The 53,890-nt window shown below is 71.0% G+C and carries 60 protein-coding genes (2 of these 60 only partly in view); 26 read left to right on the top strand and 34 right to left on the bottom strand.

Features of this window, described 5'->3' with window-relative positions; translation table 11 throughout:
- Window positions 1-1,516, top strand: the 3' portion of a protein-coding gene (locus tag AB0J91_RS07980) for a DUF4241 domain-containing protein (protein WP_363865263.1). The gene continues 83 nt to the left of window position 1, outside the view; 1,516 of the gene's 1,599 nt are visible here — the last part of the coding sequence; its start codon lies off the left edge, out of view; it ends in the stop codon at window positions 1,514-1,516.
- Between the two features lie 32 nt (window positions 1,517-1,548).
- On the opposite strand, the gene AB0J91_RS07975 is transcribed toward AB0J91_RS07980, so the two are convergent.
- The 3 genes from AB0J91_RS07975 to AB0J91_RS07965 all read right to left on the bottom strand — a co-directional run bounded on the left by AB0J91_RS07975 (window position 1,549) and on the right by AB0J91_RS07965 (window position 4,076).
- Window positions 1,549-2,265, bottom strand: coding sequence for a hypothetical protein (locus tag AB0J91_RS07975; protein WP_363787100.1), 717 nt, complete (start codon window positions 2,263-2,265; stop codon window positions 1,549-1,551).
- A 154-nt stretch (window positions 2,266-2,419) separates the two neighbouring features.
- Window positions 2,420-3,502 carry a winged helix DNA-binding domain-containing protein gene (locus tag AB0J91_RS07970; protein WP_363865261.1) on the bottom strand — a complete coding sequence of 361 codons (1,083 nt, stop codon included), beginning with the start codon at window positions 3,500-3,502 and terminating at the stop codon, window positions 2,420-2,422.
- A gap of 4 nt (window positions 3,503-3,506) precedes the next feature.
- The gene (locus AB0J91_RS07965) at window positions 3,507-4,076 is read right to left on the bottom strand and encodes a DinB family protein (RefSeq protein ID WP_363865259.1); all 570 of its coding nucleotides are present in this window, start codon (window positions 4,074-4,076) and stop codon (window positions 3,507-3,509) included.
- 62 nt (window positions 4,077-4,138) lie between these two features.
- On the opposite strand from AB0J91_RS07965, the gene AB0J91_RS07960 reads away from it, so the two are divergent.
- Window positions 4,139-5,089, top strand: coding sequence for a WYL domain-containing protein (locus tag AB0J91_RS07960; RefSeq protein ID WP_363865257.1), 951 nt, complete (start codon window positions 4,139-4,141; stop codon window positions 5,087-5,089).
- A gap of 77 nt (window positions 5,090-5,166) precedes the next feature.
- On the opposite strand, the gene AB0J91_RS07955 is transcribed toward AB0J91_RS07960, so the two are convergent.
- Both AB0J91_RS07955 and AB0J91_RS07950 read right to left on the bottom strand, forming a co-directional pair.
- Window positions 5,167-5,820, bottom strand: a complete 654-nt coding sequence (locus AB0J91_RS07955) for a response regulator transcription factor (protein WP_363865256.1) — start codon at window positions 5,818-5,820, stop codon at window positions 5,167-5,169.
- A complete protein-coding gene (locus AB0J91_RS07950) occupies window positions 5,817-6,764 on the bottom strand; it encodes a HAMP domain-containing sensor histidine kinase (protein ID WP_363865254.1) in 948 nt (315 codons plus the stop codon). Before AB0J91_RS07950 ends, AB0J91_RS07955 begins: the two co-directional genes overlap by 4 nt.
- A gap of 156 nt (window positions 6,765-6,920) precedes the next feature.
- Here AB0J91_RS07950 and AB0J91_RS07945 point away from each other — a divergent pair, with 156 nt between their 5' ends.
- The 3 genes from AB0J91_RS07945 to AB0J91_RS07935 all read left to right on the top strand — a co-directional run bounded on the left by AB0J91_RS07945 (window position 6,921) and on the right by AB0J91_RS07935 (window position 10,529).
- The gene (locus AB0J91_RS07945; RefSeq protein WP_363865252.1) at window positions 6,921-8,039 is read left to right on the top strand and encodes an acyltransferase; all 1,119 of its coding nucleotides are present in this window, start codon (window positions 6,921-6,923) and stop codon (window positions 8,037-8,039) included.
- 7 nt (window positions 8,040-8,046) lie between these two features.
- Window positions 8,047-9,069 (top strand): LLM class flavin-dependent oxidoreductase, encoded by a 1,023-nt coding sequence (locus tag AB0J91_RS07940; RefSeq protein ID WP_363865251.1) that lies wholly within the window; start codon window positions 8,047-8,049, stop codon window positions 9,067-9,069.
- A 173-nt stretch (window positions 9,070-9,242) separates the two neighbouring features.
- Window positions 9,243-10,529 (top strand): SLC13 family permease, encoded by a 1,287-nt coding sequence (locus AB0J91_RS07935; RefSeq protein ID WP_363787084.1) that lies wholly within the window; start codon window positions 9,243-9,245, stop codon window positions 10,527-10,529.
- Window positions 10,530-10,535: 6 nt separating this feature from the next.
- Here the strand turns inward: AB0J91_RS07935 and AB0J91_RS07930 are convergent, their stop codons facing one another.
- The 4 genes from AB0J91_RS07930 to AB0J91_RS07915 are packed head-to-tail and all read right to left on the bottom strand — an operon-like array spanning window position 10,536 to window position 14,392.
- Complete coding sequence (locus AB0J91_RS07930; RefSeq protein WP_363865249.1) at window positions 10,536-11,333, bottom strand: aminoglycoside 3'-phosphotransferase; 798 nt, start codon at window positions 11,331-11,333, stop codon at window positions 10,536-10,538.
- 19 nt (window positions 11,334-11,352) lie between these two features.
- Window positions 11,353-12,561, bottom strand: a complete 1,209-nt coding sequence (locus AB0J91_RS07925) for an amidohydrolase family protein (protein WP_363865247.1) — start codon at window positions 12,559-12,561, stop codon at window positions 11,353-11,355.
- Window positions 12,558-13,016 (bottom strand): GAF domain-containing protein, encoded by a 459-nt coding sequence (locus tag AB0J91_RS07920; protein ID WP_363865245.1) that lies wholly within the window; start codon window positions 13,014-13,016, stop codon window positions 12,558-12,560. The genes AB0J91_RS07925 and AB0J91_RS07920 overlap by 4 nt, the downstream gene beginning before the upstream one ends.
- Window positions 13,013-14,392, bottom strand: coding sequence for an MFS transporter (locus tag AB0J91_RS07915; protein ID WP_363865243.1), 1,380 nt, complete (start codon window positions 14,390-14,392; stop codon window positions 13,013-13,015). The genes AB0J91_RS07920 and AB0J91_RS07915 overlap by 4 nt, the downstream gene beginning before the upstream one ends.
- A 142-nt stretch (window positions 14,393-14,534) precedes the next feature.
- Here AB0J91_RS07915 and AB0J91_RS07910 point away from each other — a divergent pair, with 142 nt between their 5' ends.
- Window positions 14,535-15,410: a MurR/RpiR family transcriptional regulator gene (locus AB0J91_RS07910; RefSeq protein WP_363865241.1), complete on the top strand. Its 876-nt coding sequence runs from the start codon at window positions 14,535-14,537 to the stop codon at window positions 15,408-15,410.
- A gap of 66 nt (window positions 15,411-15,476) precedes the next feature.
- On the top strand, window positions 15,477-16,088 hold the full coding sequence (locus tag AB0J91_RS07905) for a dihydrofolate reductase family protein (protein ID WP_363787072.1): 612 nt from the start codon (window positions 15,477-15,479) through the stop codon (window positions 16,086-16,088).
- Window positions 16,089-16,104: 16 nt separating this feature from the next.
- On the opposite strand, the gene AB0J91_RS07900 is transcribed toward AB0J91_RS07905, so the two are convergent.
- Window positions 16,105-16,761 (bottom strand): maleylpyruvate isomerase N-terminal domain-containing protein, encoded by a 657-nt coding sequence (locus AB0J91_RS07900; RefSeq protein WP_363865239.1) that lies wholly within the window; start codon window positions 16,759-16,761, stop codon window positions 16,105-16,107.
- 27 nt (window positions 16,762-16,788) lie between these two features.
- The gene (locus AB0J91_RS07895) at window positions 16,789-17,346 is read right to left on the bottom strand and encodes a TetR/AcrR family transcriptional regulator C-terminal domain-containing protein (RefSeq protein WP_363787068.1); all 558 of its coding nucleotides are present in this window, start codon (window positions 17,344-17,346) and stop codon (window positions 16,789-16,791) included.
- Between the two features lie 92 nt (window positions 17,347-17,438).
- Here AB0J91_RS07895 and bioB point away from each other — a divergent pair, with 92 nt between their 5' ends.
- From bioB to bioD, 4 genes are read left to right on the top strand one after another with little or no spacing between them, the layout of a single operon-like run.
- The gene (gene bioB / locus AB0J91_RS07890; RefSeq protein WP_363787066.1) at window positions 17,439-18,497 is read left to right on the top strand and encodes a biotin synthase BioB; all 1,059 of its coding nucleotides are present in this window, start codon (window positions 17,439-17,441) and stop codon (window positions 18,495-18,497) included.
- A complete protein-coding gene (locus tag AB0J91_RS07885) occupies window positions 18,497-19,756 on the top strand; it encodes an adenosylmethionine--8-amino-7-oxononanoate transaminase (protein ID WP_363865237.1) in 1,260 nt (419 codons plus the stop codon). The genes bioB and AB0J91_RS07885 overlap by 1 nt, the downstream gene beginning before the upstream one ends.
- Complete coding sequence (locus AB0J91_RS07880) at window positions 19,753-20,883, top strand: 8-amino-7-oxononanoate synthase (protein ID WP_363865235.1); 1,131 nt, start codon at window positions 19,753-19,755, stop codon at window positions 20,881-20,883. The genes AB0J91_RS07885 and AB0J91_RS07880 overlap by 4 nt, the downstream gene beginning before the upstream one ends.
- Complete coding sequence (gene bioD / locus AB0J91_RS07875; RefSeq protein ID WP_363865233.1) at window positions 20,880-21,536, top strand: dethiobiotin synthase; 657 nt, start codon at window positions 20,880-20,882, stop codon at window positions 21,534-21,536. The genes AB0J91_RS07880 and bioD overlap by 4 nt, the downstream gene beginning before the upstream one ends.
- A 196-nt stretch (window positions 21,537-21,732) precedes the next feature.
- Here the strand turns inward: bioD and AB0J91_RS07870 are convergent, their stop codons facing one another.
- Both AB0J91_RS07870 and AB0J91_RS07865 read right to left on the bottom strand, forming a co-directional pair.
- Window positions 21,733-22,377, bottom strand: coding sequence for a response regulator transcription factor (locus AB0J91_RS07870; RefSeq protein ID WP_363865231.1), 645 nt, complete (start codon window positions 22,375-22,377; stop codon window positions 21,733-21,735).
- Window positions 22,374-23,561 carry a histidine kinase gene (locus tag AB0J91_RS07865; protein ID WP_363865229.1) on the bottom strand — a complete coding sequence of 396 codons (1,188 nt, stop codon included), beginning with the start codon at window positions 23,559-23,561 and terminating at the stop codon, window positions 22,374-22,376. The genes AB0J91_RS07870 and AB0J91_RS07865 overlap by 4 nt, the downstream gene beginning before the upstream one ends.
- Before the next feature lie 122 nt (window positions 23,562-23,683).
- On the opposite strand from AB0J91_RS07865, the gene AB0J91_RS07860 reads away from it, so the two are divergent.
- Together AB0J91_RS07860 and AB0J91_RS07855 are read left to right on the top strand one after the other, a co-directional pair.
- Window positions 23,684-25,108, top strand: coding sequence for a cytochrome P450 (locus tag AB0J91_RS07860; protein ID WP_363865227.1), 1,425 nt, complete (start codon window positions 23,684-23,686; stop codon window positions 25,106-25,108).
- A 96-nt stretch (window positions 25,109-25,204) separates the two neighbouring features.
- On the top strand, window positions 25,205-25,378 hold the full coding sequence (locus AB0J91_RS07855; RefSeq protein WP_363787052.1) for a hypothetical protein: 174 nt from the start codon (window positions 25,205-25,207) through the stop codon (window positions 25,376-25,378).
- A 5-nt stretch (window positions 25,379-25,383) separates the two neighbouring features.
- Here the strand turns inward: AB0J91_RS07855 and AB0J91_RS07850 are convergent, their stop codons facing one another.
- The 6 genes from AB0J91_RS07850 to AB0J91_RS07825 all read right to left on the bottom strand — a co-directional run bounded on the left by AB0J91_RS07850 (window position 25,384) and on the right by AB0J91_RS07825 (window position 30,127).
- Window positions 25,384-25,806, bottom strand: a complete 423-nt coding sequence (locus AB0J91_RS07850) for an acyl-CoA thioesterase (RefSeq protein WP_363787050.1) — start codon at window positions 25,804-25,806, stop codon at window positions 25,384-25,386.
- A gap of 84 nt (window positions 25,807-25,890) precedes the next feature.
- Complete coding sequence (locus AB0J91_RS07845) at window positions 25,891-26,667, bottom strand: putative hydro-lyase (protein ID WP_363865225.1); 777 nt, start codon at window positions 26,665-26,667, stop codon at window positions 25,891-25,893.
- Window positions 26,668-26,677: 10 nt separating this feature from the next.
- Window positions 26,678-27,529, bottom strand: coding sequence for a biotin-dependent carboxyltransferase family protein (locus tag AB0J91_RS07840; RefSeq protein WP_363865223.1), 852 nt, complete (start codon window positions 27,527-27,529; stop codon window positions 26,678-26,680).
- Window positions 27,526-28,137, bottom strand: coding sequence for a 5-oxoprolinase subunit PxpB (pxpB, locus tag AB0J91_RS07835; RefSeq protein WP_363865221.1), 612 nt, complete (start codon window positions 28,135-28,137; stop codon window positions 27,526-27,528). Before pxpB ends, AB0J91_RS07840 begins: the two co-directional genes overlap by 4 nt.
- Window positions 28,137-28,898, bottom strand: a complete 762-nt coding sequence (locus tag AB0J91_RS07830; RefSeq protein ID WP_363865219.1) for a 5-oxoprolinase subunit PxpA — start codon at window positions 28,896-28,898, stop codon at window positions 28,137-28,139. Before AB0J91_RS07830 ends, pxpB begins: the two co-directional genes overlap by 1 nt.
- 8 nt (window positions 28,899-28,906) lie before the next feature.
- Window positions 28,907-30,127 carry an NRAMP family divalent metal transporter gene (locus tag AB0J91_RS07825; protein ID WP_363865217.1) on the bottom strand — a complete coding sequence of 407 codons (1,221 nt, stop codon included), beginning with the start codon at window positions 30,125-30,127 and terminating at the stop codon, window positions 28,907-28,909.
- A gap of 129 nt (window positions 30,128-30,256) precedes the next feature.
- Here AB0J91_RS07825 and AB0J91_RS07820 point away from each other — a divergent pair, with 129 nt between their 5' ends.
- Window positions 30,257-30,949 (top strand): GntR family transcriptional regulator, encoded by a 693-nt coding sequence (locus AB0J91_RS07820; RefSeq protein ID WP_363865215.1) that lies wholly within the window; start codon window positions 30,257-30,259, stop codon window positions 30,947-30,949.
- Here AB0J91_RS07820 and AB0J91_RS07815 read toward each other — a convergent pair.
- On the bottom strand, window positions 30,937-31,266 hold the full coding sequence (locus AB0J91_RS07815; protein ID WP_363865213.1) for an AzlD domain-containing protein: 330 nt from the start codon (window positions 31,264-31,266) through the stop codon (window positions 30,937-30,939). The genes AB0J91_RS07820 and AB0J91_RS07815 overlap by 13 nt on opposite strands.
- On the bottom strand, window positions 31,259-31,978 hold the full coding sequence (locus AB0J91_RS07810; RefSeq protein WP_363865211.1) for an AzlC family ABC transporter permease: 720 nt from the start codon (window positions 31,976-31,978) through the stop codon (window positions 31,259-31,261). Before AB0J91_RS07810 ends, AB0J91_RS07815 begins: the two co-directional genes overlap by 8 nt.
- Window positions 31,979-32,050: 72 nt before the next feature.
- On the opposite strand from AB0J91_RS07810, the gene AB0J91_RS07805 reads away from it, so the two are divergent.
- The gene (locus AB0J91_RS07805; protein WP_363865209.1) at window positions 32,051-32,500 is read left to right on the top strand and encodes an Lrp/AsnC family transcriptional regulator; all 450 of its coding nucleotides are present in this window, start codon (window positions 32,051-32,053) and stop codon (window positions 32,498-32,500) included.
- A gap of 167 nt (window positions 32,501-32,667) precedes the next feature.
- Here the strand turns inward: AB0J91_RS07805 and AB0J91_RS07800 are convergent, their stop codons facing one another.
- From AB0J91_RS07800 to AB0J91_RS07785, 4 genes are all read right to left on the bottom strand, one after another.
- Complete coding sequence (locus AB0J91_RS07800) at window positions 32,668-32,994, bottom strand: hypothetical protein (RefSeq protein ID WP_363865207.1); 327 nt, start codon at window positions 32,992-32,994, stop codon at window positions 32,668-32,670.
- A 110-nt stretch (window positions 32,995-33,104) separates the two neighbouring features.
- Complete coding sequence (locus tag AB0J91_RS07795; RefSeq protein ID WP_363865205.1) at window positions 33,105-33,284, bottom strand: CsbD family protein; 180 nt, start codon at window positions 33,282-33,284, stop codon at window positions 33,105-33,107.
- A gap of 70 nt (window positions 33,285-33,354) precedes the next feature.
- Entirely contained in the window at window positions 33,355-33,576 is a 222-nt protein-coding gene (locus tag AB0J91_RS07790) for a CDGSH iron-sulfur domain-containing protein (RefSeq protein WP_363865203.1), read from the bottom strand.
- Complete coding sequence (locus AB0J91_RS07785; RefSeq protein WP_363865201.1) at window positions 33,557-34,210, bottom strand: HemK2/MTQ2 family protein methyltransferase; 654 nt, start codon at window positions 34,208-34,210, stop codon at window positions 33,557-33,559. The genes AB0J91_RS07790 and AB0J91_RS07785 overlap by 20 nt, the downstream gene beginning before the upstream one ends.
- Before the next feature lie 120 nt (window positions 34,211-34,330).
- Here AB0J91_RS07785 and AB0J91_RS07780 point away from each other — a divergent pair, with 120 nt between their 5' ends.
- The 3 genes from AB0J91_RS07780 to gndA are packed head-to-tail and all read left to right on the top strand — an operon-like array spanning window position 34,331 to window position 37,962.
- On the top strand, window positions 34,331-35,482 hold the full coding sequence (locus AB0J91_RS07780) for a glutamate--cysteine ligase (RefSeq protein WP_363865199.1): 1,152 nt from the start codon (window positions 34,331-34,333) through the stop codon (window positions 35,480-35,482).
- A complete protein-coding gene (locus tag AB0J91_RS07775; protein ID WP_363865197.1) occupies window positions 35,479-36,483 on the top strand; it encodes an iron-containing redox enzyme family protein in 1,005 nt (334 codons plus the stop codon). The genes AB0J91_RS07780 and AB0J91_RS07775 overlap by 4 nt, the downstream gene beginning before the upstream one ends.
- Window positions 36,484-36,522: 39 nt before the next feature.
- Window positions 36,523-37,962: an NADP-dependent phosphogluconate dehydrogenase gene (gndA, locus tag AB0J91_RS07770; protein WP_363865195.1), complete on the top strand. Its 1,440-nt coding sequence runs from the start codon at window positions 36,523-36,525 to the stop codon at window positions 37,960-37,962.
- Window positions 37,963-38,156: 194 nt separating this feature from the next.
- Here the strand turns inward: gndA and AB0J91_RS07765 are convergent, their stop codons facing one another.
- The 5 genes from AB0J91_RS07765 to AB0J91_RS07745 all read right to left on the bottom strand — a co-directional run bounded on the left by AB0J91_RS07765 (window position 38,157) and on the right by AB0J91_RS07745 (window position 42,651).
- The gene (locus tag AB0J91_RS07765) at window positions 38,157-39,362 is read right to left on the bottom strand and encodes an MFS transporter (RefSeq protein WP_363865193.1); all 1,206 of its coding nucleotides are present in this window, start codon (window positions 39,360-39,362) and stop codon (window positions 38,157-38,159) included.
- Between the two features lie 136 nt (window positions 39,363-39,498).
- On the bottom strand, window positions 39,499-40,308 hold the full coding sequence (locus tag AB0J91_RS07760) for an MBL fold metallo-hydrolase (protein ID WP_363865191.1): 810 nt from the start codon (window positions 40,306-40,308) through the stop codon (window positions 39,499-39,501).
- Between the two features lie 96 nt (window positions 40,309-40,404).
- The gene (locus AB0J91_RS07755; protein WP_363865190.1) at window positions 40,405-40,704 is read right to left on the bottom strand and encodes a MoaD/ThiS family protein; all 300 of its coding nucleotides are present in this window, start codon (window positions 40,702-40,704) and stop codon (window positions 40,405-40,407) included.
- On the bottom strand, window positions 40,701-41,816 hold the full coding sequence (locus AB0J91_RS07750) for an exo-alpha-sialidase (protein ID WP_363865189.1): 1,116 nt from the start codon (window positions 41,814-41,816) through the stop codon (window positions 40,701-40,703). Before AB0J91_RS07750 ends, AB0J91_RS07755 begins: the two co-directional genes overlap by 4 nt.
- A 37-nt stretch (window positions 41,817-41,853) precedes the next feature.
- Window positions 41,854-42,651, bottom strand: coding sequence for a helix-turn-helix transcriptional regulator (locus AB0J91_RS07745; RefSeq protein WP_363865188.1), 798 nt, complete (start codon window positions 42,649-42,651; stop codon window positions 41,854-41,856).
- Window positions 42,652-42,895: 244 nt separating this feature from the next.
- Here AB0J91_RS07745 and AB0J91_RS07740 point away from each other — a divergent pair, with 244 nt between their 5' ends.
- The 4 genes from AB0J91_RS07740 (at window position 42,896) to AB0J91_RS07725 (ending at window position 46,711) form a co-directional block, all read left to right on the top strand.
- Window positions 42,896-44,047 (top strand): hypothetical protein, encoded by a 1,152-nt coding sequence (locus AB0J91_RS07740; protein WP_363865187.1) that lies wholly within the window; start codon window positions 42,896-42,898, stop codon window positions 44,045-44,047.
- A gap of 112 nt (window positions 44,048-44,159) precedes the next feature.
- Window positions 44,160-45,464: an MFS transporter gene (locus AB0J91_RS07735; RefSeq protein WP_363865186.1), complete on the top strand. Its 1,305-nt coding sequence runs from the start codon at window positions 44,160-44,162 to the stop codon at window positions 45,462-45,464.
- Window positions 45,461-46,018, top strand: coding sequence for a nuclear transport factor 2 family protein (locus tag AB0J91_RS07730; protein ID WP_363865185.1), 558 nt, complete (start codon window positions 45,461-45,463; stop codon window positions 46,016-46,018). Before AB0J91_RS07735 ends, AB0J91_RS07730 begins: the two co-directional genes overlap by 4 nt.
- 72 nt (window positions 46,019-46,090) lie before the next feature.
- Entirely contained in the window at window positions 46,091-46,711 is a 621-nt protein-coding gene (locus AB0J91_RS07725) for a response regulator (RefSeq protein WP_363865184.1), read from the top strand.
- Here AB0J91_RS07725 and AB0J91_RS07720 read toward each other — a convergent pair.
- The 4 genes from AB0J91_RS07720 to AB0J91_RS07705 all read right to left on the bottom strand — a co-directional run bounded on the left by AB0J91_RS07720 (window position 46,708) and on the right by AB0J91_RS07705 (window position 50,289).
- Window positions 46,708-47,937, bottom strand: a complete 1,230-nt coding sequence (locus tag AB0J91_RS07720; RefSeq protein ID WP_363865183.1) for an amidase — start codon at window positions 47,935-47,937, stop codon at window positions 46,708-46,710. The two genes, AB0J91_RS07725 and AB0J91_RS07720, sit on opposite strands and share 4 nt — an antisense overlap.
- A complete protein-coding gene (locus AB0J91_RS07715) occupies window positions 47,934-48,197 on the bottom strand; it encodes a hypothetical protein (protein WP_363865182.1) in 264 nt (87 codons plus the stop codon). Before AB0J91_RS07715 ends, AB0J91_RS07720 begins: the two co-directional genes overlap by 4 nt.
- The gene (locus tag AB0J91_RS07710) at window positions 48,190-48,693 is read right to left on the bottom strand and encodes a flavin reductase (RefSeq protein ID WP_363786991.1); all 504 of its coding nucleotides are present in this window, start codon (window positions 48,691-48,693) and stop codon (window positions 48,190-48,192) included. The genes AB0J91_RS07715 and AB0J91_RS07710 overlap by 8 nt, the downstream gene beginning before the upstream one ends.
- 105 nt (window positions 48,694-48,798) lie before the next feature.
- Window positions 48,799-50,289 (bottom strand): ATP-binding protein, encoded by a 1,491-nt coding sequence (locus tag AB0J91_RS07705; RefSeq protein ID WP_363865181.1) that lies wholly within the window; start codon window positions 50,287-50,289, stop codon window positions 48,799-48,801.
- A 326-nt stretch (window positions 50,290-50,615) separates the two neighbouring features.
- Here AB0J91_RS07705 and AB0J91_RS07700 point away from each other — a divergent pair, with 326 nt between their 5' ends.
- The 4 genes in view from AB0J91_RS07700 to AB0J91_RS07685 are tightly spaced (at most 24 nt apart) and all read left to right on the top strand, a layout consistent with a single transcriptional unit that may run on beyond the window.
- Window positions 50,616-51,749 carry an acyl-CoA dehydrogenase family protein gene (locus AB0J91_RS07700; protein ID WP_363865180.1) on the top strand — a complete coding sequence of 378 codons (1,134 nt, stop codon included), beginning with the start codon at window positions 50,616-50,618 and terminating at the stop codon, window positions 51,747-51,749.
- Window positions 51,750-51,773: 24 nt separating this feature from the next.
- Window positions 51,774-52,139, top strand: coding sequence for a hypothetical protein (locus AB0J91_RS07695; protein ID WP_363865179.1), 366 nt, complete (start codon window positions 51,774-51,776; stop codon window positions 52,137-52,139).
- A 9-nt stretch (window positions 52,140-52,148) separates the two neighbouring features.
- On the top strand, window positions 52,149-53,447 hold the full coding sequence (locus AB0J91_RS07690) for an aromatic ring-hydroxylating dioxygenase subunit alpha (RefSeq protein ID WP_363865178.1): 1,299 nt from the start codon (window positions 52,149-52,151) through the stop codon (window positions 53,445-53,447).
- Window positions 53,440-53,890, top strand: the 5' portion of a protein-coding gene (locus AB0J91_RS07685) for an aromatic-ring-hydroxylating dioxygenase subunit beta (protein ID WP_363865177.1). 59 nt of this gene lie beyond the right edge of the window; only the first 451 of its 510 coding nucleotides appear in the window; the start codon lies at window positions 53,440-53,442; its stop codon lies beyond the right edge, outside the window. The genes AB0J91_RS07690 and AB0J91_RS07685 overlap by 8 nt, the downstream gene beginning before the upstream one ends.

The following is a 53,890-nucleotide window of genomic DNA, read 5'->3' as shown; positions in this document are numbered from 1 at the left end:
TTGGCTGCGCCGGGACAACTCGCTGTGGATGCCCTCCGGGAAGGTCTGCGCCGGTGAGCCCTTCATGTTCGGTTCGTCCGACGACGCAGCGTTCGTGCAGGAGGTCCCGCCGGGCACCTACCCGGTCGTGCTCGCCGAGGCCCGGTTCGGAGAGCCCGATCAGTTCAGCTGGTACCAGGCGGTGGCCGCGATCAAGATCCAGGTTCGCGACGAGCCGGCGACCTCGTGGGAGATGGCGCTATTGGGTGAGCAGGACGCGTCGACCCTGGACGGCGACTCCTTCTTCGGCTACCCCGTCGACGGGGGCACCGGTGGTTTCATCGACGCCGCGAACCTCTCCTGCTGCGACGACGAGGAGTACGTCGACCGCGTGCTGGAGGCCCTGGAAGAACGGGACCACACCGGCACGGGACGGCTCGCCGACGACGAGGACCGCACGGTGGTCGTCGTGTGCTCCTCCGGTGGCGGTGACGGTCACTACCCGACCTGGGTGGGGCGCAACGCCGACGGCGAGATCACCTGCTTCGTGACGGACTTCTTCATCCTGACCGGCGACGATGACGAGGAGGACGACGAAGGCGACGGCGGTCCGCTCGACGCGCCCGACCACGTGCCGGGCGATTACGCCACCGGCCACGCGATGCGCGCCGGGCAGACGCTGCGTCGCGAATCGCTCACCTCGGAGAACGGCCGGTTCTCGTTGGTCCACCAGGACGACGGCAACATCGTGCTCTACGAGAACGAGTCGATGCGGGCGTGGTGGGCCTCGAACACCTGCGGCGCGGACACCGCCTTCTGCGCGTTGCGCGAGACCGACGGCCTCGCGCTCTTCTCGCCCAGCGGCAGGCGGATCTGGTCCACCGGCGCGGTCCGACCGGCCGCCGAGCTCGTGGTGCACGACGACGGCGAGGTCACCATCACCGACGTCGACGGCGAGATCGTCTGGACCTCCGACAGCACTCCGGCGGTGCCGGGCGGGCCGGCGGCGATCGGTGACCGGATGCTTCCCGGCCAGACCCTGGGACGCCAGTCGCTGACCTCTCCGTCCGGCCGTCACACGCTGACCCACCAGGACGACGGGAACCTGGTCCTGTACAGCAACGAGGGCCGCGGCGCGCTCTGGGCGTCGGACACCCAGTTCCGCGGGACCGGCCGCTGCAAGCTCCTCGACGACGGCGATCTCGTCCTCTACGACCGGCGCGGCGGCGCCGTGTGGTCCACCGGCACGGCGGGCCATCCGGGAGCGCACCTGGCAGTCGGCGACGACGGCCTTGAACTCCGCAACACCGACGACGTCGTCATCTGGAGCGTCCGCACCACCCCGGGTGCGCAGGTCACCGACGCGCACTCCCCGCTGTCAGCCGCCATGTCGGCGATCGCCCCGGCCGCCCTGACGATGGCCGAGCCGCTGCAACCGGTCGTGGGCGCCGAGCTGACCGCCGCCACACCGGCAATCCCCGTGGGACAGTCGGTTCCGGCCGAGGAGTGCGTTCCGGCGGAGCCGTCGGAGAGCTGAGCTCGGCCCTCTCGGTCACGACCGGAAGGCGGTCACTCCGCTGCGGCGATCGGCTGCGGCTTCGCGGGCTCTTCGTCGTCGACCTTGTCCTCGCCCCGACGGCGGAAGAACTGGAACCCGGGAATGCCGGCGATCGCCCGGCGGACGTCGTAGGTGACTTCGAGGAGCTCGTGGATCTCGGGACCGACTCGGTCCAGGGTCCGCAGGATCGGCAGGATGTCGGTGAGGATGTGCTCGGTGAGCTGCGGAAGCTCGTCGACCAGGCGGATCGCCGCATCGACCTCGGCGTCGGAGAGCTCCTCGACGAACCTGTCCACCAGCGGTGCGGCCTTCTTGGCCGTGGGCGAGTACAGCGAGAGGAGCTCGTCGGCGTTCGCCGAGGTGCGCTGGGCCTCGGCGACGGTCTTGGCCGCGTCGTCGCAGATCCCGTTCGCCCGCCCCACGACCGATTCCGCCATCGTTGAGACCTGACCGGCTGCGGCCACGATCGGAGCGGCGGCGACGGCGACCGCGCGGGCGTCCTGGATCGTCTCCTCCGCGTCGGCGACGGTTCCTCCGGCGCGCTGGACCAGGTCTTCGACCTGGTCCACCACCGTGGAGATGCGGCCGACCAGCTTCTCGGTCTCACCGAGAAGACCCAGCACCCGGACCGGAGCGGTTGCAGCGGCCGTGGCCGTTTCGGCTGCCCAGCCCACCGTGGACTTCGCCAAGCCGAGGACGTCAGAGGGCGTCGGTACGCGGAACACCATGGCCTCCACTGTGCACACCGGTAGGGATCGACGCCACCATCTCACGGCGCGTCGGCGGTCAGGAAACGGGCCAGGACAGCACGCGACCAGCGGAAGAGCGTTGCGTCATCCACGTCGACCGGCGCTGGCGCGGGGTGCTCCGCTGCTGGACCGGCTAGGTCACGCGGGCCCGATCGCTCTCACCGTCGGAGAGGAACAGCGCCAGCGCACTCCCCTGCTCGACCAGCTCCGCACGCTGCGCGCGCGAGAACGAGTGCAGCGGAGCGATGTTCACCGTTCCCTCGGTGACCCTCCACGTCCCGGCGACGCGGCCGTCCACCAGCACGACGCGTTCGCCTGCCACCGACAGACCTCGGTGTTCGTCGTCGATGATCCGGCGGCGGTCGTCGTAACCGAGGATGGCGTTGTCGAACGCGGGCAGGAACCGCACGGGCGCGGGCACGTCCGGGTCGGGCCGTGGCGCGTCGGGCAGATCCAGCAGTTCGCGCCCGCGTTCGTCCCGGAAGGTGACGAGCTGATCGCGCACCGCCTTCACCGCGCCCGGCAGGCCGGCCAGCCCCGACCAGGCGCGGATGTCGGCGGTGGCGGCCGGGCCGAACGCGGCGAGGTAGCGGCGCACCAGGACCCGGCCGACCTGGTCATCGGGTGCCTCCTGGTCGACTTCGCGGCCCAGCCAGGAGGAAACCGGCAGGTAGCGGGCCGCCCCGCTGGTGCGCCACAGACCTCGCGGCGGCAGCTGGACCACGGGAACAAGGGCTCCGACCAGCGCCTCTCCCAGCGCCCGGAGGCTCTGGTCGGGCCAGCGGTGGGCGATCGCTCGCGCCAGCTCGGACTGCGAATGCGGTTCGCCCTCCGCCAGCACTTCCCGGCCCGCCGCCGCGAGCTCGTCGAGGTCGACCTCCGCGAGCTCGCGCCGGTAGACGCCGAGGACCCGCTGCAACAGCATCGCGTCGTGCCGGGACCGCCAGGACAGGACGTCCTCGGCGGCCAGCAGGTGCACGGTGCGGCGCATCAGGTGAGTCCGCACCACTCCCCGACGGGTCAGCAGCTCCGAGAGCTCCGCCGGATCGAAGACGCGCAGCCGGGACCAGAGACCGACGAACGGTTCCTGCGGTTCCTGGGCCTGCACGCCGCACAGGTGCGCCACGGCATCGCGGGGTGCGAGCTCGGAGGGTTGGAGCAGGAGCTGCCGGGCCAGCGCTGCGCGGTTGAGCGCGCGGGTGCCGAGAACGGCCATGCGCTCAGGTGGCCGTCTGGCCGTCGATGGTCTCGCGGATGATGTCCGCGTGTCCGGTGTGCTGCGCCGTCTCGGAGATCACGTGCAGCAGCACGCGGCGGGCGCTGAGCTCGGTACCGGGTTCGTTCCAGGGCGCGTCGGGCACCGGGTGCGTGATCAGCAGATCGGGCAGCGCGGTCACGATCTCCTCGGTGCGGGCGGCGACCTCCTCGTAGCGCCGCACGATCCCTTCGAGGCTGTCACCCGGCAGCATCTGGAACTCGTTGATCCGGTCGGTCATCCACTGCGGGTATTCCCGCGCGGTGCCGGCCTCGATGTCGCCCCAGGTCACTCCGTCGGGCAGCGCGAAGCTCATCGCCGACGACCCGTCGGTGATGAACCGCAGCCACGATTCCTCGGTGCTCGCGACGTGCTTGACGATCCCGCCGAGGCACAGCTCGCTCTTGGTCGGACGCTCGCCCAGCTGCGCGTCCGTCAGTCCCCGGACGGTGTTGAGCAACTGGCCGCGCAGGGTGGCGAGCTCGGCGAGCAGGTCGCCCTTTTCAACGTCGAGTGCGGTGTTGGAAGCAGTCATGAGAGCAGCTTGGCACCGGTAGCGGTCAGTTTCTGTCCGCTACTGCGGGCACGATGGGGTGCATGCGGAAAACTTCGACGCGGCTGCTGTCGTTGCTGTCGCTGCTCCAGGCGCGACGCGACTGGCCCGGTTCGGTGCTCGCCGAGCGACTGGAGGTCAGCGACCGCACGGTTCGGCGCGATGTCGACCGGCTGCGGGAGCTGGGATACCCGATCGCGACGGTCAAAGGACCGGACGGCGGGTACCGGTTGGAAGCGGGCAGCAACCTGCCGCCGCTGCTGTTCGACGACGACCAGGCGGTCGCGCTGGCGATCGCGCTGCGCATCGCGACCACGGCGGGCGCGGGCATCGAGGAGGCAGCCGCTCGCGCGCTGATCACCCTCCGCCAGGTGATGCCCTCGCGGCTCCGCCACCGGATCGATTCGTTGCAGATCACCGCGGTCGAGCGCAGCACGGCTCAGCGCGTGGACAGCGAGGTCCTGATGGCGCTGAGCGTCGCGGTGCACGCTCGGGAGGAGCTCCGGTTCGACTACACCGGCTCGTCCGCGCCTCGCAGGACGCAGCCGCACCACCTGATCACCTGGGGCGGGCGCTGGTACCTCATCGCCTGGGACCTGGACCGCGACGACTGGCGCACCTTCCGCGCCGATCGGATCACCCCGCGCGTCCCCGCAGGTCCGCGCTTCACCCGGCGCGAACTCCCCGGCGGCGAGGTGGCCGCGTTCGTCAGGAGCAGGTTCCAGGGGGCGGAAACATGGCCGTGCCAAGGAGAAGTCGTCCTCGACCTGCCCGCCGCGACGGTCTCCCGCTACACCCACGACGGCGTGGTGGAAGAGCTGACCGACGACCGGTGCAAGCTCGCGCTGGGATCGTGGTCCTGGAAGGCGTTGGCCGCAGAGCTCGGGAAGTACGACGCGGACGTGGAGGTCATCGGTCCGCCGGAGCTGAAATCCGCTTTCTCCCAACTCGCCGACCGCTACACCCGAGCAGCGGCGGGCGCACCGAGCCCCTAGGTGCTGCGTGAATTCTCGGTCGAGTCGTGCGCGAAAGTCATTTCGTCGTCGAGGATCTCGTGGCAGCGGTGTTGAGCTCACGGTTCGATGAGACCAGCCCTGATCGCGTAGCGGGTGAGTTCCAACCGGTCCTTCATGCCCAGCTTCGCCATGAGGTTGGAGCGGTGGCGCTCCACCGTCTTGATGCTGATGACGAGCAGGTCGGCGATCTCCTTGGAGGAGTGGCCTTCGGCGACGAGCTTGAGGATCTCCTCCTCCCGGTCGGTGATGGCCCGCTCGGGAACGGCCTCCCCCTGACCCGCGCGGTCGAGGTAGCTGCGGATCAGCGAGGTCACCGCACCCGGGTACAGGAAAGGTTCGCCGCGCATGGCCGCGCGGCACGCCTCCACCAGGTCGCGGTCGGCGACGGACTTGAGCACGTACCCGGACGCACCGGACTTGAGCGCCTCGAACAGGTACTGCTCGTTGTCGTACATCGTCAGGATCAGGATGCGCAGGTCCGACTGCAGCCGGGTGAGCTGCCGGGCGGCCTGCAGCCCGGTCAGCCTGGGCATGGCGATGTCGAGGATCGCCAGGTCCAGCTCCTCGGTCTGCGCGAGCTCGACGGCCTCGGCCCCGTCGCCGGCCTCGGCCACGACGGCGAGGTCGGGTTCGTTGTCGAGGATCAGCCGGACTCCGCGACGGACCAGCACGTGATCGTCGGCCAGCAGGATGCGGGTCGTGTCGGTCATCGCGCGCCCCCGGTGTTGATCGGCACGTCGAGCCGGACTTCCGTGCCGCCCTCCTCGACCGGTTCGACGGCCAGCGTCGCCCCGGCCAGCAGCGCGCGCTCCCGCATCCCCCGGATGCCGGCGCCTTCCGGGGAGTCCCCGGTCCCCGCGCCGTTGTCCCGCACCCGCAGCCGGACCTCCGAGGGCTCCACGTGCACCAGCAGGTGGACGCGGGTCGCACCCGAGTGCCGGACCGCGTTGGTGATGCTCTCCTGCGCCACCCGGTAGATGACCAGCTCGACCTCCTCGCCCAGCTCTGGCAGCTCGCCGTCGATCCGGCACCGCGCGGCGACGCCGTGCACCTCGCCGGTGAGCGACTTCAGCGCGCTGGCCAGGCCGAGATCCTCCAGCACCCCGGGGCGCAGCCGCCGGGCGATGCGGCGGATCTCGTCGAGGCTGTCGCGGGTGGTCTCCTGCACCTGGTGCAGCGCGGCGGAGACGGGCTCGGGCGCCTCGTCCGCGACCCGCCGGAGCTCCAGCAGCACCGCGGTCAGGCTCTGCCCGACCTCGTCGTGGAGTTCGCGGGCGATGCGGCGGCGCTCGGCCTCCTGCGCGGAGAGCGCGCGGGCGTTGCTGGTGGCGCGCTCGAACTCCAGCCGGTCCAGCATCGCGTTGAACGCCATGATCAGGTCCGCGATGCCCCCGTGCCCGGACACCGGCGGCCGCGATCCCGGCCGCAGCAGGTCGATGGTGGTCATCGCGCGGGTCAGCCGCCGCAGCGGGAGGAACCCGATGCGCAGCAGCACCGCGTTGGCCACCAGCATCGCGACCAGCCCGGCGACCAGGATCAGGCCTTCGGCGGGCAGCACCGGCGTGGACACCGTGGCAGGGCTGAGCACCAGCAGCACCGTCGCTCCGGTGAGCACGGCGGCGTTGAGCAGGAACACCCGCCAGAACAAGGACACGTCCCGCACCTCCTGAACGACAATTCGACCACCGGTCGCCCTTCGAACACCCATACGGGTCGTGCGCACCAAAAATGGGTGTCAGCCCCGATGGCCAACGGTCGCTCTCCTGGGTGAAGCTGGCTGAAGGACTAGCCCAGAGGAAGAGCGACAAGCGTGACGACAGCCGGATCCGGCGGTGGGCAGAGCCGCCGGAAGATCAGCTGGGATCTTGTTCGAGCCGGTTGCGTGGTGCTGGTGATGCTCTACCACTCCACGAGCCTGAGCGTCTTCCTGCACCCCGAGCTGGAGCCGAGGACCTTCGAGTTCCCGTATCAGGTCGGCGCCAGCCTGCTGCTGGTCGTCTCCGCGTACTTCGCGTGCGTGACGATCCGCCGCGGTTCCCTGTTCCGCTACTGGTGGGGCCGCGTGGCCAGGCTGCTGCCGTCGTTCCTGGCGGCCGTGGTGGTCAGCTACTCCGTGCTGCGGGCGTTCCCGATCGAGGGCTGGTTCTTCCCGCTGCCCGAGGACCTGCGCGCGAACCTGCTGATGCTGTGGCACTGGAAACCGCAGTTCTACCCTTTCATCGACGGCTCGCACTGGACGGTTCCGCTGCAGCTGATGGGTTTCACGGTCGCCGCCCTGCTCTACCGGAGCTGGTGGGGCCACGGCAGCAGGATCCTGATCGTGCTGTGGGTGGCGGTGCTCGTGCCGCTGGCGCAGTGGCCGATCCGGATCGCCGAGCCGATCGACGAGACCTACCGGACCGTGGTCGACGGGGTCGGCATGCACCGCTGGCACCTGTTCGTCGCGGGGGTGGCGATCTGGATGTGGTCGGTCAAGCGCCTGAGCACCCCGCACTTCGCGGCCCTGCTGGCGCTCTGCATGGCCGCGCAGGAGGTGCACAACTACACGCGCACGCCCGAAGGTCTGCTGGCCGACACCGGCTCGTCGGTGGCCGTGGCCATCGGCATGTGCGTGATCGCGCTGGTCGCGCGCTCTCCCGACATGGCGGTGCCGCAGCCCGCGCGACGCGCGATCAGCTGGTTCGCCGGCATCTCCTACGGCACGTTCCTGATGCACCAGGCCATCGGCTACATCGTGCTGCGCAAGCTGCAGGACGTGGGAGTCGACACGACCACGCAGACCTTGGCGATGCTGGTGACGGGCACGCTCCTAGGGTGGATGCTCACCCGCGCGGTCGAACAGCCGACCCACAAGCTGCTCATGAAGCCCTTCAAGCAGGGTGGTGGCGCGGCTCGCACCCGGGAAACAAAAACGGCCGGTCCGCGTTGAACCCGGTGTGAAAAAGATCGGGTTCCTGTCCTTCGGGCACTGGTCGGCCTCGCCGCACTCGCAGACGCGCACGGCGTCGGACGCGCTGCACCAGGCCGTCGACCTCTCCGTCGCAGCGGAAGAGCTCGGCGCCGACGGCGCCTACTTCCGCGTGCACCACTTCGCGCGGCAGTACGGGTCGCCGTTCCCGCTGCTGGCGGCGATCGGCGCTCGGACCAGCCGCATCGAGATCGGCACCGGCGTGATCGACATGCGCTATGAGAACCCGCTCTACATGGCCGAGGACGCGGGCTCGGCCGACCTCCTCTCCGACGGCAGGCTGCAGCTCGGCATCAGCCGGGGATCGCCGGAGCAGGTCATCGAGGGCTGGCGCTACTTCGGCTACCAGCCGCCGGAGGGCCAGACCGACGCGGACATGGCGCGCACCCACACCGAGGTGCTGCTGGAGGTCCTCAAGGGCGAGGGGTTCGCTCAGCCCAACCCGCGGCCGATGTTCCCCAACCCGCCGGGTCTGCTGCGCGTCGAGCCGCACTCCCCCGGCCTGCGGGACCGCATCTGGTGGGGGTCGAGCTCGAACGCGACGGCGCGGTGGGCGGCGAAGCTGGAGATGAACCTGCAGAGCTCCACGCTCAAGGACGACGAGAGCGGCGAGCCGCTGCACGTCCAGCAGCGCAAGCAGATCGAGGCGTTCCGCGACGCGTGGCGCGCCGAGGGGCACGAGCGCGAGCCGCGGGTGTCGGTCAGCCGCAGCATCTTCGCCATCGTCAACGACCTCGACGACATGTACTTCGGCGGCGATGACAACACCGAGGACAAGATCGGCAACATCGACGCCAACACCCGCGCGATCTTCGGTCGTTCCTACGCCGCGGCGCCGGACGTGCTGGTCAAGCAGCTGGCTGAGGACGAGGCGATCGCCGCGGCGGACACCCTCCTGCTCACGGTGCCCAACCAGCTGGGCGTGGACTACAACGCCCACGTCATCGACAGCATCCTCCGCCACGTGGCCCCGGAGCTCGGCTGGCGCTGATCGCGCGGCAGGGCGGTCGGGAGGCGGGCAAGGCCTGAAACTGGATGAGCCAGTTGGCCAGTTCGGTATTGACTTCAGCCTGCGTTTCACGGAAAGTGGCTGAGCCAGTGAGCCACTGTGCCGCGCACCACACCCCTTCGTGGTGCGCGTGCCGCGCAGGCAAGGAGGCAAAGGTGCCGCCCGAAGTCATATCCATCCTGGTGCTGGTCGCCGCGTTCGTCATCGCCACGACGCTGTCGGTGAACATGGGAGTGCTGTGCTTCGCCGCCGCGTTCCTGGTCGCCACGGTGTTCGGCGGGCTGTCCGAAGACGACATCTTCGACGGCTTCCCCGGGGACCTGTTCGTGGTCCTGGTCGGCGTGACGTTCCTGTTCGCGATAGCCCGGGCGAACGGCACCACCGACTGGGTGGTGCAACGCGCCGTCCGGCTGGTGGGTGGCCGGATCGCGCTGATCCCGTGGGTGATGTTCGCGATCGGCGCGCTGCTCACCGCGATCGGTGCGGTCAGTCCCGCGGCGGTGGCCATCGTGGCTCCGATCGCGCTGAACCTGGCCGCGCAGTACCGGATCAACCCGCTGCTGATGGGCGCGATGGTCGTGCACGGCACGCAGGCGGGCGGCTTCTCCCCGATCAGCATCTACGGCAGCATCGTCAACGAGGTCGTGGCCAACAGCGGGTTGCCGGGCAGTCCGCTCGTGCTGTTCCTGGGCAGCTTCGCGGCCAACGCGGTGATCGCCGGGATCGTGTTCGTGGTCTTCGGGGGCCTGCGGCTGCGCAGCGGCGCCGAGGCCCGACGGCTCATCGCGACGGGATCGGGCGGCGGCGGGGAGGTCTCCGACAGCGAGCCGGTCGAGGAGCTGCGGCTCAACCGCGATCGCGCGCTGACGCTGACCGGCCTCGTGGTCCTCGTGGTCACCACGCTCGGGTTCGGGCTCGACGTCGGCCTGATGGCGATGAGCGTCGCCGTGGTGCTCAGCGTCCTGTCGCCGAAGACGGGCAAGGCCGCGCCGAGCGAGGTCGCATGGCCCACCGTGCTGCTGATCTGCGGTGTCCTCACCTACGTCGGCGTGCTGGAGAAGATGGGCACGATCGACTACGTGGGTCACTCGGTGGCCGGCATCGGCGTTCCGCTGCTCGCGGCGCTCCTGCTGTGCTACATCGGCGCGCTCGTCTCGGCGTTCGCCTCGTCGGTCGGCATCATGGGCGCCCTCATCCCGCTGGCGGTGCCGTTCCTGCAGACCGGCAGCGTCGGGCCGATCGGCATGATCACGGCCTTCGCGGTGGCGGCCACGGTCGTCGACGTGAGCCCGTTCTCCACCAACGGTGCGATCGTGCTGGCCAACGCCAAGGACGTCGACAAGGACGCCTTCTTCCGGAAGCTCCTCGTCTACGGAGGCGTCATCGTCGCCGCCACCCCGCTGGCGCTCTGGATCCTGCTGGTGCTGCCGGGATTCGGCTGAGCAGGGTCAGTCCGCCAGGTACCACAGGAGCCGGTAGTGGGCCGTGCGGTCCGGGTCGGGAGCGACGCCGTAGGCGTCCAGGAGCACTTCCTCCCAACCCGGGCCGTAGTTCCACAGGGTGGCCCACGTGGCGACGGCGAGGTCGGCCCAGCGGTCGGCCACGCCGAGGCGGCCGAGGTCGACGTGGCCGGTGCACCGGCCGCCGTCTCCGATGAGGGTGTTGGGGGCGCAGGCGTCGCCGTGGCAGACCACCAGGCGGTCGACCGGAGGCGGTCCGGCGAGGAGGTCCAGGGCCTCGCCGACGCCGCCGATGCGGGCGAGCTCAGGAGGCCATTCCGCCGGGTCGATCAGGCCCGCGGCGGCGCGTTGCCGAGCACTGGCCAGCCGGGATTCGGCTGACCAGTCGAACGGGCAGTCCGCGACCGGTAGCGCCTCGTGCAGTGCGCGCAGTCCGGAACCGATGGCGCGCACCGCCTTCTCGGGCTGGACGATCCAGCGGTCGTCGACGGCTGAGAGACCGGGCAGCCCCGCGGTGATCATCCAGTCCCCCGTGCCGTCGGAACCGTGATCGAGCACGCGGGGAACCACGGCGTGCTGGACGGCCCAGCGCAACCGCTCCACCTCGGGAGTCAGCGGCGCGCCGCTGGGCGACCACTTCACGAACTGCGCGCGGTGTTCTGGTCCGATCCGGAAGGTCATACCTCCCAGCTCGTTTCGCCACACCGCCCGAACCGTCCTGCCGCCCGCGATGGCGCGGACGACGGGCGGCGTCTCCACCGGATCCCGAGGTGCTGAAGCGATCACACCACCATTCTTCCCGCTCTCAGACGAGTTGACCTCCCTGGACGACGTGCGCGATGTGCTTGGGCTCGGCGAGGACCGCGACGTCCTCGAGCGGATCGCCATCGAGGACGACCAGGTCGGCCACCGCCCCTTCGCGGAGGGTGCCGATCTCGCCGCTCATGCCGAGCAGGTCGGCCGCGGTGGTCGTCGCCGAGCGGATCACGTCCAGCGGCGGCTGGACCTCGCTGCGGATCCGGAACTCCTCGTTCTGGTGGCGGTGCATGCCGCCGAGCAGGTCGGTGCCGTAGGCGATCTTCACGCCGCCTCGGTGCGCGGTCTCCAGCGCGGCCAGTCCGGCGTCGAGCACCTCGTCGACCTTGCGCCAGCTGTCCTCGGGCAGGCCGAACTCCCGGCCTTCGGTCTTGAGCGCCCAGTAGGTGACCAGCGTGGGCACCAGGAACGCGTCGTGTTCGAGGAACTCGTCCACGTTGGACTCGTCGATGAGGTTCCCGTGCTCGATGGAGCGGATTCCGGCGCGCAACGAGCGGCTGACCGATCGCGCGGTGTAGGCGTGGGCGGCCACGTAGCGGTTGGCCGCCTCGGCTTCCTGCACGATGGCGTGCAGCTCGTCCATCGAGTACTGGGTGGAGTCGATGCGGTCGGTCGGCGAGGCGACTCCTCCCCCGGCCATCACCTTGATGTGGTGGGCGCCCTTGCGCAGTTCGTCGCGGGCGGCGGCGCGCACCGCGTCCACCCCGTCGGCGATGCGCCCCAGCCCCGCGCAGCACTGGTGCCCGTCGTGCACGCGGGTGCCGCGCGGGCGGCTGTCGCCGTGACCTCCGGTCTGGCTCAGCGCCTTTCCGCAGAAGGCGAGCCGTGGCCCGCGAACGAGCCCCTCGGCCTGCGCGTCGGCGAGCCCGAAGTCCGCGCCGGAGGCGTCGCGCACGGTGGTGAAGCCGCGGTCGAGCATCCCGCCCATGATCCGCGCGGAGTGCGCGGCGGCGTAGGACGGGGACCAGGTGGTCAGCGACCCGAGGTCGGCGGTGGCGGCGGTGACGTGCACGTGGGCGTCGATGAGCCCGGGGAGCACCGTGGCACCGGCCAGGTCCACCGTCCGGGCGCCGTCCGGTGCTCTCAGGCCGCGGCCGGCCTCGACGATGCGGCCGTCGGCGCACAGCAGGTCGCCTTCGGCGTACTCGCCGGTGTCGACGTCGAGCAACTTGCCGGAGCGCAGCAGCAGGGTGGTCACGGTGTCGATTCCTCCTCGGGTACGTCGATGCGCTGCACGAGCTCGCTCAGCGCGGGCGCGGCCAGCACCGCCAGCTCCGCGGCCCGCGCCACCTGGGACTGCTCGTAGGCGCCGGGCGCGTCGAGCAGGTTGAGCACGCCCCACGTTCCGGATCCGCCCAGGACCGGGACGTTGATCACCGATCCGCAGCCGAGTCCGGCGATGAGCCGGTGGTCGGCGAAGACCTCGCGCACCGCGGCCTCGTCGGGGCCGAAGTAGGGCAGCTGCGCGGTGATGCACCGGTCCAGCCATCCCGCGGCGACCTCGACGGACTTCTCGCCACCCACCGGGTACTGCTCGGGGTGGCTGCTGTGCGCGCGGTGCAGCACGCGGCGGCCGGGCAGCCACGCGAGCACGGTGAACAGCCGGACCCCGACGTCCTCGCGGACGCGTTCCTCCACTTCGGACAGGTTCATCGCGATACCGCCTTCGCGCCGTCGGTTTCGGTGAGGTCCTCCAGCGACCGGCCGGCGGTGGACAGCCCGAACAGCAGGGTGCACACCACGCCGACCGCCAGCACCGCGGTGGTGAGGCCGAAGACCCCGGCGAATCCCAGGGATGCGGCGGAGATGCCGATCACCGAGGGCGCGATGATGCTGCCGACGCGGCCGAACGCGCTGGACAGGCCGGTTCCCGAGGCCCGGATCCAGGTCGGGAAGACCTCCGGGGTGTAGGAGTAGACCGCCGCGTAGGTGCCGTTGAGGAAGAACGACAGCACCGCAGCCGAGGTCGTGATCAGCACCGGGTCGGTCATCTGGCTCATCCAGAACGCGCTGGCCGCCGCCCCGGCGAGGTAGAGGGCGATGGTGTTCTTGCGGTCCAGGTACTCGCCCAGCCAGGCCGCCGAGAAGTACCCGGGCACCTGCGCGAGGTAGATGATGATCGAGAACTCGAAGCTCTTGGTGACCGTGATCCCCTGCTGCACCAGCAGGGTCGGGATCCAGGTGAAGAAGCCGTAGTAGGAGAAGGTGATCACGAACCAGATAAGCCAGGTGATCGCGGTGCGCCGGGCCATCGAGCCGCTCCACAAGTACTTCAGCGCGGAGACCAGCCCGATCTTGCGCGCCTCCACCGGCTTCTCGACCACGACCTCGGGGATCGGCGGCAGCGGGGCGCGGGTGGCGGCCCGCACCTTCTCCTCCAGGTCGACCACGACCTTCTCGGCCTCGGCCGTCCGCCCGTTGGCCAGCAGGTATCGGGGTGATTCGGGGAGCGATCGGCGCCACCAGAGCAGCATCACGATCGGCAGCGCGGTGATGATCTGGGCCCAGCGCCAGCCCTCGGGCACCGGCTGCACCACGAACCGGCCGAGCAATGCCGCGGCGACGAAGCCGAAGGAGAAGAACCCGGCGAGCGCCCCGACGAACCACCCGCGCCGGGCAGCGGGGACGAACTCGGACAGGAAGGGCGCGATGATCGCGCTCTCGGCTCCCGCGCCGAATCCGGCGAGCACGCGGGCGCCGAGGAAGATCTCGTAGTTGGGCGACAGGGCTCCGATGACGGAGAACAGCGCGTAGACCGCCAGCGCCCACATCATGACCTTGCGGCGGCCGATGCGGTCGCCGAGCAGTCCGGCGCAGGTGGCGCCGAAGAGGAAGCCGAAGGGCGTGGCCGAGCCGATCAGGCCGAGCTGGGCGTTGGTCAGCCCCCACTCGTCCTGGACGCTCGGCAGAAGGAAGGCCACCACCGCCGAGTCCATGCCGTCGAAGGTGTAGCCGAGTCCGCCGAGCAACAGCAGGAGGTAGTGCGGCCGGCTCAGCGGGAGCCGGTCGAGTCTGGCCAGCAGGGACACGGTTGCCTCCAGTTGAGGGGTGCGTCCGGGTGAGTCGCAGCACCGAGCGAAGTGTCCAGCAACATATAGTGCAGTAATTGCAAACTGCAATAGCTGTTGCGTTTTGAGCTCGTTAAGCTGTGTGTCGACGAGGGGAGCCCGATTGACCACCGATGCCGAGCCCGACGGGTTCGAGAGCTGGTTGCGCGGGCGCGTTCCCGAACGCGGGTTGCGCAGCAAGGGCGCGTCGGTTCTGCAGGTGCTGCTCACCCAGCCCCGGCGGGTGTCCTACAGCTCGGCAGCGGAGGCCGCAGAACTCGCCGGCGTCAACGTCGCCACGGTCAGCAGGACCGCCCAGACCCTGGGCTTCAGCGGCTGGTCCGACCTGCAGCAAGAGCTGCGGGCCCGCTACCTGTCCTCGCTCAGCGCTCCGGAAGTGGCCGCCGCGCAGCAGACCGAGGGCGAGCTCGGCGGGGCCTCGTTGCGCCGCGACCTGGACTCGCTGGCGGTGCTCAACCGCCGCCTGGACGAGCAGCTGCTGCGCACCATCGCCGAGGCGATCGCGCAGTCCCGGCGAACCGTGGTCGTGGCCAACGGGAGCTACTTCTCGGTGGGTTCCGCGCTCGGCCACAACGTGCAGCTGGCCGGCTACGAGGCGACCGTCGTGCACGACGACGCCGAGCTGGCCAACGCGATCTCCCGGATCGAACCGGGCGACGTGCTCATCGCGATCAGCTTCTGGCGGCTCTACCAGAGCACGGTGACCGCGGCCGAGGAAGCCCACGACCGAGGCGCGCGGGTCTTCGCCCTCACCGACGCGGCCAGTCCCGCCCTGGCCGCGGCCTCCGAGCGGATCGTGCTGATCCCCGCCGAGGGCGTCGCCTTCTTCCCGTCCCTGGCCCCAGGACTCGCGGTCGCGCAGGCGATCGCCGCCCAGCTCTCCACAGTGGATCCGGAGCGCACCCGGCGCTCCATCGAGGCGGCCGAGGCGCAGTGGTCGCGGTTCAGGCTCCTGCACCGACAGCCGCGCCGCGACTGACCACCGATGAGTTTCCCGGCCGCGAGCAGTCCACTCCGGTGACGACCACTGGAAAGGACCAGGACGATGAAGCTGACGGTGAGCACGTTCCTCTCGGTCGACGGCGTGATGCAGGGCCCCGGCGGCCCGGACGAGGACCGCAGCGGCGGTTTCGAACGCGGCGGCTGGCTCGCGCCGCTGTTCGACGACGAGGTCGGGCAGTTCATGGACGCGATGTTCGGGCGGGTCGACGCCTTCCTGCTCGGGCGGCGGACCTACGACATCTTCGCCGCCTACTGGCCGAAGGTCGACGACCCCGACAACCCGATCGCGAACCCGCTCAACGCCCTGCCGAAGTACGTCGCCTCCACGACCCTGACGGACCCGAGCTGGGCCCGCACGACGGTGCTCAGCGGAGACGTCGCGGCGGCGGTGCGCGAGCTCAAGGCCCGGCCCGGCGAGGAGCTGCAGGTCCACGGCAGTGCCACCCTGGTGCGCTTCCTGCTGGACAACGACCTGGTCGACGAGCTCAACCTGATCACCTTCCCGGTGATCGTCGGCCAGGGGATGCGGCTGTTCGCCGACCGGGGGCTCGACACCGCGCTCGAACTCGCGGCGAACCGGACCACGCCGCAGGGCGTGGTGATCCAGACCTACCGGACCGCGGGCCGCCCCCGGTACGGGACGGTCGAGGACTAGGAGCCGAGTTCCGCACCTAACCGAGCACGAAGGGAACGGAGAGGCCGAGCAGGCCGAGTTCGGCCTGCTCGGCCTCCGTCGGACTGCGCCTGCCGGTGCCCACCAGCAGCGCGTCGACGTCGGAGAACGAATCGGGAAACGACGCTCCTGCGATCCGCTCCAGCACCGCCCTCGACGCAGCCGCCGAATCCGGCGCCGGTCCGGGCACGTGCGGGAGGCGGGCGACCAGGTCCAGGTGGTGCAGGGTCCACTCCACGACGTAGGCGTCGAGGTAGTCGGCGACGGTGAGGACCTGGCCCTTCGTGGCGACCCTGGCCAGCGGGTCGGCGATCCGCGCGGCCCGCCCTGCCGCCGAGCCGAGGTCGTCGAGGTGGAACTTGAGCAGCCGCGGCTCCTCGTAGGCGGCGGCCAGCCGGACCGTGAGCGCGTCCAGCGGATCGTCGCCGATCGGCGGCTCGCTCGCGATCTCCCAGTAGGTGATCGCATCGCGGGTCGGCTCGGCCTCCGCCGGTGTCGCGAGCGTGATCAGGACGTCCTGCGCGTCGATGATCAGGTGGCACACCAGGTCTCGCACCAGCCAGCCCCGGCACCCTGAGGGCTGCAGCAGGTCGTCGTCGGCGAGATCCGCCACGGCCGAGCGCAACGACGCCCACGAGGTGGTGAAGAGCTCCATCCCGCCACCGTAGCGGCCTGACCTGGATCAGCCCGCCGAAACCCGGGCGCGGAGCCCGTCGAGCAGCAGCTGCAGGCCCTGCTCGAAATCAGCTGCGCCATCGGGGTGCCGGTCGATGGCGCCGGCGCTGGCCGCCTGCATCGCGGTCTGCTCCTCGACCGTGTGGCCGAATACCAGGTGCAGGATCGCGCGGGTGCCCACGTCCACCAGATCGCCGGGCAGCCCTCCGTCGCCGAGCGCCGAGCGCAGCGCGGTCGCGGGCTCGCGGGCGCCGAGCCCGAAGGTGTGCGCGGTGACGACGACCTCGGCCCCGTCCCGGTAGGCGAGCATCGCGTCGCGCAGTTCGGCGCAGATCTCGATCGCCCGCCGGTCCCAGCGCTCGGCGCGGCGGGGCCTGCCGCCGCGCTGGAGGATCTCGTCGGCGACGGCCGCCAGCAGGGACTGCTTGTTGGGGACGTGGTGGTAGAGCGCGCTGGGCTGCACGCCGAGCTCGGAGGCGAGCCGGCGCATGGTGAGCGATTCCAGCCCGTACTCGTCGAGGACCTCGATGGCCCGAGCCACGACATCGCTGCGGTGGTAGCGCACTCGAAACCTCCAGTTGACCGGTCGGTTCCCCCAGTCTAGCCTGAACGCCGTTCAGGTGAACACTGTTCAGGTCGACTCCCGGAGAGGACCCCATGGGCACCACCTTCGATCAGCTCGCCGACGCGGTCCTGGCCGGAACTCCGGCCACCGCCGACGACGCGCTCGCCGTCCTGCGCGCCGACGACGCCGACCTGATGTCCGTCGTGGCGGCGGCAGGCAGGCTGCGCCGGGCGCACTTCGGCAACACCGTGAAGGTCAACTACCTGGTGAACCTGAAGTCGGGTCTGTGCCCGGAGAACTGCAACTACTGCTCGCAGGCGCTCGGCTCGAACGCACCGATCCTGAAGTACTCGTGGCTGTCCAAGGACGAAACGCTGCGGCAGGCGGGAGCCGGTCTCCAGGGCGGGGCCAGCCGGGTGTGCATGGTCTCCTCCGGCCGCGGCCCGTCGAACCGCGACATCGACAAGGTCACCGACATGGTCGGCGCGCTCAAGTCCGAGCACCCGGACGTCGAGGTGTGCGCCTGCCTGGGGCTGCTGTCCGACGGCCAGGCCGAGCGGCTCAAGGACGCCGGGGTGGACGCCTACAACCACAACATCAACACGGCCGAGAGCCACCACGACACCATCGTCCAGACCCACACCTACGCCGACCGCATCGACACCGTGGGCAAGGCGAAGGCCGCGGGCCTGTCGCCGTGCTCGGGTCTGATCGCGGGACTGGGCGAAACCGATGAGCAGCTGGTCGAGGCGCTGTTCGCGCTCAAGGAGCTCGAATCCGACTCGATCCCGGTGAACTTCCTGATGCCCTTCGACGGCACCCCGTTCGAGAACACCTGGGAGCTCTCCCCCACCCGCTGCGTGAAGATCCTGGCGATGGCGCGGTTCGTGTGCCCGGACCGGGAGGTCCGGATCGCCGGTGGCCGCGAGATGCACCTGCGCTCGGTTCAGCCGCTCGCGCTGCACGTCGCGAACTCGATCTTCCTCGGCGACTACCTCACCTCCGAGGGCCAGGAGGCCGATGCGGACATCGCGATGATCCGCGACAACGGCTTCGTCGTGCTGGGCTCCGACGAGGAGATCGCGCAGCGGCCCGTCGATCCGGCGATCCGGCGCCGGGGCGCGGGCACCGACGTCCTGCCCAACGCGTGATGGGCGCGGCGGACCTGCTCGCCTTCGACCGCGAGCACCTGTGGCACCCCTACACCTCGATGCTCGATCCCGCGCCGACGCGGCTGGTGACCGGTGCTTCGGGCAGCCGGATCACCCTCGACGGCGTCGGCGAGGTGGTCGACGGGATGGCGTCGTGGTGGTCGGCGATCCACGGCTACCGGCACCCGGTGCTCGACGAGGCGCTGCGGGAGCAGGCGGAACGGTTCTCGCACGTGATGTTCGGCGGCCTCACCCACGAGCCGGCGGTCGAACTGGCCAGGCGCCTGGTCGAGCTCACACCCGACGGGCTCGACCGGGTCTTCCTCGCCGACTCCGGATCGGTGAGCGTCGAGGTCGCGATGAAGATGGCGCTGCAGCACCAGCGCGGCGTCGGGCGGCCCGAGCGGACGCGGTTCCTCACCGTGCGCGGCGGGTACCACGGCGACACGTTCGACTGCATGAGCGTGTGCGATCCCGACGGCGGCATGCACTCGATGTGGTCGACGGTGCTGCCCGAGCAGGTCTTCGGCGAACGACCGCCGGGGATCGGCGGTGACGTCGCCGAGTGGGCGTCGGGTCTCCGCGCGCTCGCAGCCGAGCACGCGGGCACCCTGGCCGGGCTGATCGTGGAGCCGCTGCTGCAGGGCGCGGGCGGGATGCACCCCTACCCCGCCGAATGCCTGCGGGTGTTCCGGGAGGTCGCCGACGAGCACGGGCTGGTGCTGGTCTTCGACGAGATCGCCACCGGTTTCGGGCGCACCGGAACGCTTTTCGCGTCCGAAGCGGGCGGTGTCAGCCCGGACGTGCTGTGCCTGGGCAAGGCGCTGACCGGCGGATACCTGACGCTGGCGGCGACGCTGTGCACCAGCGAGGTGGCTCGCGGCATCTCCGGCAGCGATTCGGGTGTGCTCATGCACGGTCCGACGTTCATGGGCAATCCCCTGGCCTGCGCGGTCGCCTCCGCCAGCCTCGACCTGCTCGCCACCGGCCGGTGGCGACACGACGTGCGGCGGATCAACCGCGGTTTGCAGGCGCTGCACAACATCGACGCCGCCGAGGTGCGGGTGCTCGGTGCCGTCGGCGTGGTGCGGCTCGACCACCCCGTCGACGTGGCCGCGGCGACCGAGGCCGCGCTCTCCGAGGGCGCGTGGCTGCGCCCGTTCCGGGACCTGATCTACACGATGCCGCCGTACGTGTGCACCGACGAGGACGTGGCGACGCTGTGCGCCGGCATCGCCGCGGCGGTGAAGGCCGGATGAGCTGGGACGGGTGGCTGACCGAGCAGCGGGAGGCCCGCGAGCGGGCTGGTCTGCAGCGCGCGCTGCGGGCGCGCTCTGTGCACGAGGACGTCATCGACCTCGCGAGCAACGACTACCTGGGCCTGAGCACGCATCCCGAGGTGCGCCGGGCCAGCGCCGACGCGGCGCTGGCGTGGGGCGCGGGGTCGGGTGCCTCCCGGCTGGTCACCGGCACCACGACGGCGCACGGCGAGCTGGAGGCCGAGCTCGCCGATTTCACGGGTCGGCGGTCCGCGCTGGTGATGTCCAGCGGCTACCACGCGAACCTCTCCGCGGTGACCGGGCTGGCCGACCGCGACGCGCTGATCGTCTCGGACGCGCACGTGCACGCGTCGCTGATCGACGCGGCCCGGTTGTCCCGGGCGACGATCGAGGTGGTGCCGCACAACGAGGTCGACGCGGTGCGGGCGGCGCTGGACCAGGCCGGTGGGCGGCGGGCGCTGGTGCTGACCGAGTCGGTCTTCTCGGTGCTCGGCGACGCGGCACCGCTGCCCGAGCTGGCCGAGATCTGCGCCGAACGGGACGCGTTGTTGCTGGTCGACGAGGCGCACGGACTGGGTGTCGTGGGCGATGGCGGCTGCGGCCTGGTGGCCGGTCTGGGCGAGGCGCCGCAGGTGGTCATGACGGCGACGTTGTCGAAGTCCCTCGGCGCGATGGGCGGCGCGGTCCTGGGGTCGGAGGCGTTGATCGACCACCTCGTCAACCGCGCCCGGCCGTTCATCTTCGACACCGCGCTGGCCCCCGCGCCCGTCGCGGGTGCGCTGGCCGCGCTGCGCCTGCTGCGCGACCGGCCCGAGCTCCCGCACCGCATCCACCGGCGGGCCTCCGAGCTCGCCGATCGCCTCGCGGTGAGCCGGTCGGCGGGTGCGGTGCTGTCGGTGCCGATGCCGTCTCCGCAGGTGGCGCTCGCGGCGCAGGCCGCAGCGCTCGACGCCGGGGTGCGGGTCGGCTGCTTCCGGCCGCCGTCGGTGCCCGACGGCGTGTCGCGGCTGCGGATCACCACCCAGGCCGGGATCCCCGATGACGCCTGGGAGCACGCGGTCGAGGCGCTGACGCGCGTCGTCGAGCAGCACGGAGGGCTACCGTGATCGTCTTCGTCACCGGAACCGACACCGGGGTCGGCAAGACCGTGGCCACGGCGGCGTTGGCCGTCCACTTCGGACCCGACGTGGTGGTGGCCAAACCGACCCAGACCGGCACCGACGAACCCGATGTCGAGGTCGTCCGCCGCCTGGCGGGCTGCGAGGTCGCGCAGTTCACCCACCTCCCGGACCCGCTCGCCCCGGACACCGCCGCCCGCCTGCGCGAGGTCGGCATCCCGGCGATCGGCGACCACGCGGCCCGCGTCCGCGAGCTCGCCGGAGAACACGGCACGGTGATCGTGGAGGGCGCGGGCGGGGCCCTGGTCCGCCTCGACACCACCGGAGGCACCCTGCCCGACCTCGCCGCCGACCTCGCCCGCGACCACGAGGTCCAGGTCCACGTCGTCACCCGGGTCGGTCTGGGCACGCTCAACCACACCGAGCTCACCGTCGAGGCGCTGCGCTCGCGCGGCCTGGAACCGGCCGGCCTGGTCCTCGGCGCCGTGCCGGACGATCCGGGCCTGGCCGAGCGGTGCAACCTCACCGAGCTCCCCCGCATCACCGGCGTGCCCGTGCTCGCGGCGCTGCCCGAAGGGGCGGGCGCGCTCGGGCCCCGCGAGTTCCGCGGCCGCGCGGCGTCCTGGTTCCGAACGCGCTGACGGGTGTGCGCAGCGGGTTTTCCTCCCATCGAAAACCCCTTGCACGCCACGATCGGCTGTCGCCACAGTGTGGTCAGCCGCACCCGGGGTGCCTGGGGGTGGTGCCGGGACTCTCCCGATGTCCGGCGCAGCCCCGGGTGCGGCTGCTCGGCATCGAGGTTCCGCGGCTGCTGGAGGTGTCGGCCGCCGGGCAGCGCTACCTCGGTGTGACGATGCGGTGGTCGAAGGCGTAGACGATGGCGGCCGCGCGGTCCCGCAGGTCGAGCTTGACGAAGATGCGGCCGACGTGGCTCTTCACCGTCACCTCGGAAATGCCCAGTTCCGCGGCGATCTCGGAGTTGGAGAGGCCGCGCCCGATGAGCACCAGGACGTCGTGCTCGCGGGAGGTGAGCTCGTCGACGGCGACCTCCGGGACCGGGGACGACGAGCGGTAGGCGGTGAGCACGCGCCCGGTGACGGCCGGGTCCAGGCACGCCTCCCCCGCCGCCAGCGACCGGACCGCGCGGATGACGTCCTCGGCCGGGGAGTCCTTGAGCAGGAAACCGCTCGCGCCCGCGCGCAGCGCGCCGGAGAGCAGCTGGTCGTCGTCGAATGTGGTCAGCACCAGCACGGGTGGAGCGTCGTCGGTCTCCTGCACCCTGCGGGTGGCCTCGATGCCGTCGACGTGCTTCATCCGCAGGTCCATCACGACCACGTCGGGCCGTTCGGCGGCGACCGCCGAGGTCACCTCCGCGCCGTCCGCGCACTCCCCGACGACGGCGAAACCGTCCTTGCGTCGCAGGATCCGCCGCAGCCCCGAGCGCACCAGCTCCTGGTCGTCGACGAGCAGAACCTTGATCATCGGGCCTCCCCAGGTGTCGGCAGCAGGTCGTGCGGTTCAGGTGAGAACTCCGCGCGCACAACCCATTCATCGCCGGCGGGACCGGCTCGCAGGCGCCCGCCCAGCAGTTCGGCGCGCTGCCGCATGCCCGCGATGCCGTTCCCCGGTTCGGCCGCGCCGACCGCGCTCGGCAGCGCGTTGCCGACGGTCAGCACCACGCCGTCGTCGATGACCAGCCGCACCAGCGCGGCGGTTCCCGGGGAGTGCTTGACGACGTTGGCCAGCGACTCGCGGGCGATCCGGTAGAGGGCGAGACCCGTTGCGGCGGAGACCGATCGGGCGTCCCCGTCCAGCCTGTAGGTCACCGGGACACCGGCCCTGACGACGTCGGAGACGAGATCGGCGATGTCGTCGATGCCCGGTTCCGGGCGGACCTTGGACGGTTCGGCGTCCAGGAGCCCCACCGTGCGGCGGATGTCGGCGATCGCCTGCCTGCCGAGCCGTTCGGCGTCGGTGAGCGCGTCGACGGCGTCGTCGACGTCGCGGTCCTCCTGCAACGCCCGCCTGGCACCGGTGAGGTGCAGCAGCGTGATGCTCAGCGAGTGGGCGACGACGTCGTGCACCTCGCGGGCGATGCGGCGGCGCTCGTCGTCAGCGGCCTGCACCGCCCGCTCGGCCTGCACCTGGCGTTCCCGCTCGAACGACCGCAGCTGGGTCCTGATGATGAAACCGGTGGCCCAGCCGAGCGCGACCGTGACCAAGGAGAACGGCAGGCCGTAGCCGAGGTGTCCGACGGCCGACGCAGCGGCCGGGACCAGCGCGGCCAGGGCGGTGACCGTCAGGCTCACCCGCGCTGAGGTGACGGCCGCGCACTCGGCGAGCATCACGACCAGGATCAGCGGCGCGAGGTCGTTGGGCACCGGGTGCACCAGCAGGATCGAGGTGCCCAGCAACGCGCACCCGGCCACGCCGACCGGTCGCCCCGAGTCCGGGATCGGCGTTCCGACCAGCAGGTACACCACCGGCACGATCGCGAGCAGGCCGCCGACGAGCGTCCAGTCCACGATGTCGGCCGCCAGCCGCTGCACCACCGCGACCGCCGAGACCACCACCAGGCACGCGTGGCCGGGCAGCACCACCGCAGGTGGGTAGCCGAACGGCAGCGCCGCGGCTCGGCCGTGCACGTAGCGGATCAGACCCTTCATCCGGGCCAGCCTAGAACGCCGCCCGGCGCACCGGAATCGTCGCGGACTCCTCCTCAGGTAGGAGGTGGAACCGGGCCCGCAGCACGATGTGGGCGCGGTCACTCGCCGATAGCGTTGCGGTCATGACGACCTCGACCGCCACGTCCCCCAGCGAGCACCGCCGCCGCTGGTGGGAGTCCGCGACACCGACCGGGTCCGGGGAGCTCGCACCGTCGCCCGCCGGACCCGCCGACGCGCTGGGCGACCTGCCACCGCTGCACGGCTCCGGACCGCTGCTGCAGACCCTGAGGTTGGGCCGCGACCAGGGGCGCGTGCTGTTCGAGGGAACCCGGCTCCACGGGGACGTCTTCCGCGTCAACACGCTGCTGGAGAAGCGGCCGCTGACCATCACCTCGCACCCCGACCACGTGAAGTCGCTGTTCACCGCGGGCCCGGCCCTGGCGCCGTCCACCGCCGGCCAATCGCAGCTGCGGCCCATCGTCGGCGAGTCGGTGCTGACCGCGACCGGCGACCGGCACCGCAGGCAGCGCAAGCTGCTGATGCCGCCGTTTCACGGCAAGGCGATCGCCCGCTACCGCGAGCAGATCCTCGACGCCACCACCCGCGAGATCGACGGCTGGCAGCCCGGCGCCCGGATCCGGCTCGCCGACTCGGCGCAGCAGGTCACCCTCGACGTGATCATGTCCGGGGTGTTCGGCATCGACTACCGCTCCGGCGAGTCCGAGCAGCTGCTGCGCAGGCGGCTGCGGCAGATGCTGGCGCTGTCGGTGAGCCCGCTGGCGCGGGTCAGCGAGCTGGTGTCGATGCGCAGCTCGGAGCCGGTGGGCGTGCAGAAGTGGGGGCTGGCGCACCTCGACCGCGCGATGCTGGCGGTGATCGCCGAGCGCCGCGCCGCGCACGTGCCCGGCGAGCGGCACGACATCCTGTCGCTGCTGCTCGACGCCCGCGACGACGAGGGCACCGGGCTCACCGACGGCGAGCTGCGCAACGAGCTGCTGACGCTGGTGCTGGCCGGGCACGAGACGACCGCGAACTCCATCGGCTGGGCGTTCGAGCGGCTGGTGCGGCACCCCGAGTCCTACGGAAGGCTCCGCGACGCGGCCCGCGCCGAGGACGACGGCGGCTACGTCGACGCGACGATCCACGAGGCGATGCGGGTGCGCCCGGTGATCCCGATGCTGGGCAGGCGGGTCATGTCCCACTGGCGGTTCGGCGACCGGGTCGTGCCGGAGCGGTCGCGGGTGCTGATCGGAGTTCTCTCGCTGCACCACCGCGAAGACCTCTACGCCGACCCGTTCCGGTTCGACCCGGACCGGTTCGTCGGCGTGAAACCCGGCTCCAACACGTGGATTCCGTTCGGCGGCGGTGACCGGCGCTGCCTCGGCGCGACTCTGGCGATGGAGGAGATGCGCATCCTCACCAGGGAGATCGCCCGTCGCACCGACCTGAGCGCGATCGATTCGGCGCCGGAGCGCCCGGTGCACCGCAACGTCACGATGATCCCCGGGCGGGGCGGCGCGGTGGAGATCGGCTCGGTGATGCGGTGACCTCGGACGTGGTCTGCGCTACTTCCGGCTAATTCCGGACCGTCGCTCGGCGATCAACTCCAGTGGGGAGACACCCCGTTGACGGGAAGCCGAACGATGAGCGCTGAGACGAACACCCGAATCCTGCTGAAGAACCTCGCCCCGCTGCGGGCGCAGGCCGAACCCTACGACGACTGGCGGCGGCTCGACCGCGATGCCGCGGCCGCAGCCCGCCGGATCCTGGCCTTCGAACTGCCCGGTCGGCGCACCTCGGCGAACACCGAGCGCTGAACCGCTCAGGCCCCCGGGGCGAGCGCCTCGGCGTCGAAGCCGACCGCTTCGAGCGCGCCCCTGGGGTCGGCGACGAGCTTGCGCGCTTCGAGGTCCATCAGGCCCAGCACGCAGGTGACGTCGGCGGAGATCGTGCCGTCGGCCTTGGTGATCACCGTGTCGAGGTGGAAGGACTTCCCGGAGCCGAACTTCGCCTCGCAGGACGCCTCGATGTGCTCGTTGGCGCGCAGCTCGCGCCGGAAGTTCACCGTGGTGCTCAGCAGCACCGGCGACAGCTTCTGGGCGACCAGCCCGTCCCAGTCGACCCCGGCCGCCTGGAACCCGGCGACCCGCGCCACCTCGCCGTACTGGTGGTACACGGCGTGGTTGACGTGGCCGAGCGCATCGAGCTCGTAGCTGCGGACCTGGAGCGGAATGCGAAAAGTCACGAGCCCACGGTAAGCAGAGGTCACCGCGTCGGTGTCGCAATCATGACGAGGATCGCAGGCCGCCCACGATCCCACCCGCCGGGGTTACGGGACCTGGTAGTCGCTGTCTCGGGCGTCGGTGATGGCCATGTGGCCGGGGGCGTGACCGATGGCGAACGGCGGCTTGGACTGCATGACCGCGGCCTGCGGCGTGACCCCGCAGGCCCAGAAGACCGGGACCTCACCGGGGCGGACCTCCACGGCCTCGCCGAAGTCGGGTGCGTCGAGGTCGGTGATCCCCAGGGCCTCCGGAGAACCGACGTGCACCGGGGCCCCGTGCACCGCCGGGTAGCGGGAGGTCACCCGCACGGCGGTGGCGACCTGTTCAGCGGGGACGGGACGCATCGACACCACCAGCGGCCCCGACAGTCCTCCGGCCGGTCGGCACTGCCGGGAGGTCCGGTACATCGGCACGTTGCTGCCGGCCTCGATGTGCCGGACCGGGACGCCGGCCTCCAGCAGCGCGGCCTCGAAGGTGAAGCTGCACCCCACGAGGAAGCTGACCAGGTCCTCCCGCCACAGGTCGACGACCTCGGCGCGCTCCTCCACCAGTTCGCCATCGCGGTAGACGGTGTAGCCGGGCAGGTCGGTGCGCAGATCGCCCCGGAAGATCGATGCGCTGGTCTCGCCCGGCTCGGTCACGTCCAGCACCGGGCAGGACTTGGGGTTGCGCTGGGCGAACAGCAGGAAGTCGTAGGCGTGCTCGCGCGGCAGCGAGATCAGGTTCGCCTGCGTCCAACCGGCGCTGAAACCCGAGGTCGGCACGCGCAGCCCACCGCGGAACGATTCCCGAGCCTGCTCGGGTGACATGTCCTTCGACATCGTGGCCTCCTCAGATGCAGCGGAAGTGGACGTGCTGGCCGGGTCGCGCCTGCGCGGCCTTGGCCACGTCGACGGCCAGCACCACGCCGATGACCGGGTATCCACCGGTGACGGGGTGGTCGGCCAGGAACAGCGTCGGGGTGCCCAGCGGCGGCACCTGCAGCGCGCCGGCGACCATGCCCTCGCTGGGCAGTTCCTCGGTCCGGCTGCGCTCCAACACCGGTCCGTCGAGGCGCATGCCGACCCGGTTGCTCTCGGCTGTGACCTCGTACGGCGCGCTGATCAGCGATTCCAGCGCCTCGTCGGTGAACCAGTCGGCGCGCGGACCCGGTTGGACCCGCAGCACGACCTCCTCGGCGGGACCGGCGACGGGCGCGATGTCCACGACCGGGAACCGCGACGGCGGCGCACCGATCGGCAGCGCGGCGCCGGGCCGGAGCTGGTCGGGGCCGAGGCCGGAGAGCACGTCGGTGGAGCGCGAGCCCAGCACCGGTGGGACGTCGATGCCGCCGCGCACCGCGAGGTAGCTGCGCAATCCGATCTCCGGGACGCCGAGCCGCAGCTCGGCACCGGCGGGCACGCGCAGCACCGCGTTCGCGGCGGCGCCTCGACCGTCGACCGCGATCGGGCACGGTGCTCCGGTGAGCGCCACGGTCACGTCGCGGGTGGGGCGCACGGCGAGTCCGCCGAAGGTGACCTCGATGGCGGCGGTGTTCTCGTCGTTGCCCACCAGTCGGTTCGCCAGCCGCAGCGAGGCGGCGTCGGCGGCACCGGAGGTGCCCACGCCGATCCCCGCCAGGCCCGGTCTGCCGAGGTCTTGAACGGTGGCGAGCGGGCCGGTGGCCAGGACTTCCAGTGTCATCCGATCTCCCGGAACCGCACTCGCACACCCGGGCGCAGCAGCGCGGGCGGATCGCGGTCGATGCTGAAAATCTGCAGGTCGGTGTGCCCGATGAGCTGCCATCCGCCCGGCGACTCCCGCGGGTAGATGCCGCTGAACGCGCCCGCCAGCCCCACGGCTCCGGCGGGAACGGCGGTGCGCGACTCGGACCGGCGCGGAACCACGAGGTCTTGCGGACCGCCGCTGAGGTAGCCGAAACCCGGTGCGAATCCGCCGAAGGCGACCTTCCACTCCGCTCCGGTGTGCTTGTCGACGACCTCGCGCTCGGTGAGTCCGGTCAGCCGGGCCACCTCGGCGAGGTCGGCGCCGTCGTAGACCACCGGCACCTCCAGCTGCTCGCTCTCCTCGCGCAGTCCTCCGCGCGGTTCGACGGCCCGCACCGCGGCCTCGATCGCCTTGACGTCGGACCGCTGCGGATCCAGTTGCAGCAGCAGCGTTCTCGCCGCCGGAACGAGGTCGATGACGCCTTCGGGCGGTGCGTCGGCGAGCGCCGCGTACAGCGCGTGCACCTCCTGCAGATCGGCCAGTTCGATCAGCAGTCCCGAGTCGGCGCAGGGCAGGAAGCGCATCAGCTCCCTCCCGCCACGAACGGCCGCAGCACCACGCCGGCGCCGCTGAGCCGGTCGCGCACGGCCTGGGCGATGGCGACCGCTCCGGGGCTGTCGCCGTGCACGCAGATGGAGTCGGCGCGGACCTGGATCTCGCTGCCGTCGACGGCCCGGATCGGTTCGCCCGCGGCGAGTTTCAGGCAGCGCTGGGCGATCTCCTCGGGGTCGTGCAGCACCGCGCCGGGTTCGCGCCGCGACACGAGGGTGCCCTCGGGCGTGTAGGCGCGGTCGGCGAAGGCTTCGCGGAAGGTCCGCAACCCGGCCTGCTCGGCCTGGGCGAGCCACTCCGAACCGGGCAGGCCGAGCACGGCCAGCCCCGGGTCGTAGGAGCGGACCGCTTCGACCACGGCCGCGGCCTGCTCGGCGTGGTGCACGATCGCGTTGTAGAGCGCGCCGTGCGGCTTGACGTAGCCGACCTCGGTGCCGGCCACGCGGGCGAACCCGGCCAGCGCCCCGATCTGGTAGATCACGTCGTCGGTCAGCTCGCGCGGTGGCACGTCGATGAACCGGCGGCCGAACCCGGCCAGGTCCCGGTAGCCGACCTGCGCGCCGACCGCCACGCCCCGCTCGGCGGCGCGGGTCACCGCCGCGCGGATCACCACGGAGTCTCCGGCGTGGAAGCCGCAGGCCACGTTGGCGCTGGTCACCACGCCCAGCAGCGCTTCGTCGTCGCCGAGTTCCCAGCGGCCGAAACCTTCGGCCAGGTCAGCGTTGAGATCCATCGTCGTCCTCACTTCCACAGCGCCGCGATGCCGCCGACCGAGTTGACGCCCAGGTAGACCGTCAGCAGCCAGGCGACCGCTCCGACCACCAGCAGCCAGCGCGGGTAGCGGTAGCCGCCGAGCAGGTCGCCGCGCCGGGCCGCCACGAACATCAGCACGCCGAAGCCCACCGGCAGGATCAGCCCGTTGAGCGCACCGGCCAGCACCAGCAGTGTGGTGGGTGCCTGGTCCAGCAGCACGAACACCAGCGTCGAGATCGCCACGAACGCCACGACCAGCCAGTTGCGGGCCTTCTCCAGCGAGCGGGAGAAGGTGACCAGGAACGACACCGAGGTGTAGGCGGCGCCGACGACCGAGGTGATGCTGGCCGCCCAGAGGATCATGCCGAACAGCCGCAGCCCGACCTCACCGGCCGCGTGCTGGAACGCCTCCGCGGTCGGGTTGGCCGAGCTGAGCGCGACGCCACCGGCGACCACGCCGAACACCGCGAGGAACAGCACCAGCCGCATCACGCCGGTGACCAGCAGCGACACCACGGAGCTGCGGCTGACGTCGGCGATCTGGTCCGGTCCGGTCACCCCGGCGTCGACCAGCCGGTGCGCCCCGGCGTAGGTGATGTAGCCGCCGACGGTGCCGCCGATGAGCGTGGTGATGGCCAGGAAGTCGACCTCGCTCGGCCACACGGCCTGCACAAGAGCCTGGCCGACGGGAGGTGCGGAGGAGAAGGCGACGAAGGCGGTCAGCGCGATCATCACGATCCCCAGCACCACGACGATGCGGTCCATCGCCACACCCGCGCGCTTGCTGAGGAAGATGCCGATCGCGATCACCGCGGACAGCGTGCCACCGATCTTGGCGTCGAGCCCGAACAGCGCGTCCAGGCCCAGCGAGGTGCCCGCGATGTTGCCGATGTTGAAGACGAGCCCGCCGAAGACCACCAGGGCGGCCATCACGTAGCCGAGGCCGGGCAGCACCTTGTTGCCCAGGTCCTGGGCGCGCATGCCGGAGACGCCGATGACCCGCCAGACGTTCAGCTGGACGGCGATGTCGACCAGGATCGACACCAGGATCGCGAAGGCGAAGGCGGCCCCGAGCTGGATGGTGAACTGGGTCGTCTGGGTGATGAACCCGGGCCCGATGGCGCTGGTGGCCATCAGGAACACCGCGCCGAGCAGCGTGCTGCGCTTCCCCTTCGATCCGTTCTGCCGGGGTGTGCTCGTCTCGGTCATGGCACTCCGATCCCGCGTGGCTGTGGTTCGGAACAACATAGAGAATTGTTCAACAATCCCGCAATACCCCGTTTGGAACTTTCCCGTTAAACTGTTGATCACCTGCACCTACTGCACAGGAGAGCCGGCTTGACCGCGACCGATCCGTGGGCTGACCTGCTGGCGGCCGACCGGGCCCTGCTCGACCGCACCAGCACCGCCGAGCGGGTAGCCGACGTGCTGCGGCAGCGGATCATCGACGGCGCCCTGGCCCCCGGCACCCGGCTGTCCGAGGAGAGCGCGGGCAAGGCCCTCGCGGTCTCCCGCAACACGCTGCGCGAGGCCTTCCGGCTGCTGGTGCACGAACGGCTGCTGGTGCACGAGTTCCACCGCGGCGTGTTCGTCCGGGTGCTCTCCGCCGAGGACGTCATCGACCTCTACCGGATCCGCCGCCTGCTGGAGACCAGCGCCGTGCGCCGCGGCGAGAACCCCGACCTGGTCTCGGCGGTCGACCGCGCGGTCAGCGACGGCGAGCGCGCGGCGGCCGAGGAGCGCTGGTGGGACGTGGGCACGGCGAACATGCGCTTCCACGAGGCGCTGGCGGCGCTGGCGGGCAGCCCCCGGGTCAACGACACGATGCGTCAGCTGCTGGCCGAGCTGCGCCTGGCCTTCCACGTCATGTCGCGCCCGGAGGAGTTCCACAAGCCCTACCTCGGGTTCAACCGGGAGATCGCCGATCTGCTCACCGCGGGACACCGGGAGGCGGCGGCGGAGAAGCTCGACGCCTACTTCGACGCCGCCGAGACCCAGCTCGTCGCCGCCTACCGCACCTACCAGGACTGAGCGAAGACCACGCTGGTCAGCAGCACGTGGACGGCGGTCCCGCCGAGGATGCTCAGCACCGGGTTGCGCTTCCACAGGTGCAACCCGATCGTCGCAGCCAGCGACAGCGCGGTTGGCGCGTACGCGGTGGCCCGGGTGTCGTGCAGCGTGTAGACGGCGAGGATCACCATGACGCCGACCGGCATCCGCGCGCCGAGGAAGTGCACGGTCGCGCTGCTGCGCAGCGGTGCGAGCGCGGCGAACGGCAACGCCCGCAACGCCCAGGTGACGGCGGCGGACACGGCCACCGCTCCGGCGATGTGGATCGGGTCAGGCATCGACGTCCTTCTTCCGCAACAGGATTCGGCTCGCCAGCAGGCAGGCGGTGAACAGTCCTAAGGAGACCAGCAGCATCTGCTCGGGGGACAGCAGCGCGCTCACCAGCGCGCAGATCATCGCCAGCGCCGGAACGGGAACGCTGCGACGCGCCCGGTAAGCGTCGATGGCCAGCACGACGAACAGCGCGGTGAGCGCGAAGTCGAGACCGTCGAGCCGGAACGGCACCAGCGCCCCGAACAGCGCGCCCAGCGTCGCGCCGGAGACCCAGTAGAGGTGCAGCAGCACCTGCAACCACACGATCCGCCTGCCGCTCCACTCCTGCGCCGCGGGTCCGGTCGACAGCGCGTACGCCTCGTCGGTGAGCGCGAAAGTGCTGTACGCCTTGCCGATTCGGCTGCGGACTCGGTGCAGCGGGAACGACAGCGCGTAGAACACGTGCCGGAAGTTGACCAGCAGCGCCGTCACCGCGACGTGCGCCAGCGGCGCGGCGGCCACGACGAGACCGATGAGCAGGAACTCCAGCGAACCCGCGTAGATCAGGGCGGCGAACGCCGTCGCCCACCACCAGGTCAGACCGGCGTGCGCCACGAGCAGTCCGAACGCCATTCCCAGCGGGATCATCGCGAGCCCCACGGAGCTCGAATCGCGCAGGGCACCCCGCAGGTCGGCGCGCGGGGAGGAAGCGGTCTCAGCGACCAGAACGGGAGGCATGGCTGCAATTTTAGGTGGCGAACGAAGTAATGTGGTTGCCGTGCGTTCCTCGTTTCCGACCCTGAGAGCAACATGATGTCGATAGATGCCCTAGATCGCGCAATATTGTCTCATCTGAGCCAGGACGGCAGGTTGACCAACGTCGAACTCGCTCAGCGGGTCGGCCTCACGCCCGCACCGTGCCTGCGCAGGGTCAAGCGCCTGGAGTCCGAGGGGATCATCACCGGTTACCGCGCCCGCATCGACCCGGTCGCCACCGGCCGCGGCTTCGAGGTCATGGTCTCGGTCGAGATCAGCATCAACGACCTGCAGACCGTCGAGGAGCTGGAAGGCGCCATCACCGCCTACGACGAGGTGGTCGAGGTCCACCGCCTCTTCGGCCGCCCCGACTACCTCATCCGCGTGGCCGTGGAGGACTCGGCGACCTTCGAAACCTTCCTCACGACGAAGCTCATGGCGCTGCGCGCGGTGGCCAGGGTCGATTCCCACATGATCATGAAGAAGCTCAAGACGAGCGACTGACCTCAGCGGGCATCCGGGGTCAGTCGCGGTCGCCGGTCTGCTCGGCGGTGATCAGGGCGGCGCTTAGGCCGGTCGGGCCGCTCCCCCGCGGCGGACGCGGGACTGCGCCGCTGATGGCCCCAACCTCGCCTTGGGCGCGAATTTCCTGGTCAGCGGGCCCTCTCGGTCTACGTGGAGCCGGGACGGTCGTGGTTGCCGTGCCGCAGCGGATGCAGTGGTTCCGGAGCCCCGGCGGGAGTCACCGGCGAACCCTTCGCGGAGTTCTGCGCCTCGGCCGGTTCAGCGCGGTGCTCCCCCGCGGCGGGTTGCGCACCGCTGCGGAGCTCGTCGAGCCGCTGCCGCATCATCTCGACGACCTGCGGGCGGTCGTTGTGCTCCTGCTCGTACTCCAGCACGCGCGTCAGCTCGTCCTGACCGAGCGATCGGATCATGTGCTGCAACGACCCCGTCGACAGCTGGTCGTAGTCCGGCAGCGGAAAGTCCTGCTCCTGCATCGGGAGCCTCCTCGGGAGATTTCGGGCGTGACTCGGCGGGGGCTCGCCATCAGCCCCCGCCGAGGGGAAACCGGTTGAGTCGCGCGGACTTCTCGGACCGGCGCTGGGAGTCACCTGTCCTTGCGGAAGGCGTCCTTCGCGTTCTCACCGGCCTGCTTGAGGTTGCCCTTGGTCTGCTCGGTCTTGCCCTCGACCTCGGTACTGCGATCGCCCGTGGCACTGCCGAGCTTCTCCTTGGCCTTGCCCACGGCCTCCTCCACCTTGTGGCGGGCCTTGTCCATCGCAGACATCTGAACACCCTCCTCATCCTCGGGAGACCACGGCCTACCCGGAAGCCCTGCTCGCGAAACGCCCAGTGGTTCAACGCGGCGGTCGCCCCTCGCGCACCTTGCGGCGGTGGCTGGTGTCGCAGAAGGGGTAGTTCTGACTGCGGCGGCACGCGCAGACGGCGACCACGAACCGGTCGGAATCCACTGTGGTCCCGTCCTCCAGCACCAGCCGGACCGGGCCTTCGACGAGGACCGGCCCGCCGGGGACGACGGTGACCCGCCTGCGGTCGGGGTCAGCGGGGCCGGTCCGCACGGATCACCACCAGTTCCTCGCAGCGCTGTCCGCGCCGGATCAGCCCGCGCTCCTCCAGCACGGCCGCGCGCTCGTCGAGAACCGGACCGAACGCCTGCGCTTGGCGGTCCACCACGGCCGCTTTCAAACCCCCGGCGCGCAGCCGCGCCAGCGTCGCTTCCACGTCGGCCAGGTCGGACTGCACCAGCAGCAGCGTCCCGCCACCGCCCAGGAGCTCGGGCGCGCGAACGCACAGCCGGTCGATGACCGCGCGACCGTCGTACCCGGCGTCCCAAGCCCGCGCGGCGCCTCGCGGTGGCCCGGAACCCTGCGCGGGGACGTAGGGCGGGTTGGCCAGCACCACGTCGAACGGATCGGCGTAGTCGCGCGCCAGCGCATCGCCCCGCTCCGCGCGCACCGGCAAGCCGCGCAGCCAGGCGTTGAGGCCCGCCACCGCGACCGCCGCGATCGAGACGTCCACGGCCGTCACCTCGCGAGCGCCGGTCCGCGCCGCTGCCAGCGCCAGAGCGCCGGTACCGGTGCCCACGTCGAGCACCCTGCTGCCCGGCTCGATCCCGGCGTCACCCAATGCCCGCGCCAGCAGCCAGGTGTCGCCCTGCGGCCGGTAAACAGCCGAGGTCCTCAGCAATCTCATGGCAACAGGTTTCCGCCCCCGGCCGAGCCGCAAACCACGAGCTCGGAGGTTTGCCCACGCCCTCACCAGGGAAAGCAACGCCATGCAGCCCGGTTCGCAGGCACGGGGAGGAGCTCGCCGGTGAACACTCCCGCGGTCGAGAACACCGAGCCGGCGGTCGAACAGGCCACCGAACCCTCCCGCACGCTCGGTGTCGAAGAGGAGTTCCTCGTGGTGGCCCCGGAGACCGGTGCTTCGTCCGGACGGGGTCCGGCGGTCCTGGCCGGAGTGGCCGACGTCGATCCGCAGCACAGCTTCCACCCCGAACTGATGACCAGCCAGACCGAGGCCGCCACCGGCGTGTGCACCTCCTCGGCGCAGCTGAGCGCGCAGCTGCGCTCCGCCCGCGAGCGGATGAGCCGGGCGGCGCAGGCGGAAGGACTGGCGCTGATCTCGTCCGGGACACCGCCGTTCCCGGGCGAACCGGGCGCGATCTCACCCGGCACGCACTTCACCCGGATCGCCGAGGCCTACCGCGCGGTCGTCACCGACTACCAGGCCTGCGGCTGCCACGTGCACGTCGGCGTGCCCGACCGGGAACAGGCCGTGGCCGTGATCAACCACCTGCGCCGCTGGCTGCCCTCGCTGCTGGCGATGTCGGCGAACTCGCCGTTCCACCTCGGCACCGACACCGGCCACGACAGCTGGCGCGCGGTGCAGCAAAGCCGGTTCCCCGGCTGGGGAATCCCGCCGCGGTTCCGCTCGGCGGCCGAGCACGACGAGCACGTCGCGCGCCTGATCGAGTGCGGAGTGCTCGTCGACGAGGCCATGTCGTTCTGGCTGGCGCGGCCGTCACCGCACCTGCCGACGGTCGAGCTGCGCGTCGCGGACGCGGCCACCACCGTGGGTGAGGCGCTGCTGCAGGCCGTGGTGACCAGGGCCCTGGTGCGCACCGCGCAGCGCGAGCTCGACGCCGGCCGCGAGGCACCGGAGTTCGATCCGCGACTCGAGCAGGCCGCCGTGTGGACCGCAGCCCGCCACGGACTCGACGGGCCCGGCATCGACCTGGTGGGGCGACGTCGCGTGCGGTCCGCCGAACTCGTGCACCGCATGATCCGGTGGGCCGCGGCCGAACTCGAGGAGACCCGCGATCTGGCGACGGTCCGCAAGCTCATCGCCGGACTGCTGCACTGCGGGACCGGCGCCCGCAGGCAGCGCACCGCGGCCGCCCGAGGTGATCGGGCACTGCTCGGAGCACTTCAAGTCACCCGCGATGAGAGGGGGGCGCGATGACCAGCCTGCCGGAACCGCGCGGCCCGCTGTCCGCCGCGGTCACCGCCACGCTCCGCCGGGAACCCCCGGCCCCCGCGCCACCCCCGGAGCTGGCGCACGACTGCGATCCCTGGGGCCAAGACCTCGCGATCGCCCTGCACACCTGCTACGAGCTGCACTACCGCGGGTTCGACGACGTCTCGCCGGAGTGGGAGTGGGACCCGGGACTGCTGGCCCTGCGCGGCGAGCTCGAACGCGTCTTCCTGCACGCGCTGCGTGCCGGCACCGATGCCTCCGACGACGTCACGGGCGTGCTCGACGAGCTGCTGGTGGAACCCGTGCCCGGCAACGGCGTCTCGCACCACCTGCGCGACCGCGGGCAGTGGTGGCAGGTGCGGGAGTACTTCGCGCACCGCTCGATCTACCACCTCAAGGAGGCCGATCCGCACGCGTGGGTCATCCCGCGCCTCCAGGGCCAGGCGAAGGCGTCGCTGGTGGCGGTCGAGTTCGACGAGTTCGGCGGCGGGCGCGGTGAACGGGTCCACGCCCAGCTCTTCGCCGACCTGCTGACCGGCGCCGGGCTGTCCGCCGACCACCTGCACTACCTGGACGTGGTGCCCGCGCCGCAGATCGCCATCGTCAACCTGATGTCGCTGCTGGGTCTGCACCGGGGACTGCGCGGTGCGCTCGTCGGGCACTTCGCCGCCGCCGAGATCAGCACGGCACCCAGCGCGCAACGCCTCGCCGAGGCCCTGGACAGGCTCGGGGCGGCGCCGGAGTGCGTCCACTTCTTCACCGAGCACGTCGAGGCCGACGCGGTGCACGAGCAGGTCATGCGCCGGGACGTGATCGGCGACCTGCTCGATCGGGAACCGCGGCTGGCCGAGGACGTCGTCTTCGGCGTCCGGGCCACCGAACTCCTGGAGGGCAGGCTCGCCGACCACCTGCTGAGCGCCTGGGGCCGCGACGAGACCTCGCTGCTGCGACCGCTCGACGTGCCGGAACCCGCCGCGACCAGCTGAGCCCCGCCGAGAACCGACGTCACCACGGGAGTCACGCGAATGAGCACAACAGCGCAGATCGGAGTCAGCGGACTGGCGGTCATGGGCCGCAACCTGGCGCGCAACTTCGCGCGCAACGGCTACGCCGTCGCGCTGCACAACCGCACCCCCGCCAGAACCCGCGAGCTCGTCGACGAGTTCGGGCACGAGGGCACGTTCGTTCCGGCCGAATCCGCCGAGGACTTCGTGGCGGCGCTCGAACGGCCCCGACGACTGGTCATCATGGTCAAGGCCGGTGACCCCACCGACGCGGTGATCCGCGAGTTCGCGCCCCTGCTGGACACCGGCGACGTGATCATCGACGGCGGCAACGCGCACTTCGCCGACACCCGCCGCCGCGAGCAGGAGCTGCGCGAGCAGGGCATCCACTTCGTCGGCACCGGCATCTCCGGTGGGGAGGAAGGCGCGCTGCACGGTCCGAGCATCATGCCCGGTGGTTCCGCGGAGTCCTACGCCTCGCTCGGCCCGATGCTGGAGAAGATCGCCGCCAAGGCCGCCGACGGCGCACCGTGCGTGACGCACGTGGGCGCGGACGGGGCCGGGCACTTCGTGAAGATGGTGCACAACGGCATCGAGTACGCCGACATGCAGCTCATCGGGGAGGCGTATCAGCTGCTGCGGGACGTCGCCGGTTATCCGCCGAAGGAGATCGCCGGGATCTTCCGCGCGTGGAACACCGGCAGGCTGGACTCCTACCTGATCGAGATCACCGCCGAAGTCCTGTCCCACGTGGACGCTGCGACGGCGCAACCGTTCGTCGACGTGGTCGCCGATCAGGCCGAGCAGAAGGGAACCGGGCGCTGGACGGTGCAACTGGCGCTGGAACTGGGCGTTCCGGTCTCGGGCATCGCCGAAGCGGTGTTCGCCCGCTCGCTTTCCGGGCACACCGCGCTGCGGAAGGCGTCCCGCGGCTTGGCGGGGCCCGCTCCGCGACCGCTCGGGGACGCCGAGGCGGCGGTGTTCGCCGACAAGGTCGAGCAGGCGCTGTACGCGTCGAAGATCGTGTCCTACACGCAGGGGTTCCACGAGATCGCCGCGGGCAGCGCCGAGTACGGTTGGCGGCTGGATCTCGGTGCCATCGCCGCGATCTGGCGCGGTGGGTGCATCATCCGCGCGGCGTTCCTGGACCGCATCCGCGCGGCTCACGACAACCGGCCCGACCTGCCGAGCCTGCTCTCCGACGACGAGTTCGCCGAGGAGATCGCCGAGGCCCAGGACGATTGGCGCGCGGTGCTCGTCGCCGCCACCGAACAAGGCGTCCCCACACCGGGTTTCGCCGCCGCCCTCGCCTACTACGACGCGCTGCGCGCTGAACGTCTCCCGGCCGCTCTCACGCAGGGACAGCGGGACTTCTTCGGCGCCCACACCTACCGCCGCACCGACCGGGAAGGCACCTTCCACACCCTGTGGGGCGGCGACCGCTCCGAGGTCGAGGCATAGAGGCTGTTCGACTGTTTCAGGTGTGGGACTCAACCTGCACCGCCGCAGGTTCTGAGCGGCTTCGTGGCGAGGACGCCGCGACGCCGATGTCCACCCCTGGGCAAGCGGAACACATCAGGAGTGGCGCACGGAGTCCACGGAATCGCTCAGGTTCTGCCACCCGCCCCGGTGCGCAAGGCAATTGCCGTACCGGCCTAGCCCGGCTCGTGCGCCGGCGGCCTCGCGGCCGGAACGGCCAGGGCGGACGGGACCAGCAGGGCCGCCACCAGCAGCAGGGCGTGCAGCGTGCCGACGTGGTCGGCGAGGTAGCCGAGGAGCGGCGGCCCTGCGAGGAACGCCGTGTAGCCGATGGTGGAGACGACGCTGACGCGCGCAGCCGCGCGGACCGGATCGTCGGCGGCCGCGCTCATCCCCACCGGAAAGCCCAGGGACGCTCCGATTCCCCAGATCGCGGCACCCAAGAACACCAGCGGGAGCCAGGTTCCGAAGACCACCAGCAGCACGCCGATCCCGGCGGTGCCCATGGTGGCCCAGAGGACCTTCGTGCGGCCGAAGCGGTCGAGCAGGATCGTGCCGACCACGCGGCCGGCGGTCATGGCGCTGAGGAACACCGCGAAACCGACCGCGCCGAGCCACGGCGGGAGGTCGTAGCCGTCGACCAGGGCCACGCCGAGCCAGTCGTTGGCGGTTCCCTCGGTCAGCGCCATCGCCAGGACCATCAACCCCACGAGCAGGGTTCGCGGTTCGGCCCAGGCGCGAACGATTCCGCCGCCGGGCGACTCCTTGCCCTCGTCGTCGTGCGCGGGCAGCAGTGACGGCGCCGCGAACGCCGGGACCACCGAAACCAGGATCGCCGCCCCGACCAGGTGCACCACGATCGGCACGCCCAGCCCCGCGCAGGCCGCCCCCACCCCGGCTCCGATGACCGTGCCGAGGCTGAAACCCGCGTGGAAGCGCGGCATGATGGTGCGGCCGATCCGGCGTTCCACCGCAGCACCGTCGATGTTCATCGCCACGTCCCACACGCCGGTGCCCAGTCCGAACGCGAACAGGCCCGCAGCGGTGACCCAGACGTCGCCGAACACCCCGGCACCGGTGCCCGCCAGCGCCACTCCGACGGCGTCGAGCACGGCAGCGCCGGTGATGGTCGCGCGGGCGCCGAAGCGGTGCACCAGGGCACCCGCCAGCGGCAGCGCGAGGATCGAACCGACGGAGATCGCCAGCAGCAACCTGCCCAGCTCCCCCGGCGACACCGACAGCGCGTCGCGCGCCTCCGGGAGCCGCGACATCCAGCTGGCCATCGAGAACCCGTTGACCGCGAACACCACGGCAACAGCGTTGCGAGCACGCAGCACACCGGAATCGGCGCGCGTTTCGACCGCCACCACAACCCCCAGCATCGATCCAGACCGCGCACCAGTCTGCGGGCGCCGCCGTCGAGCGGTCAAACCAATTCCGGGAATCAAGCCGCCCCACGGCCGCGTTCACCGATCCGCACCAGCCGCCATCCCGGTTCCGTCGAGAAGAGCCGGAGCGTCAGCTCGAACCGCGCACGTGGCCGTCGTAGCCGACGGGGTCGTGGGCGGAGATGACGTCGATCTCGCCTGCGAGGTCGCGGAGTCGGCTCTGGTTGTTCAGCCGCGCGCGGTTGTCCACCGCCATCGACCGCTGGAACGCGCGCAGCGCGGGTGGGCAGTGCGGTGGCCGGGACATCTCCCCGTGCCAGAAGTACGCGTCGCCCGCGTGCAGCAACCACCGCGCGCCCGCGTTCACGGCGACCCCGACGTGACCGGTGGTGTGGCCGCCGAGCGGGACGAGCAGGATCTCCTCGGGCAGGCCGTCGAGTTCGCGCACCGCCTCGAACCCGAACCAGTCCGTTCCCGATCGGTCCTCGTGGACGACCCAGTCGGGCCCGTGCGACCACTGCGCCTTGCGGTAGCGCATGTCCGAACCGCCGGTGGCCGCGCGCAGTTCGGGGCCGTGGACGTGCACCTTCGCCTGCGGGAAGTCCCGCAGGCCGCCCGCGTGGTCGAGATCGAGGTGGGTGAGCACGACGTGCCGCACGTCGGCCGGGTCGAACCCGAGCCGCCGCACCTGCGCGATGGCGGTGGTCGCCGGGTCCAGCTGCGGGTTCATCATCAACCGGAACGCCTTCGGCAGCGAGGTTCGCGCCGGGTCGGAGTCCTCGGTGCCGAAACCGCTGTCGACCAGCACCAATCCGCTGTCGGTCTCGATCAGCAGGCAGTGGCACACCATCCGCGCTCGGCGCAGCACCGAGCCCTCGCCATCGATCAACCGTCCGCCGAAGGGCCGCATCGGGCCGCAATCCAGGTGGTGAACCCTCATTCCACCACCCTAGATCCGTTGCGGGGTGCTTCCGTTCAGCGCTGCGCGTAACGGAACCCGCCGCTTCCCTGCGGCTGCGCCGCGGCTTCTGGGCGATCAGCCTCCGGCCATCGCTCCGATGATCATGTAGGGCTCCTTGCCGACCGCGACCTCTTCGGGCAGCGGGTCGTCGAGCGGCTCGTTGGACAGGTCCTGCTCGCAGGCGAAGAACCTGATGAACGCGCGCCGCTTCTTGGTGTCGTGATCGCGGACCGTGCCGCGCAGCGCCGGGTAGCGGGCCTCCAGGGCGTCGAGGACGAGGCGCTGCGTCGGGATGCCGTCGACCTCGACGGCCACCTCGTGCTCGGGGATCTTCGCCAGCGTGCGCAGGTGCGCGGGAAGCAGGATGCGGATCATGGGAAAGTTTGCACCTCCACCGACAGGACCGAGGGCAGGTTTTTGACGATGGGCCGCCACGTGTCGCCGGAGTCGGGCGAGACGTAGACGTCGCCGCCGGTGGTGCCGAAGTAGATCCCGCAGTCGTCCAGCTCGTCGACGGCCATGGCGTCGCGCAGGACGTTGACGTAGCAGTTCTCCTGCGGGAGGCCGTTGGTCAGCGGTTCCCACTCGTTGCCGCCGACCCGGCTGCGGTACACGCGCAGCTTGCCCTCCGGCGGGAAGTGCTGCTCGTCGCTGAGGATCGGCACCACGTAGACGGTGTCGGGCTCGTGGGCGTGAACGTCGATCGGGAACCCGAAGTCGCTGGGCAGGTCACCGCTGATCTCGTACCAGGACTCGCCCGCGTCGTCGCTGCGCATCACGTCCCAGTGCTTCTGCATGAACAGCACGTCCGGACGGTCGCGGTGCATGGCGAGGCGGTGCACGCAGTGGCCGACGTCGGCGTCCGGGTCCGGGATCTGGCCGGAGTTCAGGCCCTTGTTGATCGGCCGCCAGGACTTGCCGCCGTCATCGGTGCGGAAGGCGCCCGCCGCCGAGATCGCGATGTAGAAGCGGTCGGGGTTGTTCGGTGCCTGGATGATCGTGTGCAGGCACATGCCGCCCGCGCCCGGCTGCCAGTTCGGCGCCGATTCGTGCTCGCGCAGCGCGGGCAGCTCGTGCCAGCTGCGGCCGGCGTCGGTGGTGCGGAACAGCGCCGCGTCCTCGACGCCCGCGTAGAGGGTGTCCGGGTCGGTGGCCGAGGGTTCCAGGTGCCACACCCGGGTGAACTCCCACGGTCTCGGCGTCCCGTCGTACCAGAGGTGGGTGCCGGGCGTTCCGTCGTAGGAGAAGTGGTTGTCGACCGGCTGCCAGCTTCGGCCGCCGTCGTCGGAGCGCTGGATCTGCTGCCCGAACCAGCCCATGGACTGGGAGGCGAACAGGCGGTCGGGGTCGACCTTGGAGGCCTTGAGGTGGTAGAGCTCCCAGCCGCCGAAGTGCGGGCCGTCGACTTCCCACGACTCGCGCTTGCCGTCGGCGGTGAGGATGAAAGCTCCCTTGCGGGTGCCGACGAGGACTCGGACACGACTCATGAGTGGCTCCCTGCGCTGGTCACGGCTGGTGTCAAGCTCAAGGTAGGCCCGCTCCGAAGGCTTGTCTTCTCCGATCTTGCGCAATCGGGGCGGCCAGCGGCGGCAACGCCACCAGCACCGGGGCCGACCACGGCGGCACGACCTGCAGGGTGATCTCGCGGTGCTCCGGAAGCCTGGCGGGGCCGATGACCAGCGGTGCGGGTGAGGCGCCGACGACGTTCCAGCCGGGAACCAGCTGCTGGGCGTGGTCGGCCCGAGCGGAGAAGGCGGTCGCCAGCACCCAGTAGGTCCCCCGCGGGATCCCGGTGAGCGCGAAGCGCCCCCGCTCGTCCAGCAGCGCCCCGACGATCGGAACGCCGCGCGGGATTCGCCGCGCGAACAGGCCCACGTAGATGGCGGCGGCGCCGCCGAGCGCGATGCGCGCCGAGGTGGCGAGGTGGACCTGGCCGGTGACGACGCCGCCCGAGTCGTCGTCACCGGGTACCAGCACCGGGCGCGGAGGGGTGTCGCTGAGCAGGTCGGGCAACCTGCGGAAGCTCACCGGGGACAGGCCGATCTCGGCGGTGAAGCGGCGGGTGAACGTTCCCACCGAGCTGAAGCCGACCTCGCAGCAGATGTCGCTGACGCGTTCGTCGGTCTCCAGCAGCAGCCGCTTCGCCCGCTGGAAGCGGTGCGCGGCCAGGAACCTCCCGGGTGGCTGACCGTGGGCGCGCTCGAACGCGCGGGCGAGGTGGAACGGGCTGTAGCCGACGTGGTCGGCGACGTCGGCCAGGGTGATCGGCTCCCCGGCATGACCCGCGATGAAGCACGCGGCCTCGACTGCGACATCCGGCATCTCCGACTACCCCCGATCGGCCCCTTCCCAGCCTACGAGCGCGACGGTACCGCCCAGACCCGACAATCCGGATTCGAATTTCGCGCGAAATTCGACGGCGGAACGCGGCGTTCAAATTTCGCGCGAAATTCGAAACGAGCGCCGGTGATCTTGAGCCGCGAACTCGGCAATTCGGATTCGGCGTCGGGTTGAGATTCGGCTGGGTTAGGGTGATCGGGTTTGATCTTGAGTTCGGGGAGTGGGCGTGCGGAATCTGGTGCGGCGAGTCCGGTCCAGGTCCGATTACGCGTGGTACCTGGTGCGCGAGTGGCCGCTGCTGCTCGTGGCGCTGGGAGTGCTGCTCGGTGCGGTCGTGGTGCTGCCGGTCGCGGTGGGCGTCGCGCTGGCGCTGATCGCGCTGGTGCTGGGCGTGATCGCGCTGACCGGTGGCCTGCGCGGGCGGCGCCGTCGCTGGTCGGGTCATGAGTTCTCCCCCGCCGCGGAACCGTTCCCGCACGCCGAGATCGGTGTTCCGGCCTCCTACCCCGCCGCCGTCTACAGCCACCTGCCCGGTCTCGGGACGGCGCTGCTCAGCGACGAGATCGACCGCGCCGTCCGGGATCGCCGCTTCGAGGTGCGGATCGCCGAGCAGGCGTACCGGCCGGCGCCGGAGCTGCGCGCGACCGCCCCCCACCTGCCGGCCCTGCGCTCCTCGGAGCGGCCGCTGTTCAACGGTCCCGTGGTGGGTCTGCGTTCGGACCCGCTGCCCGGCAGCGGTGACGCCGAGGTTCGGCTGCACCGGACGCGCTACTTCGACTTCCAGTGCTCCAACGAGCTGTGCGGGATGCGGATCACCGACCGGGAGACCGGCGCGGAGTTCGATCCGCGGCGGAGGTTGCTGACCGACACCTCGGGTCGGTTGCGGGGTCTCGACGCCGGTGAGCTGGCCGACGTCGTGGGGGTGTCGACGCTGGCGTTCACCACCGACGGACTGCTGCTGATCGTCGGCAACGGCGATCCCTCGGGCAGCGGTTCGCTGGAGCCGCGCGACCTGGTCACCGCCGACGGCTCGCCCCGCCGCGACCTGGCCGAGGTGCTGGTCGCCGGCATGGAGCGCGAACTGCGCGAGGAGACCGGGCTGGCCGGGGGTTCCGTCGCCGGAACCGAGCTCACGGGTTTCGCGCGCTGGATGGACCGCGGTGCGAAACCGGAGTTCTTCGGCATCACGCTCCTCTCGGTGTCCAGCAACAACATTCCCGGCTCGGAGCTCGACTTCGTCGACATCGATCTTGCGACGATGAGCCGCGAGCTCCGCGCGGCCACCAACGTCCTGGAGGCGCCCAGTCTTCCGCAGCCGCTCCGGGAATCCGGCTCGCTGCCACTGCTTCTGGCGATCCGCGCGGCGGCGCTGCGGTAAGGGATTCCCCTAGTCCCAGGTCGGGAAATCTCCAATGGCGGGGTCTCGGGGCCGTCCCTAGCGTTGAGCGACAACGCGGACGCGTCCGTCTCCTCGACCGACAGGACTCGCCATGCCCGTGCTCAGTGAGAACGGCGCCTCGCGCGCCGGTGTCAGACGGATCGGCCTGGCCAGCGGGGTCGGTTCCACGCTGGAGTTCTACGACTTCGCCATCTACGGCACGGCCGCGGCCCTGGTGTTCGGGCAGATCTTCTTCATCAGCGGCGACGAGTGGTTCGGCTCGTTCCTGGGACTGGCGACCTTCGCCGTCGGGTTCCTGCTCACCCCGCTGGGGGCGCTGCTGTTCGGGTGGATCGGCGACCGCTACGGGCGCCGGTTCTCGCTGCAGCTGACGTTCGTGGTGATGGGTTCCTCGACGTTGCTGATGGGCGTGCTGCCGTCCTACCTGGCGATCGGCATCACCGCGCCGCTGCTGCTGATCGGGCTGCGCATGTTGCACGGTCTGGCGCGCGGCGGGGAGATCGGCGGGGCCGCCGTGCTGGCCGTCGAGCACGCACCGCCGCACCGGCGAGGGCTGTACGGGTCGTTCGCGACGATGGGCTCCCCGCTCGGACAGCTGCTGGCCAACCTGGCGTTCGCGCTGGTGCTGCTGATGCCGATGCAGACCGTGATCGCCTGGGGCTGGCGCGTGCCGTTCCTGATCGGCGGATTCGTGCTGGCGCTCGGTGTGTGGGCGCGCCGCGGCATCGACGAGACACCGGAGTTCGTCGCCCTGGCCGGCGACCGCGAGGTGCCGTTGCTGGCGGTGTTCCGGCAGGACTGGAGGCGGCTGCTGCTGGCCGCGGGGGTGAACCTGGGGCTGAACGCCAACATGTTCATCCTCGCGACGTTCATGCTGTCCTACGCCACGGCCGCCGAGCCGCAGGGACTCGCGCTGCCTCGTCAGCCGATCGTGATCGGCAGCATGATCGGGCTGCTGTGCCACGCGATCACGATCGTGCTGGCCTGCTGGTTGTCGGACCGGGTGGGCCGAAGACCGGTGATGATCTCCGGTGCGGTGGGTGCGCTGGTGTACGCGCTGGTTATGTTCCGGATCGCCGACATCGGCACGCCGTTCGCCGTGGGCCTGGCGGTGATCATCGGGTTCACCATCGGTGGATTCCTGTGGGGACCGCTGCTGACCTACTACTCGGAGCTGTTCACCGTCGAGCAGCGGCAGTCCGGAGTGGGTCTGGCGTTCCAGATCGGCAGCGTGCTCGGCGGCGGCTTCGCGCCGATGATCGCCAACCGCCTGATCGCCGTGACCGGCAGCTCGACCTCGGTCGGCTGGTACATCGCCGCCGGTCTGCTGGTGTCCCTGCTGTGCCTGCTCCGCCTGCCCGAAACCGCGCCCGCGCGCACGAGAGGAGCCCGATGACCGAGTCGACCATCGCCGCGCTGACCAGGCGGATCGAGGTCCTGGAGGCCGAGGCGGACATCCGCCGCATCCAGGCCCGCTACATGTTCCTGTGCGACTCCCCGTGCCCCGAGTTCGCGGTGCGCGACGACGCCGAGCGCATCGACGCGATCATGGAGCTCTACGCCTCCGACGCGGTCTGGGAGGGCGTCGGTGAGCACCACGACGGCCAGTTCGGCCGTGCCGAGGGGCACGCGGCGATCCGGGCGCACTTCGAGCGGTTCTGGAGCCGGGAGCGGGACCCGGCGCTGCTGCTCAACGCGCACTACCTGACCTCCGAGCAGATCCACGTGCGCGGTGATCAGGCCACCGGGTTGTGGATCCACGTGCAGCCCTGGCTGTTCGACGACGGCAGCGGTGTCCTGCGCTCCAGCCGGCTCAACAACGCCTTCCGCCGGGAACCCGAAGGCTGGAAGATCACCCGCACGCGCACGGAGAACGTGTTCGTCGCTCCCCTTCCCGACCGGTTCGCCTCCGACCACCCGAACACCTCGGTGCTGCTGCGGGACTCTTGACGCCAACGGACCTATCCGACCCGGGCGCTGCTGCCTAGTCTTGGACCTTCCCCTGGTTCGCCTGGAGGGACGATGACGACGCTTGCCACGCCGGTGGTGCACATCGTCGACGACGACGAGGCGCATCGGCGGTCGCTGGTGTTCCTGCTGCAGACCGTCGGCGTTCAGGCCCTGACCTACCCGGACGCCGCCGGGTTCCTCGCCGAGTTCGACCCCGGCGAGCCCGGTGTGGTGATCGTGGACGTCCGGATGCCGGGCCTGAGCGGGTTCCAGCTGCAGGAGGAGCTGTCCGAACGCGAGTACCCGGCGCCGGTGATCTTCTGCTCCGCGCACGGCGACATCCCGATGTCGGTGCGGGCGATGCGCCTGGGGGCGGTGGACTTCCTGGAGAAGCCCTACGAGCCGCAGCGCATGCTCGACGTCGTCCAGGACCAGCTGCGCGAGGCCGAGCAGTGCTTCGCCGCCCACGCCGAGCGGCTGCGCGTGCGCGGGCGGGTCGCCTCGCTGACGCCGCGCGAGCGGGAGGTGCTGCGGCTGGTCGTGGACGGGCGGTCGAGCCAGCTCATCGCCCGCGACCTGGGCACGAGCGTGAAGACCGTTGACGTGCACCGGGCCCGCATCAAGGCCAAGACCGTATCCGAGAGCCTGGGCACGCTCGTCCGGGACCTCCTCCAGCACGGAGTGGACGTTTAACCCGCTTCGAGACCTCTGGCCGTTGCCAGCAAAGCGGTTTCGCCGTTGCGGTGGCCGATGAGCTGGATCCCCAGCGGCAACCCGGTCTCGTCGCGCGGGCCTGGGACCGCGGCCGTCGGGAGGCCGAGGGCCTGCCAGGCGCGGCTCATCACCGGGTCACCGGTCGCGTCGAGTCCGCGTGGAGCCGGTCCCGGGGCGGCGGGACCGATGATGGCGTCGCTGGATTCGGTGAGCCGCTCCAGGCGCCGGTTCGCCTCGACGACGACTCGCCGGGCCTCGTCGTACTCGGCGGCGGTGGTGGCCGCCCCGGTGCGCAGCAGAGTGGCCAGGTGATCGCTGAGCTCGTCGGCCGCGGCGAGTTCCTCGGCGCGTTCCCGCGCCGCCTCGTAGGCCATGACCACCGGGTGAGCTTCGGTGAGTTCGGCGATGAGCTGTTCCTCCGGGAAGGCGGTGACCACCGCGCCTCGGTCGGTGAGGGTCGCGCAGGTGGCTTCCAGCGCCGCGCTCATCGCGTCGTCGACGCCCAGCGGGGACGCGTTCCAGCGCAGCAGGCGAGGTGCGCGGTTCGGCGGCGGTTCCGGGGTGCCGGTGAGCGCCGACCAGGCCAGGGCCAGGTCGCCTGCCGTGGCGGTGAACACGCCGTGCGAGTCCAGGCTCGGTGCCAGGCCCACGACGCCATCGGTCGGGAACCTGCCGCGGCCGAGCACCAGCGAAGCGACGCCGCAGAACGCGGCGGGCCGGGTGACCGAGCCGGCGGTCTGCGAGCCGAGCGCGAGCGGGACCTGCCCGGACGCCACGGCCGCGGCCGATCCGCTGGACGACCCGCCCGGGGTGCGCTCGGGCGCTGCCGGGTTGCGGGTGGGGCCCGGGGAGAAGAACGCGAACTCGGTGGTCACGGTCTTGCCGATCGGCGTGGCCCCGGCGGCCCGCCACGCCCGCACGATCGCGGCGTCGGCGGTCGCGGGTGGGGCGTCGGCGCGCAGCGCCGAACCGCAGCGGGTCGGCGCTCCCACGACGTCGATGATGTCCTTGACCGCCAGCGGAACTCCGCGCAGCGGACCTTCCGCGAGAGCGGGTTCGGACAGGTGCTCGACCCACGCCCGCAGGACGGGATCGGTGGCGGCGATCCTGCTGCGGCTGCGCTCCAGCGCCTGGGCCGGGGTGGTGCGCCCGGCGGCCAGGTCGGTGACCAGTTCGCGCAACGACCACGGGTTCCACAGCGTCACGGTCGCTCCCACTCGGCATCGGCGACCCAGTAGTCCATGCCGGAGGCGCTGACGCCGTGCCGCCACGGCGAGGTGCGGCGCAGCAGCGGTTCCACCTCGGCGGTGGCGGCGTCGGCTGCGGCGGGGCCGTCGGCGGCGACCAGCCAGTGCACCCACTCGACCTCGCGGCCGGAGGCGTCGTGCACGAACAGGTCCACGTGTCGCCAGCCGTAGCCGTGGGTGTCGTTGTAGCAGGTCAACGTCATGTTCCGGTCATCCACGATGTGCTCCCGCGAGGCTGTGGAACTCCCGCTGGAAGTACACCAGAGCGCCGCTGCCGGAGCGCGTGATCACCCGCTCGACCTCGACGAACATCACCGAGTGCGAACCCTGCGGGCGCACCTGGCCGAGGTGTCCGATGACCGACGCGGCGGCGTCGCGCAGCACGGGCACCTCCGCGAAGTCGCAGACCGCTCCGGCGAACCGCTCGTGCATCGGCAGCCCGGTCGCGCCCGCGAACCGCAGCGCCAGGTCCTGCTGGCCGGAGCCGAGGACGTTGACGCAGACCCGCTCGTTGCCCGCCAGCACGTCGTGGGCGTGGCTCGATCGGTGCACGCACACCAGCATGGTCGGCGGGTCGTCGGTGACCGAGCAGGCCGCGCTGACCGTGATGCCGGCGCGGCCGCGCGGGCCGTCGGTGGTGACGATGTTGACCCCGGCCGAGAGGTTCGCCATCGCCGCGCGGAACTCGCGCTGGGCGGGCGTCAGATCCGCCACGGTGCCTCCTCCCCGCTGGTTCCTCTCGAAACTACGGCCGCCGGCGGGCCCGCGGGTATCGAGGATTCCCCGGCGCGGCCTGAAGCTTTCCCCTAGAGCGGTCTTCTACGCCGGGGGAAGGGAGAAGCCGAACACCGAGCCGCCGCCTTCTCGCGGCCGGCACCAGATGGAGCCGTGCTGGCGGTTGATGATGCGGTAGCTGAGCGCGAGCCCGATGCCGCTGCCGTGCTCCTTGCTGGTGAACGACTCGGCGAACACGTCCTTGCGCACGCCCCGGCCCCGGTCGGCGACGGTCACGGTGCCGCCTTCGTCCCGGGTTTCGGTGACCAGCTCGATCCGCCGCTGCTCGGCGTCGCCCTCGACGATCTCGTCGATGGCGTTGAAGCACAGGTTGAGCACCACCTGACCGGTCAGCACCCGCTCGCAGCGCACCGGCACCGGCTGGTCGCTCAACCGCACCTCGACCTCCACGCCGACGGCCGCGGCGCGCAGCCGCACGAAGTAGAGGCACTCGTCGATCACCGCGTTGAGGTCGGCGACCTGCTCGACGTGTTCGAGGTGGCCGACGAACGATCGCAGTGCGCTGACGATCGCCGAGACCCGATCGATCTGGCGGTTCGCGCTGTCCAGGCCGTACGCGAGCTGCCCGGTCGTGCCCTCGGGAACCTGCCCGGAGGTCTCCAGCACCTGCGCGCGGGCGTGCACCCCGGCGATGAAGTTCGCCGCCGCGGCCAGCGGCTGGCCGAGCTCGTGGGCGATGGCCATCGCCATGTCGCCCATCGCGTTGTAGCGGGCCAGGTAGTTCTCGTGGCGCAGCTCCAGCTCGCGCCGCTCCTCGCCGCGGACCCGGGTGGAGACGTCGTGCAGGATCATCAGGAACGCGTCGACGTCGCGCAGCCGCTCCAGGCTCCCTTCGAGCGTCACCGGGTCGGCTCCCGGGATCTCCAGCCGCACCGGCTCCACCGGGTCGGCGGCGGCCGCCGCCTGCTCCCAGCTGACCTCGGTGCCGTCGCGGCGCAGCCGGGCGTGGGACTCCAGCAGCAGTCCGACGGGTGGATCCGCATCACCCGACAGGCCGAGGTGCGCCAGGGCGGTGTCGGTGGCGAAGCGGATCGCACCGGCCGAGTCGAGCATGAACGCGACCGTCGAGGTGTGCCGCGCCAGCGCGTCGACGTAGGAGGTGGTCTGGCGCAGCTCGCGCTCCACGCGCTGCTCCCGCTCGACGTCCCGGAACTGCACCATCACCGCAGGTCCCTGGGCAAGTTCGACGCGCACCGCTATCGCCTCGGTGGGGATGACCCGGCCCGACCTGGACCGGTAGTGCCACTCGATGCGGCTCATTCCCTTCTCGACCGCCTCGTGCAGCCACGCCCTACCGATCACCCGGTCGTACTGCTGGGCGGAGCTGCTCATGTGGTTGGCCTTCAGCGGGCGCAGCTCGGTGACGCTCCACTCCAGCAGCGCGCAGGCCGCCGGGTTCGCCCACAGGATGTTCTTGGTCGCCGCGTCGTGGATCAGCACGCACAGGTGGGAGGCGCGCATCATCGCGACGAAGTCGGAATCCACCAGTTCGGGCGCCTGCGAGTCGACCACCATTGGGCCAGACTAGGTTCTGTCGAAGTGGCGGAGCCACTTTCTCCTTCTGGTGACCACTCTCGACGCTCGCACCGCCGGGGGTTCTGAGCGGCTTCGTGGCGAGCACGCCGCGACGCCGATGTCCACCCCTGGGGTAAGGGGGATACATAAGTCGTGGCGCGCGGAGTCCACGAAGCCGCTCAGGTTCCCCCACCCGCACCGCCACGCAGGTGGATTCTCGATGTAACACCTGAAGGATTCCCCTACTCGTTACCTGGGCAATCCCGATGTCGCGCTGCGTGGCCGCTGCTTAGCGTCGGATCGCAACGTGACGACAGGAGCGTGCCATGTCCCAGGGATTCGCCGGCGACGCGGCGTGGGAGGCCGTGCTGGCCGAGCTCACCGAGCGCCGCGAGGAGTTCCACGCGCAGTCCTACGTACCTCCCGACTTCGTCGCCCGGCTCAAGGAGCTCGGCCTGTTCCGCGCCTCCACCCCGGCGAGGTTCGGCGGTGAGCCGATGCCGCCGCCGGAGTTCCTGCGCGGCGTCGAGCGCATCGCGTCGGTGGACGGGTCGACCGGGTGGGTGGCCGGTTTCGGCTCGGCCGGGACGTACCTGGCGTGCCTGCCGCTCGACACCCAGGCCGAGCTCTACGCCGACGGGCCCGACGTGGTGTACGGGGGCGCGATGTTCCCGGTCAACCCGGTCACCCCGACCGAGCGCGGATACCTGGTCAAGGGGCGGTGGCGGTTCGCCAGCGGCTGCATGGCCGCCGACGTCCTCAGCGTCGGCATCCCCGGTGACGCCGATGGCGACAACCGGCCGCGCGCGGCGATGCTGCGGCCCGAGCAGGTCGAGATCGTGCAGGACTGGGACGTCTCGGGGATGCGGGCGTCGGGCTCGTTCGACGTGGTCGTCGACGACGTCGAGGTGCCGCACGAGTGGACGTTCATCCGCGGTGGCGGGGCGTGCGTGGACGAACCGCTCTACCGCTACCCCACCATCGGCTACCAGGCGCAGGTGCACGCCGCCGTGGGTCTCGGGGTGGCGCGGGCCGCCCTGGACTTCGCCTCCCGGGCGGGTTCCCGCACCGGTGTCACCGGGGCTCCACCGCTGGCCGACCGCGCCTACTACCGCACCGGGTACGCCCAGGCCGTGGCCGCGATGCGCTCGGCGAGGGCGTTCTACTACGAGGTCGCCGAGGAGGTCTGGGACGCGGTGGCCGCAGGCGGCGAGGTCAGCGACGAGCACAACGCGCTGGTCAGGCTCTCGGCCACCCACCTGGCCGCGACGGCGGCGCAGGTCGTGCACGAGGTGTGCGGTTTCTCCGGGACCTCCACCATCGACAACTCCCACCCGCTGCAACGCATGCGCCAGGACTCGCAGGTGCCCGCGCTGCACGCGTTCCTGATGCCCTCGATGTACGACGCCGCGGGCGCCGTGCTGCTGGGCAGGCCGCCGACCGTCCCCGGTTTCCGCTGATCCCGCCACGACACAGGAGTTCCCATGGCCAATCCGCCACTGCGCGTGCTGTTCTGCATCGGCATCAACCAGAACTTCTTCGACCTCCCGCGCGACGGGGTCACCGCCGGCGACGTGTGGACGGCGTTCGTCGAGATGATGGACGGCATCAAGGCGCTGCCCGGGGTCGACTTCATCGGCGACATCGACGACGACAGCCACCTGGTCGGGCCGTCCGATTCGTGGCCGTGGACCTGCTACCTGCTGGCCGACGTCGACACCCAGGAGACCGTCAAGGCCGCCTGCGACCTCTTCCGGACCGTCCAGGTAGGACGGTCGGACTGGAAGCTGTGGAAGTACGCCAAGATCGAGGCCCGGATCGGCCGGGCTCTCACGCCGCGCGAGTACTGAGGTGAGACGATGCACTCCGAGATCACCGCGAGCAACGTCCACGACCTCGCACCCGCCGACCTCGTCGCACCCGACCGGGTCGCGGGCCGGATCTACACCGACCCGGAGATCTTCGAACTGGAGATGACCCGGATCTTCGAGCGGACCTGGGTGTGGGTCGCCCACGACAGCGAACTGCCCGAGCCGGGCACCTTCAAGTCGACCCACGTCGGCAGGCAGCCGGTCATCGTCACCCGGGACCGGCACGGCGAGGTCCGAACGATGCTCAACCGATGCCGCCACCGGGGCGCGAGCCTGTGCGAGCGGAAGACCGGACGCGCCAACGGTTTCACCTGCCCCTACCACGCCTGGTCCTACGGCCTGGACGGCTCGCTGCGCGGCCTCCCCTACCCCGACGGCTACAACGGGGTGATGGACCGCAGCGGGATGGGGCTCAAGCGGCTGCGCACCGAGTCCTGCGGCGGGATGATCTTCGCGACGTTCGCCGACGACGCCGAACCGCTCGCCGAGTTCCTCGGCGATGCGCGGACGTGGATCGACCGGTTCATGAAGCAGGGCGGAGGGTACCCGGTGAAAGTGCTCGGAACGCACCGGTTCCGGTTCAGGGGGAACTGGAAGATCCAGCTGGAGAACACCACCGACGGCTACCACTTCCCGATCGTGCACCGGTCCTGGATGGCCTCGGTGGACGCCGAGACCGCGAACATGATGAGCTTCATGACCGATCCCGCGGCCATCACGCACGACCTCGGCAACGGGCACTCGGTCATGCAGATGGTGCCCGAGCACTCCGATCTCGACGCCGACGACGGCACCGAGAAGCTCCAGGACCGCTTCGGCTGCCTCATCTCCCAGCTGGAGTCGGCGGGCGTCGACCAGGCCGAGATCCGGCGGCTCGTGCGGGCGATGCACGGGACCGGGTTCAACCTCAACCTGTTCCCGAACGTGTCGATGTCGATCTCGTTCTTCCGAGTGCTGCGCCCGATCAGCGTCGGCGAGACCGAGATCGAGCACATCGCGATCGGCCCGGACGGTCCGGCGGAGATCACCGGCCCGGTCAACCGCGAGCGGCTGCGCGCCCACGAGCACTTCCAGGGCCCGTTCGGGTTCGGCACGCCGGACGACGCCGAGGGCTGGGACCGCGTGCAGCGCGGCACCGCGGGCGCGCCGGAGATGCCGATCATGGTCAACCGCGGGCTGGGGCGCGAGAAGCCCTCGCCGGAGGGCTGGCCGACCTCGCACGTCACCGACGAGACCGGCATGCGCGCCGCCTACGAGAAGTGGAAGCAGGTGATGGGCGATGACTGATCTGCCGACCTCGACGACGCTCGGCGACGTGCGCGTGTCGCGCGCGATCGAGCTGGTGTGGCGGGAGGCCGACCTGCTCGACCGCAAGGACTACGTCACCTGGCAGGGGCTCTACGCCGACGACGGCGTCTACGTCATCCCGATCGACCGCGACGCCGAGGAGTTCGACGACGTCCTCAACATGGTCTACGACGACCAGCGGATGCGGCGGCTGCGGGTGAACCGGATGACCGAGGGGTACGCGATCGCCGCCGTCGACTCGGCGATCACGGTGCGCACGGTCTCCCGCTTCGTGACCACCGAGGTGTCCGACTCGGAGGTGTCGTTGCGCGCCGCGCAGGTGCTGGTGGCCTACAAGCGGGGCACCCACGACCTGTGGGCCGCCGACGTCGACTACACCGTCCGGCTGGGCACCGCGCCCGCCGGGGACGCCCTCGTGCGCA

Source organism: Saccharopolyspora sp. NPDC049357 (assembly GCF_040677225.1).
Taxonomy (GTDB): domain Bacteria; phylum Actinomycetota; class Actinomycetes; order Mycobacteriales; family Pseudonocardiaceae; genus Saccharopolyspora.
The sequence above is the reverse complement of the archived record's forward strand: the minus strand, read 5'-3'. Positions and strand labels throughout refer to the sequence as shown.

Excerpts from the sequence above, each read along its gene's own strand:
- AB0J91_RS07975 (WP_363787100.1), bottom strand. The coding sequence starts at position 2,265 with ATGGTGTTCCGCGTACCGACGCCCTCTGACGTCCTCGGCTTGGCGAAG.
- AB0J91_RS07970 (WP_363865261.1), bottom strand. The coding sequence starts at position 3,502 with ATGGCCGTTCTCGGCACCCGCGCGCTCAACCGCGCAGCGCTGGCCCGG.
- AB0J91_RS07965 (WP_363865259.1), bottom strand. The coding sequence starts at position 4,076 with ATGACTGCTTCCAACACCGCACTCGACGTTGAAAAGGGCGACCTGCTC.
- AB0J91_RS07960 (WP_363865257.1), top strand. The coding sequence starts at position 4,139 with ATGCGGAAAACTTCGACGCGGCTGCTGTCGTTGCTGTCGCTGCTCCAG.
- AB0J91_RS07955 (WP_363865256.1), bottom strand. The coding sequence starts at position 5,820 with ATGACCGACACGACCCGCATCCTGCTGGCCGACGATCACGTGCTGGTC.
- AB0J91_RS07920 (WP_363865245.1), bottom strand. The coding sequence starts at position 13,016 with ATGAACCTGTCCGAAGTGGAGGAACGCGTCCGCGAGGACGTCGGGGTC.
- AB0J91_RS07905 (WP_363787072.1), top strand. The coding sequence starts at position 15,477 with ATGAAGCTGACGGTGAGCACGTTCCTCTCGGTCGACGGCGTGATGCAG.
- AB0J91_RS07900 (WP_363865239.1), bottom strand. The coding sequence starts at position 16,761 with ATGGAGCTCTTCACCACCTCGTGGGCGTCGTTGCGCTCGGCCGTGGCG.
- bioB (WP_363787066.1), top strand. The coding sequence starts at position 17,439 with ATGGGCACCACCTTCGATCAGCTCGCCGACGCGGTCCTGGCCGGAACT.
- AB0J91_RS07885 (WP_363865237.1), top strand. The coding sequence starts at position 18,497 with ATGGGCGCGGCGGACCTGCTCGCCTTCGACCGCGAGCACCTGTGGCAC.
- AB0J91_RS07880 (WP_363865235.1), top strand. The coding sequence starts at position 19,753 with ATGAGCTGGGACGGGTGGCTGACCGAGCAGCGGGAGGCCCGCGAGCGG.
- AB0J91_RS07870 (WP_363865231.1), bottom strand. The coding sequence starts at position 22,377 with ATGATCAAGGTTCTGCTCGTCGACGACCAGGAGCTGGTGCGCTCGGGG.
- AB0J91_RS07865 (WP_363865229.1), bottom strand. The coding sequence starts at position 23,561 with ATGAAGGGTCTGATCCGCTACGTGCACGGCCGAGCCGCGGCGCTGCCG.
- AB0J91_RS07860 (WP_363865227.1), top strand. The coding sequence starts at position 23,684 with ATGACGACCTCGACCGCCACGTCCCCCAGCGAGCACCGCCGCCGCTGG.
- AB0J91_RS07855 (WP_363787052.1), top strand. The coding sequence starts at position 25,205 with ATGAGCGCTGAGACGAACACCCGAATCCTGCTGAAGAACCTCGCCCCG.
- AB0J91_RS07845 (WP_363865225.1), bottom strand. The coding sequence starts at position 26,667 with ATGTCGAAGGACATGTCACCCGAGCAGGCTCGGGAATCGTTCCGCGGT.
- AB0J91_RS07840 (WP_363865223.1), bottom strand. The coding sequence starts at position 27,529 with ATGACACTGGAAGTCCTGGCCACCGGCCCGCTCGCCACCGTTCAAGAC.
- pxpB (WP_363865221.1), bottom strand. The coding sequence starts at position 28,137 with ATGCGCTTCCTGCCCTGCGCCGACTCGGGACTGCTGATCGAACTGGCC.
- AB0J91_RS07830 (WP_363865219.1), bottom strand. The coding sequence starts at position 28,898 with ATGGATCTCAACGCTGACCTGGCCGAAGGTTTCGGCCGCTGGGAACTC.
- AB0J91_RS07825 (WP_363865217.1), bottom strand. The coding sequence starts at position 30,127 with ATGACCGAGACGAGCACACCCCGGCAGAACGGATCGAAGGGGAAGCGC.
- AB0J91_RS07815 (WP_363865213.1), bottom strand. The coding sequence starts at position 31,266 with ATGCCTGACCCGATCCACATCGCCGGAGCGGTGGCCGTGTCCGCCGCC.
- AB0J91_RS07810 (WP_363865211.1), bottom strand. The coding sequence starts at position 31,978 with ATGCCTCCCGTTCTGGTCGCTGAGACCGCTTCCTCCCCGCGCGCCGAC.
- AB0J91_RS07805 (WP_363865209.1), top strand. The coding sequence starts at position 32,051 with ATGATGTCGATAGATGCCCTAGATCGCGCAATATTGTCTCATCTGAGC.
- AB0J91_RS07800 (WP_363865207.1), bottom strand. The coding sequence starts at position 32,994 with ATGCAGGAGCAGGACTTTCCGCTGCCGGACTACGACCAGCTGTCGACG.
- AB0J91_RS07795 (WP_363865205.1), bottom strand. The coding sequence starts at position 33,284 with ATGTCTGCGATGGACAAGGCCCGCCACAAGGTGGAGGAGGCCGTGGGC.
- AB0J91_RS07785 (WP_363865201.1), bottom strand. The coding sequence starts at position 34,210 with ATGAGATTGCTGAGGACCTCGGCTGTTTACCGGCCGCAGGGCGACACC.
- AB0J91_RS07775 (WP_363865197.1), top strand. The coding sequence starts at position 35,479 with ATGACCAGCCTGCCGGAACCGCGCGGCCCGCTGTCCGCCGCGGTCACC.
- gndA (WP_363865195.1), top strand. The coding sequence starts at position 36,523 with ATGAGCACAACAGCGCAGATCGGAGTCAGCGGACTGGCGGTCATGGGC.
- AB0J91_RS07765 (WP_363865193.1), bottom strand. The coding sequence starts at position 39,362 with ATGCTGGGGGTTGTGGTGGCGGTCGAAACGCGCGCCGATTCCGGTGTG.
- AB0J91_RS07760 (WP_363865191.1), bottom strand. The coding sequence starts at position 40,308 with ATGAGGGTTCACCACCTGGATTGCGGCCCGATGCGGCCCTTCGGCGGA.
- AB0J91_RS07755 (WP_363865190.1), bottom strand. The coding sequence starts at position 40,704 with ATGATCCGCATCCTGCTTCCCGCGCACCTGCGCACGCTGGCGAAGATC.
- AB0J91_RS07750 (WP_363865189.1), bottom strand. The coding sequence starts at position 41,816 with ATGAGTCGTGTCCGAGTCCTCGTCGGCACCCGCAAGGGAGCTTTCATC.
- AB0J91_RS07745 (WP_363865188.1), bottom strand. The coding sequence starts at position 42,651 with ATGCCGGATGTCGCAGTCGAGGCCGCGTGCTTCATCGCGGGTCATGCC.
- AB0J91_RS07735 (WP_363865186.1), top strand. The coding sequence starts at position 44,160 with ATGCCCGTGCTCAGTGAGAACGGCGCCTCGCGCGCCGGTGTCAGACGG.
- AB0J91_RS07730 (WP_363865185.1), top strand. The coding sequence starts at position 45,461 with ATGACCGAGTCGACCATCGCCGCGCTGACCAGGCGGATCGAGGTCCTG.
- AB0J91_RS07725 (WP_363865184.1), top strand. The coding sequence starts at position 46,091 with ATGACGACGCTTGCCACGCCGGTGGTGCACATCGTCGACGACGACGAG.
- AB0J91_RS07705 (WP_363865181.1), bottom strand. The coding sequence starts at position 50,289 with ATGGTGGTCGACTCGCAGGCGCCCGAACTGGTGGATTCCGACTTCGTC.
- AB0J91_RS07700 (WP_363865180.1), top strand. The coding sequence starts at position 50,616 with ATGTCCCAGGGATTCGCCGGCGACGCGGCGTGGGAGGCCGTGCTGGCC.
- AB0J91_RS07695 (WP_363865179.1), top strand. The coding sequence starts at position 51,774 with ATGGCCAATCCGCCACTGCGCGTGCTGTTCTGCATCGGCATCAACCAG.
- AB0J91_RS07690 (WP_363865178.1), top strand. The coding sequence starts at position 52,149 with ATGCACTCCGAGATCACCGCGAGCAACGTCCACGACCTCGCACCCGCC.